This is a genomic window from Vibrio sp. R10-SG3-ISO3 (genome assembly GCF_059834225.1).
The window spans coordinates 115,344-173,014 of sequence record NZ_JCBDHE010000045.1 but is presented as its reverse complement, the minus strand read 5'-3'; the positions used below and the strand labels follow the sequence as shown (position 1 = coordinate 173,014).

50 protein-coding genes and 3 tRNA genes (1 of these 53 only partly in view) are annotated in these 57,671 nt (G+C 49.1%); 33 read left to right on the top strand and 20 right to left on the bottom strand.

What is annotated here, in order from left to right:
- The 3 genes from AC6R1A_RS13540 to AC6R1A_RS13530 all read left to right on the top strand — a co-directional run.
- Nucleotides 1-283, top strand: the 3' end of a protein-coding gene (locus tag AC6R1A_RS13540; RefSeq protein WP_500638755.1) for a family 16 glycosylhydrolase. It extends 512 nt beyond the left edge of the window; the window shows 283 of its 795 coding nt (coding positions 513-795); its start codon lies off the left edge, out of view; its stop codon occupies nt 281-283.
- Nucleotides 284-393: 110 nt separating this feature from the next.
- Nucleotides 394-642: a DUF3297 family protein gene (locus AC6R1A_RS13535; protein ID WP_334552704.1), complete on the top strand. Its 249-nt coding sequence runs from the start codon at nt 394-396 to the stop codon at nt 640-642.
- A gap of 140 nt (nt 643-782) precedes the next feature.
- Nucleotides 783-1,244 carry a low molecular weight protein-tyrosine-phosphatase gene (locus AC6R1A_RS13530; protein WP_500632265.1) on the top strand — a complete coding sequence of 154 codons (462 nt, stop codon included), beginning with the start codon at nt 783-785 and terminating at the stop codon, nt 1,242-1,244.
- On the opposite strand, the gene AC6R1A_RS13525 is transcribed toward AC6R1A_RS13530, so the two are convergent.
- The 3 genes from AC6R1A_RS13525 to sodB all read right to left on the bottom strand — a co-directional run bounded on the left by AC6R1A_RS13525 (nt 1,241) and on the right by sodB (nt 3,339).
- Nucleotides 1,241-1,903: an SDR family oxidoreductase gene (locus tag AC6R1A_RS13525; protein WP_500632264.1), complete on the bottom strand. Its 663-nt coding sequence runs from the start codon at nt 1,901-1,903 to the stop codon at nt 1,241-1,243. The two genes, AC6R1A_RS13530 and AC6R1A_RS13525, sit on opposite strands and share 4 nt — an antisense overlap.
- 219 nt (nt 1,904-2,122) lie before the next feature.
- Nucleotides 2,123-2,632 carry a VC2046/SO_2500 family protein gene (locus AC6R1A_RS13520; protein ID WP_500633669.1) on the bottom strand — a complete coding sequence of 170 codons (510 nt, stop codon included), beginning with the start codon at nt 2,630-2,632 and terminating at the stop codon, nt 2,123-2,125.
- Nucleotides 2,633-2,754: 122 nt separating this feature from the next.
- Nucleotides 2,755-3,339, bottom strand: coding sequence for a superoxide dismutase [Fe] (sodB, locus tag AC6R1A_RS13515; RefSeq protein ID WP_334552697.1), 585 nt, complete (start codon nt 3,337-3,339; stop codon nt 2,755-2,757).
- Between the two features lie 340 nt (nt 3,340-3,679).
- Between sodB and AC6R1A_RS13510 the strand changes: the two genes are divergently transcribed.
- The 11 genes from AC6R1A_RS13510 to AC6R1A_RS13460 all read left to right on the top strand — a co-directional run bounded on the left by AC6R1A_RS13510 (nt 3,680) and on the right by AC6R1A_RS13460 (nt 19,360).
- Entirely contained in the window at nt 3,680-4,015 is a 336-nt protein-coding gene (locus AC6R1A_RS13510) for a Grx4 family monothiol glutaredoxin (protein WP_334552696.1), read from the top strand.
- 95 nt (nt 4,016-4,110) lie between these two features.
- Entirely contained in the window at nt 4,111-6,057 is a 1,947-nt protein-coding gene (locus AC6R1A_RS13505) for a DNA topoisomerase III (RefSeq protein WP_500633670.1), read from the top strand.
- Nucleotides 6,058-6,368: 311 nt separating this feature from the next.
- Complete coding sequence (locus tag AC6R1A_RS13500) at nt 6,369-7,712, top strand: carbohydrate porin (protein WP_500629009.1); 1,344 nt, start codon at nt 6,369-6,371, stop codon at nt 7,710-7,712.
- Nucleotides 7,713-7,874: 162 nt separating this feature from the next.
- Complete coding sequence (locus AC6R1A_RS13495) at nt 7,875-9,875, top strand: methyl-accepting chemotaxis protein (protein ID WP_500632262.1); 2,001 nt, start codon at nt 7,875-7,877, stop codon at nt 9,873-9,875.
- Between the two features lie 288 nt (nt 9,876-10,163).
- Nucleotides 10,164-11,171 (top strand): LacI family DNA-binding transcriptional regulator, encoded by a 1,008-nt coding sequence (locus AC6R1A_RS13490; protein WP_500632261.1) that lies wholly within the window; start codon nt 10,164-10,166, stop codon nt 11,169-11,171.
- Between the two features lie 39 nt (nt 11,172-11,210).
- Nucleotides 11,211-12,455, top strand: a complete 1,245-nt coding sequence (locus AC6R1A_RS13485) for an extracellular solute-binding protein (RefSeq protein ID WP_500633671.1) — start codon at nt 11,211-11,213, stop codon at nt 12,453-12,455.
- An 88-nt stretch (nt 12,456-12,543) separates the two neighbouring features.
- A complete protein-coding gene (locus tag AC6R1A_RS13480; protein ID WP_500633717.1) occupies nt 12,544-13,509 on the top strand; it encodes a carbohydrate ABC transporter permease in 966 nt (321 codons plus the stop codon).
- A gap of 2 nt (nt 13,510-13,511) precedes the next feature.
- Complete coding sequence (locus AC6R1A_RS13475; RefSeq protein WP_334552683.1) at nt 13,512-14,408, top strand: carbohydrate ABC transporter permease; 897 nt, start codon at nt 13,512-13,514, stop codon at nt 14,406-14,408.
- A 13-nt stretch (nt 14,409-14,421) separates the two neighbouring features.
- Complete coding sequence (locus tag AC6R1A_RS13470; protein WP_500632259.1) at nt 14,422-15,771, top strand: GH1 family beta-glucosidase; 1,350 nt, start codon at nt 14,422-14,424, stop codon at nt 15,769-15,771.
- Nucleotides 15,771-16,862 (top strand): ABC transporter ATP-binding protein, encoded by a 1,092-nt coding sequence (locus AC6R1A_RS13465; protein WP_500629012.1) that lies wholly within the window; start codon nt 15,771-15,773, stop codon nt 16,860-16,862. Before AC6R1A_RS13470 ends, AC6R1A_RS13465 begins: the two co-directional genes overlap by 1 nt.
- An 86-nt stretch (nt 16,863-16,948) precedes the next feature.
- Complete coding sequence (locus tag AC6R1A_RS13460; RefSeq protein WP_500633672.1) at nt 16,949-19,360, top strand: glycoside hydrolase family 94 protein; 2,412 nt, start codon at nt 16,949-16,951, stop codon at nt 19,358-19,360.
- A 39-nt stretch (nt 19,361-19,399) separates the two neighbouring features.
- Here the strand turns inward: AC6R1A_RS13460 and AC6R1A_RS13455 are convergent, their stop codons facing one another.
- Entirely contained in the window at nt 19,400-20,350 is a 951-nt protein-coding gene (locus tag AC6R1A_RS13455; protein WP_500633673.1) for an aldose 1-epimerase, read from the bottom strand.
- 66 nt (nt 20,351-20,416) lie between these two features.
- On the opposite strand from AC6R1A_RS13455, the gene AC6R1A_RS13450 reads away from it, so the two are divergent.
- From AC6R1A_RS13450 to AC6R1A_RS13435, 4 genes are all read left to right on the top strand, one after another.
- On the top strand, nt 20,417-23,509 hold the full coding sequence (locus tag AC6R1A_RS13450; protein WP_500633674.1) for a GH116 family glycosyl hydrolase: 3,093 nt from the start codon (nt 20,417-20,419) through the stop codon (nt 23,507-23,509).
- A 167-nt stretch (nt 23,510-23,676) separates the two neighbouring features.
- A complete protein-coding gene (locus AC6R1A_RS13445; protein WP_500629016.1) occupies nt 23,677-24,693 on the top strand; it encodes a LacI family DNA-binding transcriptional regulator in 1,017 nt (338 codons plus the stop codon).
- 62 nt (nt 24,694-24,755) lie between these two features.
- Nucleotides 24,756-25,667 (top strand): histone deacetylase family protein, encoded by a 912-nt coding sequence (locus AC6R1A_RS13440; RefSeq protein ID WP_500633675.1) that lies wholly within the window; start codon nt 24,756-24,758, stop codon nt 25,665-25,667.
- 2 nt (nt 25,668-25,669) lie between these two features.
- Nucleotides 25,670-26,152 carry an NUDIX domain-containing protein gene (locus tag AC6R1A_RS13435; protein ID WP_500633676.1) on the top strand — a complete coding sequence of 161 codons (483 nt, stop codon included), beginning with the start codon at nt 25,670-25,672 and terminating at the stop codon, nt 26,150-26,152.
- Nucleotides 26,153-26,226: 74 nt separating this feature from the next.
- Here AC6R1A_RS13435 and AC6R1A_RS13430 read toward each other — a convergent pair whose 3' ends face one another.
- The 6 genes from AC6R1A_RS13430 to AC6R1A_RS13405 all read right to left on the bottom strand — a co-directional run bounded on the left by AC6R1A_RS13430 (nt 26,227) and on the right by AC6R1A_RS13405 (nt 31,099).
- A complete protein-coding gene (locus tag AC6R1A_RS13430) occupies nt 26,227-27,495 on the bottom strand; it encodes a DUF3526 domain-containing protein (RefSeq protein WP_500633677.1) in 1,269 nt (422 codons plus the stop codon).
- Entirely contained in the window at nt 27,492-28,928 is a 1,437-nt protein-coding gene (locus AC6R1A_RS13425; protein WP_500633678.1) for an ABC transporter permease, read from the bottom strand. Before AC6R1A_RS13425 ends, AC6R1A_RS13430 begins: the two co-directional genes overlap by 4 nt.
- 2 nt (nt 28,929-28,930) lie before the next feature.
- Nucleotides 28,931-29,647: an ABC transporter ATP-binding protein gene (locus AC6R1A_RS13420; protein ID WP_334552662.1), complete on the bottom strand. Its 717-nt coding sequence runs from the start codon at nt 29,645-29,647 to the stop codon at nt 28,931-28,933.
- A gap of 130 nt (nt 29,648-29,777) precedes the next feature.
- Nucleotides 29,778-29,960: a diguanylate cyclase domain-containing protein gene (locus AC6R1A_RS13415; RefSeq protein WP_500633679.1), complete on the bottom strand. Its 183-nt coding sequence runs from the start codon at nt 29,958-29,960 to the stop codon at nt 29,778-29,780.
- A gap of 262 nt (nt 29,961-30,222) precedes the next feature.
- Nucleotides 30,223-30,313, bottom strand: a tRNA-Ser gene (locus AC6R1A_RS13410).
- A 75-nt stretch (nt 30,314-30,388) separates the two neighbouring features.
- Nucleotides 30,389-31,099 carry an oligogalacturonate-specific porin KdgM family protein gene (locus tag AC6R1A_RS13405; RefSeq protein WP_500633680.1) on the bottom strand — a complete coding sequence of 237 codons (711 nt, stop codon included), beginning with the start codon at nt 31,097-31,099 and terminating at the stop codon, nt 30,389-30,391.
- A 627-nt stretch (nt 31,100-31,726) separates the two neighbouring features.
- On the opposite strand from AC6R1A_RS13405, the gene AC6R1A_RS13400 reads away from it, so the two are divergent.
- From AC6R1A_RS13400 to AC6R1A_RS13380, 5 genes are all read left to right on the top strand, one after another.
- The gene (locus AC6R1A_RS13400) at nt 31,727-32,611 is read left to right on the top strand and encodes a carbohydrate ABC transporter permease (RefSeq protein ID WP_334552657.1); all 885 of its coding nucleotides are present in this window, start codon (nt 31,727-31,729) and stop codon (nt 32,609-32,611) included.
- A gap of 2 nt (nt 32,612-32,613) precedes the next feature.
- Nucleotides 32,614-33,513 carry a carbohydrate ABC transporter permease gene (locus AC6R1A_RS13395; RefSeq protein ID WP_334552655.1) on the top strand — a complete coding sequence of 300 codons (900 nt, stop codon included), beginning with the start codon at nt 32,614-32,616 and terminating at the stop codon, nt 33,511-33,513.
- Between the two features lie 15 nt (nt 33,514-33,528).
- Nucleotides 33,529-34,665: an ABC transporter ATP-binding protein gene (locus AC6R1A_RS13390; RefSeq protein WP_500632241.1), complete on the top strand. Its 1,137-nt coding sequence runs from the start codon at nt 33,529-33,531 to the stop codon at nt 34,663-34,665.
- 17 nt (nt 34,666-34,682) lie between these two features.
- Nucleotides 34,683-35,966, top strand: a complete 1,284-nt coding sequence (locus AC6R1A_RS13385; RefSeq protein WP_500633681.1) for an ABC transporter substrate-binding protein — start codon at nt 34,683-34,685, stop codon at nt 35,964-35,966.
- Between the two features lie 95 nt (nt 35,967-36,061).
- A complete protein-coding gene (locus tag AC6R1A_RS13380) occupies nt 36,062-37,729 on the top strand; it encodes a pectate lyase (protein WP_500633682.1) in 1,668 nt (555 codons plus the stop codon).
- A 22-nt stretch (nt 37,730-37,751) separates the two neighbouring features.
- Here AC6R1A_RS13380 and AC6R1A_RS13375 read toward each other — a convergent pair whose 3' ends face one another.
- The 4 genes from AC6R1A_RS13375 to AC6R1A_RS13360 form a co-directional block, all read right to left on the bottom strand.
- Nucleotides 37,752-38,753, bottom strand: a complete 1,002-nt coding sequence (locus AC6R1A_RS13375) for a pectinesterase family protein (RefSeq protein WP_500633683.1) — start codon at nt 38,751-38,753, stop codon at nt 37,752-37,754.
- A gap of 118 nt (nt 38,754-38,871) precedes the next feature.
- Nucleotides 38,872-38,948: transfer RNA gene (locus AC6R1A_RS13370), tRNA-Pro, on the bottom strand.
- 51 nt (nt 38,949-38,999) lie between these two features.
- Complete coding sequence (locus tag AC6R1A_RS13365) at nt 39,000-40,811, bottom strand: DUF3413 domain-containing protein (protein WP_500632237.1); 1,812 nt, start codon at nt 40,809-40,811, stop codon at nt 39,000-39,002.
- A gap of 27 nt (nt 40,812-40,838) precedes the next feature.
- Nucleotides 40,839-41,063 carry a YejL family protein gene (locus AC6R1A_RS13360; RefSeq protein ID WP_334552646.1) on the bottom strand — a complete coding sequence of 75 codons (225 nt, stop codon included), beginning with the start codon at nt 41,061-41,063 and terminating at the stop codon, nt 40,839-40,841.
- Between the two features lie 83 nt (nt 41,064-41,146).
- On the opposite strand from AC6R1A_RS13360, the gene yejK reads away from it, so the two are divergent.
- The 3 genes from yejK to asd all read left to right on the top strand — a co-directional run bounded on the left by yejK (nt 41,147) and on the right by asd (nt 44,974).
- A complete protein-coding gene (gene yejK, locus AC6R1A_RS13355) occupies nt 41,147-42,145 on the top strand; it encodes a nucleoid-associated protein YejK (protein ID WP_487901073.1) in 999 nt (332 codons plus the stop codon).
- A gap of 179 nt (nt 42,146-42,324) precedes the next feature.
- Nucleotides 42,325-43,539 (top strand): Hpt domain-containing protein, encoded by a 1,215-nt coding sequence (locus AC6R1A_RS13350; protein WP_500633684.1) that lies wholly within the window; start codon nt 42,325-42,327, stop codon nt 43,537-43,539.
- 322 nt (nt 43,540-43,861) lie between these two features.
- Nucleotides 43,862-44,974: an aspartate-semialdehyde dehydrogenase gene (asd, locus tag AC6R1A_RS13345; RefSeq protein ID WP_334552638.1), complete on the top strand. Its 1,113-nt coding sequence runs from the start codon at nt 43,862-43,864 to the stop codon at nt 44,972-44,974.
- A 95-nt stretch (nt 44,975-45,069) separates the two neighbouring features.
- Here the strand turns inward: asd and AC6R1A_RS13340 are convergent, their stop codons facing one another.
- Both AC6R1A_RS13340 and AC6R1A_RS13335 read right to left on the bottom strand, forming a co-directional pair.
- Nucleotides 45,070-45,921: an ion transporter gene (locus AC6R1A_RS13340; RefSeq protein ID WP_500633685.1), complete on the bottom strand. Its 852-nt coding sequence runs from the start codon at nt 45,919-45,921 to the stop codon at nt 45,070-45,072.
- Nucleotides 45,922-46,027: 106 nt separating this feature from the next.
- A complete protein-coding gene (locus tag AC6R1A_RS13335; RefSeq protein ID WP_500633686.1) occupies nt 46,028-46,666 on the bottom strand; it encodes a YchE family NAAT transporter in 639 nt (212 codons plus the stop codon).
- A gap of 625 nt (nt 46,667-47,291) precedes the next feature.
- Between AC6R1A_RS13335 and adhE the strand changes: the two genes are divergently transcribed.
- Nucleotides 47,292-49,994: a bifunctional acetaldehyde-CoA/alcohol dehydrogenase gene (gene adhE, locus AC6R1A_RS13330; protein ID WP_500626054.1), complete on the top strand. Its 2,703-nt coding sequence runs from the start codon at nt 47,292-47,294 to the stop codon at nt 49,992-49,994.
- A gap of 199 nt (nt 49,995-50,193) precedes the next feature.
- Here adhE and minE read toward each other — a convergent pair whose 3' ends face one another.
- The 3 genes from minE to minC are packed head-to-tail and all read right to left on the bottom strand — an operon-like array spanning nt 50,194 to nt 52,100.
- Nucleotides 50,194-50,457: a cell division topological specificity factor MinE gene (gene minE / locus AC6R1A_RS13325; protein ID WP_334552630.1), complete on the bottom strand. Its 264-nt coding sequence runs from the start codon at nt 50,455-50,457 to the stop codon at nt 50,194-50,196.
- Nucleotides 50,458-50,463: 6 nt separating this feature from the next.
- Nucleotides 50,464-51,276, bottom strand: coding sequence for a septum site-determining protein MinD (gene minD / locus AC6R1A_RS13320; RefSeq protein ID WP_500632234.1), 813 nt, complete (start codon nt 51,274-51,276; stop codon nt 50,464-50,466).
- Nucleotides 51,277-51,296: 20 nt separating this feature from the next.
- Entirely contained in the window at nt 51,297-52,100 is an 804-nt protein-coding gene (gene minC, locus AC6R1A_RS13315) for a septum site-determining protein MinC (protein WP_500633687.1), read from the bottom strand.
- A 110-nt stretch (nt 52,101-52,210) separates the two neighbouring features.
- Here minC and AC6R1A_RS13310 point away from each other — a divergent pair, with 110 nt between their 5' ends.
- From AC6R1A_RS13310 to AC6R1A_RS13300, 3 genes are all read left to right on the top strand, one after another.
- Nucleotides 52,211-52,501 carry a YcgL domain-containing protein gene (locus AC6R1A_RS13310; protein ID WP_487901077.1) on the top strand — a complete coding sequence of 97 codons (291 nt, stop codon included), beginning with the start codon at nt 52,211-52,213 and terminating at the stop codon, nt 52,499-52,501.
- 37 nt (nt 52,502-52,538) lie between these two features.
- The gene (locus tag AC6R1A_RS13305; RefSeq protein WP_500633688.1) at nt 52,539-53,525 is read left to right on the top strand and encodes a lytic murein transglycosylase; all 987 of its coding nucleotides are present in this window, start codon (nt 52,539-52,541) and stop codon (nt 53,523-53,525) included.
- A gap of 133 nt (nt 53,526-53,658) precedes the next feature.
- Nucleotides 53,659-54,771, top strand: a complete 1,113-nt coding sequence (locus tag AC6R1A_RS13300) for a GGDEF domain-containing protein (protein WP_500633689.1) — start codon at nt 53,659-53,661, stop codon at nt 54,769-54,771.
- 18 nt (nt 54,772-54,789) lie between these two features.
- On the opposite strand, the gene folD is transcribed toward AC6R1A_RS13300, so the two are convergent.
- Nucleotides 54,790-55,647 carry a bifunctional methylenetetrahydrofolate dehydrogenase/methenyltetrahydrofolate cyclohydrolase FolD gene (gene folD / locus AC6R1A_RS13295; protein WP_487901080.1) on the bottom strand — a complete coding sequence of 286 codons (858 nt, stop codon included), beginning with the start codon at nt 55,645-55,647 and terminating at the stop codon, nt 54,790-54,792.
- Nucleotides 55,648-55,848: 201 nt separating this feature from the next.
- Between folD and AC6R1A_RS13290 the strand changes: the two genes are divergently transcribed.
- From AC6R1A_RS13290 to AC6R1A_RS13280, 3 genes are all read left to right on the top strand, one after another.
- Nucleotides 55,849-55,925: transfer RNA gene (locus AC6R1A_RS13290), tRNA-Arg, on the top strand.
- 239 nt (nt 55,926-56,164) lie between these two features.
- Nucleotides 56,165-56,866 carry a hypothetical protein gene (locus AC6R1A_RS13285; protein ID WP_500633690.1) on the top strand — a complete coding sequence of 234 codons (702 nt, stop codon included), beginning with the start codon at nt 56,165-56,167 and terminating at the stop codon, nt 56,864-56,866.
- Nucleotides 56,867-56,902: 36 nt separating this feature from the next.
- Nucleotides 56,903-57,637 carry a competence protein CoiA family protein gene (locus AC6R1A_RS13280; RefSeq protein ID WP_500633691.1) on the top strand — a complete coding sequence of 245 codons (735 nt, stop codon included), beginning with the start codon at nt 56,903-56,905 and terminating at the stop codon, nt 57,635-57,637.
- The last annotated feature ends 34 nt before the right edge of the window (nt 57,638-57,671 follow it).

Genomic DNA, 57,671 nt, shown 5'->3' with positions numbered 1-57,671 from the left:
GCAAAGTTACCGCATGAACCTTTGGGTCTCTGAAGCGGCGGATTGGGTGGGTAAGTTTCAGCCTGAGCAACTGCCACTCACCCAGCAAGTGGACTGGATGGAGTACTACCGCTATCAAGATGGACAATTTGAGAAGGTGTGGCGTGATGATTTTGATCGTTTCGATCACACGCGCTGGGGAGCAGGGGATTGGTCCTTTGAATCGAATCTGGTTACCTTTCATCCCGATAACGCGTTTGTCGACAATGGTCTGTTGCACCTTCGCTTATCCAGTGGCGAGTAGTTGAGTTGCCGACAAGCGGTATTCTTACCCTTTGTCTTGATGTGAGAGTTGAACCCGCCTAGCGTCTCAACTAGAATCCACGTTTTGATTACTACTATTAGGTCACAAGTATGAGCGATACCAACGCCAAACCTGAGTTACCGGATCACCTATCAGGCAACCCACGCAGCCCACATCACATCGCTGAGTGTTTTGAACACCAAATCGGCATTCGCCTAAATGGCAAAGAGCGCACCGATGTGGAAGAGTACTGCATCAGCGAAGGCTGGGTAAAAATCCCATCACCGAAAGCAAAAGATCGCTGGGGTCAACCGATGCTGATTAAACTCAAAGGCGAGGTTGAGGCTTACTACAAGTAAACCGCCCCTATGAGAATTCGAAAGAGTGAAGCCCGTGCTTCACTCTTTTTTTATCTGCGCGTATGGTTTTGGAATAGACAGCGCGTTTCCTCAATGAGAGAAAACGCCGGCACATTGGTCAACTGAAAAGGAAATCCATCATGAACAGTACTCAGTGTTCCTCCATCCTTGTCGTCTGCATGGGCAATATCTGTCGCTCTCCGACGGGCGAAGCGGTGCTCAGAGCGAAAGCAAAAGAGCTAGGCGTTGAAGTGGAGATAGACTCGGCAGGAACCATCGGTTACCACCAAGGTCATGCGCCGGACCCACGTGCCCAGGCGGCAGGGAAGAAGCGGGGATATTCGTTTAAAGGGATTCGAGCACGGCAAGTAGAGCCCAATGATTTTGCTCGCTTTGATCTCATTTTGGCGGCAGATAGGGACAACTTAGCCGATCTTCAAGCGCAGTGCCCACGTGAGCATCAACATAAGCTCAAACTGTTTCTCAGTGACATTGATGCAGACGTGGATGAAATACCTGACCCATATTATGGCGGAGATGAAGGGTTCGAGAATGTGCTCGATCTGATTGAGCAAGCGAGCGAGGCCATTTTGCAACGCTAAGCGGCCATTACGCGTCCACTGAAGTAATCATTGGCGACGATATACTCGGTATTGCGGATCAGCTCGTCGTGAATCTCCGACCAATGAACATCGTCAACATCATAGCTGGGTACGACACCGCCAACGCGAATGTTGAAAGGCGTTAGCTCTTTAGCCCAGCTTTGGGTAAATCCGGCCACCATGGAGGTGGCGTTGTCGAAGCCAGATAAATCTCGATAATCCGCATGGGCGATAACGTTGACGATTACCCCGTTTTTCTTTTCCGTCCTCATTCGCTCTGCGGTAGCTTGGCCGAAGCTAAATAGCGTCGCTGCCATGTGGGAAAGCTGCTGAGTAAAAATCTCGCGGCCACTCTGTTCAAGAATGGTCGGCATCGCATGGCTAGTGATGGCGTTGATCAACACATCGGGTGAATGCCCTAACGTATCATCCATGTAGTGAAACAGATCGTGAATGGCATCGACACTGTAATCAACAATCGCACAGGAGTAGATCTTAGTGGAGATCTGCTGACAGCTTTGCACTGTTTGTTGCAAGCGAGCGGAGTTTTTGTCGCACAGAACCAAGGTGGCACCTAGCGATGCGAAATGAGACGCGAGCGTACCACCAAGCTGAGAGCCTGCAGAAGTAATTAATATTACTGCATTTTTTATATCCATCGCTCGCCTTCCTTCTCGTCACACTTGACTACTTTGTTCATATAGCATGGTAGATTAACTGTTACTTATATGTGAATAACTTCAAATAAGTTGTGCGCATCTTTGAGCAGAGCGTGTTTCTTTGCGGTGTTTCACACTCTCTAGTTGAACGGGTGAATATGTATACAAAATGAGACAACGAGAATGTGATCCTGCGTCAATAGCAAAGATGTTAACCCATTAAATTTGTAGGGAAATTTGGAGCTGACGTTGAGCGTGGATCAGCTGATTGTAGAGATCGGCCGGCATTAGCTCACGCGGTGTTTGTTCTGCCAGTTGACGCCTCTGGTGACCAGAAAGGTTGTGATAGACCTCTTCAGGAAGATCGTGTGTCTCTTCGGGTAAATAGGTCAAGGTTTCCGGTGTTAGGTAGTGGGACAACTTAGCACTGGCGAGACCACTGGAGTGAAACAGTGCCGCTTGTTGCGCGGAAACTGCGTATGAGCTTTGATCCGAACGCAGAGTTTGCGGAGACGGCAATTCAAATCGACGACGCAGGGCAGTTTCACTGCTGTCAATCGTATCGATTTTTTCCACTGGCGTTGTGTCGCGGACATCATCAGAGAACAAAGAGAGAATCAGCGCAAAATCGGCACGGCGACCTTCGTGCACCGCATGATTAATGCCAGTGCCAAACTGAAGCTCGTTGATGACGCTCGCTTTGTCTAAGGTATGAATCGGGGTATGCATATGTCCTCGCTTGATGTCTATGTAGCGGCGAGGGGGCAAAAAGCTTGAGAGCAGGTATGAAAAAAGCCAGCTGACTGCTGGCTTTTTAGGCGACTAAATTCCAATCCTTTCGGGGGAAGGGATTATTTTGCTAGGTTTTCTGCAACGAAGTCCCAGTTAACCAGTGCCCAGAAACCGTTCATGTAATCTGGACGAACGTTACGGTAGTCGATGTAGTACGCGTGTTCCCATAGGTCAACCGTCAGTAGTGGCGTGGTGCCTTCTTCTGTTAGTGGCGTCGCTGCGTTTGACGTGTTCACGATATCTAGTGAGCCGTCAGCTTTTTTCACAAGCCATGTCCAAGAAGAACCGAAGTTGTTGATTGCCGCATCAGTAAACTTCGCTTTGAATGCGTCGAACGAACCAAAGGCTGCGTTGATGGCATCGGCTACTGCGCCTGTTGGCTCACCACCCGCGTTTGGAGCAAGACAGTGCCAGTAGAAGGTGTGGTTCCAGATCTGTGCAGCGTTGTTAAAGATGCCGCCAGAAGATGTCTTGATGATCTCTTCAAGTGTTTTGCCTTCGAACTCAGTACCTGGGATTAGGCCGTTGAGCTTAACCACGTAAGTGTTGTGGTGCTTGCCGTGGTGGAAATCTAGGGTTTCTGCTGAGATGTGTGGTTCTAGTGCGTCTTTCGCGTAAGGAAGAGCGGGTAGTTCAAATGCCATTGCTCGATTCTCCATTGATTTGAAAGGGTTAGCCCTTTCGATTGCTTCCAGTGTTATTTATTATTCACAGCTTGCACGCGGCTTGCTGTGGTCAATGTGCTGACTTGCGTTCTAGTTTAGCAAGTTTTTACTTTATTAAAAGAGTTATTCGGATCCGATCACTGCAAAATTCTCGTCAAGAGCCCGTCGGCTTTTGCAAGACACCGCATTGTGCAAACAGTGTCGCATTCAAGCCCAAATTTGTGCAAGGATTAAATCCCTTCTTATTGTAGGCTTTTTATTCTGCGCTAATGGTTTAGAATGTCCAGAATATTTGCAGTAACTCCATTAAGAGGAAGCAATGGAAACTATCGATAAAATCAAACAGCAAATCGCAGAAAACACGATCCTTCTTTACATGAAAGGTTCCCCGAAACTACCAAGCTGCGGTTTCTCATCTCAAGCAGCGCAAGCTTTGATGGCTTGTGGCGAAAAGTTCGCTTACGTAGACATTCTACAAAATCCAGACATCCGTGCAGAACTGCCAGCGTATGCGCAGTGGCCAACGTTCCCACAATTGTGGGTAGAAGGTGAGCTGATCGGTGGATGTGACATCATTATTGAGATGTTCCAAAAAGGCGAATTGCAGCCACTGATTAAAGAAGCCGCGGCGCGAGCAGGCAGCGACGAAGAATAATACTGGTTATATTTACAGTTTTTCTTGATTTGTAAGGGCGACATTGGTTAATGTTGCCCTTATTTTTTGCCATTTGACTCGCGTCTAAACTCCCTATGTCCCGTCTGTTTATTGCTGAAAAACCCAGTCTTGGCCGAGCGATCGCGGCAGCGCTGCCTGGCCCAAAGAAAAATGAGTCAGGCTATATTCGTTGCGGCAATGGCGATGTAGTGACCTGGTGTATTGGTCACCTGTTAGAGCAGGTCGAGCCAGACAGTTATGACGAGCGCTACAAAAAGTGGAATCTCGCTGACTTGCCTATTGTCCCGTCACAGTGGCAACTCAGACCGAGAAAGTCCGCCAGCAAGCAGCTCACAGTGGTCCGTAAGTTACTGAAAGAGGCGCAGCAGATCGTCCACGCTGGGGATCCAGACAGAGAAGGGCAATTGCTGGTGGATGAAGTGATTGAATACTGTCGCGTCCCCCAAGGTAAGAGGACGTCGATGCAACGTCTGCTGATCAGTGACTTGAACTTACCGGCCGTTAAACGTGCGCTTAGCCAAATGCGCAGCAACCGTGACTTTATCCCCCTTTCTGTTTCCGCGTTGGCGCGTTCGCGCGCCGACTGGTTGTATGGGATGAATATGTCGCGAGCCTATACCTTGTTGGGGCAAAAAGCGGGCTATCAGGGCGTTTTATCCGTTGGGCGCGTTCAGACTCCGGTACTCGGCTTAGTGGTGCGTCGAGATGAAGAGATTGAGCAGTTTGTACCTAAAGATTATTTTACGTTGCATGCGTTGATTCCCTATCAGCAGGGTGATCAGGCGTTTGATATTCGCGCGAGATGGAAGCCGAGTGAAGCCTGTCAGCCTTGGCTCGATGAAGAAGGCCGAGTATTGAGCCGCAAGCTGGTTGAGAACGTTGCAAGCCGTATCGCCAATCAGCCGGCCACGGTGGTGGAGTCCGAACAAAAGCAGACTAAGCAGTCGGCGCCGCTTCCTTATTCGCTCTCTGCACTGCAAATTGACGCCGCCAAGCGTTTTGGTATGAGCGCACAACAAGTGCTTGATACCTGCCAATCGTTGTACGAAAAACATAAGCTCATCACCTACCCACGCTCAGATTGCCGCTACCTGCCGCTTGAGCACTACTCGCAGGCGCGTTCGGTCTGTGATGCGATTGCCAATAACGCCAAGGATCTGTCCACGGCGGTGGAGGAGGCGAATCTCTCCTTGAAGTCCAAAGCATGGAATGACAGCAAGGTGGATGCACACCACGCGATTATTCCGACGCCTAAAAAAGCGTCAGTCAATGCGCTCTCTGCAAGTGAAATGAAAATCTATCAGCAGATTGCTCGCCAATATCTGATGCAGTTTTACCCTGCAGCTGTGTATGCCGAAGCCAAGTTGGTGTTTGAGATCGCCGGCGGTGCGTTTGTCGCTAAAGGTCGACAATTGGTCTTAGCGGGGTGGAAGGCACTGATGGGCAAAGTGGATGATGAGGATCAAGGCGTTGAGACGGTGCCACCGCTGGCGAAAGGAGAAGTGCTGACCTGCCGAGAGGGAGAGATCAAAGAGAGAAAAACAGAGCCGCCGAAACACTTTACCGAAGCCACGTTACTGCAAGCGATGACAGGCATCGCCCGATTCGTTGAAGACAAAGCATTAAAAGCCATCTTAAAAGAGACCGACGGGTTAGGCACCGAAGCTACTCGAGCCGGTATTTTGGATACGCTATTTAAGCGTCAACTCCTCACCCGCCAAGGCAAAGCCATATTGAGCTCCGCCGCCGGGCGCGGGCTAATTCACGCCTTGCCAAGCGAATCCACCTACCCTGACATGACCGCCCACTGGGAGCACCAGTTGCAAGGTATGGCCGAGCGAAATCAAGCCTACCAACCTTTCATGCAAGCACTCCAACAGAGCATCGACGGATTGATGCAGCAGGTCAAATCCGGTGACGTACCGCCATCGCTGCGTCATTTACCTAAGGTTGAGCGTCCGGCCTACAAAAAGAGACGTTCTTTTAAAGGCAAATCACCAAGAGCGAAGAAAAGCCGTTGAGCGAGCATGAAAGCCTTCATAATGCTGAAAGTTTTCATGTGAGTTGTTTTTTGTTCGCCTGTTTATCGACTCGTTTTCGTGACAAATTTCGCCAAATCTCATGAAATGAAACCGATTTCATCCTCGCCTAACCTGAAAAACAACGTCATAACTCTATGAAAGTCTTGTTTTAATTTTTAAATCTCTTGAATAGAACAGTTTCATGACGCTTATTTCAATAATCGGATGTGAAGTCGGCAAATATTTTCAAAGGTTTCATTGCTTATTATTTCCCTGAATTAAAACAAACCTAAATTAAATAGGGATATAACATGAAACATTTTAGAGTTTTACCAATAACTTTAGCGGTGGCTTCCACTCTCGCTTCTGCCTCTGTCCTTGCTGCGGAAACCGATATTTCGGCATTAGAGCAACGTATTCAAGAATTAGAGTCAAAGCTGGTTGAAATTGACTACGTCAATGACCAACAACAAGCTGTGTTGACTCCAGATACGCAAGTGCCTCAAGGCATTATCTTCTCAGGTTACGCACGTTATGGCGCGCACCACTCGTCAGGTGACAACCGTTATGTCGAAGTGGGCAGCACTGGTCGCTCTCTTGGCCGTTTGGGTAACGAAGCGAATGGTGGTGAAGTTCAATTAGCCAAAATCTTCCAAGCAGACAATGGTGCCAAATGGGATTTGGTTTTCATGGTGGATGATTGGAACAACGACCAATGGGGTTCATCAGGCGGCGTGAATTTGAAGAAAATGTATGCCGGCGTCACTAACATTTTTGAAAGCCAACCAGAGCTCTACATGTGGGCGGGTCGTGACTTCCATCAGCGTCCACAACAAGGTTTGAATGATTACTTCTGGATGTCTCATGATGGCCAAGGCGCGGGCTTCAACAACCTAAACTTGGGTGGCGTGAAGTTGGATATGGGCTTTGTTGGTGCAGTGGACAGCTCCGACGGGGCATTAGGCAACGATGCGGGCCGCTATGCTATTACGTCAAAGTTACATGGAATCAATTTGGGTTTCGGCAATCTAGACCTTTACGCGAACTATGGTTTTGCTTCTAGTGAAGCCAACAGCTCAGCGAGTGAGGAAATCGTGATTGACGAAGATGGCGACATTGTTGTGAAGAAAAATCCTGCAGTAAACGTTGAAGATGAAACCGCTTGGCAAGTCGGTGCCGTACTTGGCCTAGGTAGCTCTAATAAGTTAGTGATGAAATACGCCGATGGCGCTGACAACTCGGTATTCGAGCTAGCAGGTGATAAGCAGGTCTTCTACGCAAGTGTCGAAGGGGGCTACAAAGCGTCTGAGCAATTTATTATCGATTACTTAGTGTCGTACAAAGATATTTCAGGTGCTGATACCGATGAGAAAAGCGAATACGCCGGTATCGTTCGTCCACAGTATCAATGGGATGACGTTCATTCAACATGGCTAGAAGCTGGTTATGCGATGGAAGATTGGGACGATGGCAGTGAGAAAACCGGTTGGAAAGTGACATTATCTCAAAACGTGTCACTGGGAGGCTTGCCTTGGAGCCGTCCGATGCTGCGCTTCTATACAACCGTTGGCGATGTAGAAACGACTGGCTCAGCGGGTGATAAAACAACCGCAGACACCGTGGCTGTCGGCGCCATGTTCGAGGCGTGGTGGTAAGCCTAGGGTAATTTACTGTCCAACTTATTGGCCCCACAAGGCAGATTGGTGGGGCCGGGTCGACCAGCCAATTTAACTCCAGTTTGGGCACAGTTTTGTGCCCATTTTTTATCCTTGTCAAACACCGAAGTGTTCTAGATTCGGTCAAGAACGGGTGAACCTATGCCATTTCAAACCCTTGTGTCACGCCTCTATTTGGGCTTTATCTGCTTGATTGCGATTATGGTCGGATCGGCGTGGCTCTCTGTACACAGTAACCAAGATGTCACAGATAAGATGGAGTCGATTACTCGTGATACGACGCCATTGATGTTGCGCTCTGCGCAGTTGACCATAGATTTTCTTAATATCAATCGTAGCCTTACGCCCTTTTTATCGGCTCAATATTTGGATGAGTTGCCCCCTTTTGAAGAGCGGATAGCCGTCAATCGCGATGTCTATCTGAGTCAGTTGGAGTGGTTTGAATCGGCAGCGCAGCATCAACCTCAGCTCATGCCATTCCTCACACCCGTCAAAGAACAAGGGCAATTGGCGCTCAGTGGTTTGGAAGCGGTGATGGGTGCCTATACCGATGTGCTTGATGCGCAAGATCGCAGTGACTATCTTCAATCTCAATTCCAACAACTGATGACGCAGTTGAGTAACTCGCTTCAACGTGCGCGTACACGAGCACAATCAGAGTCAGCTCAGCGAGCGTTGGATGGATTGACCAGTCAAGTGTCGTTGCTGGGCAATGAAGCGAATGAGGTCTACAAGCAGAAAGACATGACAGAGCTGCGCTCAGTGGCGCGACGTTTTACGACGCGTCAACGTTATTTGGAGGAGAGCGAACAAGCCTTAACCGCAGTAGCGCCAAAGGTCTATCAAACGCTAGAAGGTACCTTACAGCGCCTAAAGCTACATGCGTTTGCTCAAGAGGGTGCGGTGCATTGGCACCTGCAAACCGTAGAGCAGGCAGAACAATTGCGACAACTACGTCAGGAGTTGGAACAAGCCATTGATCGCCAGCTCGAGCATATCGATGGCTTGTCACGCTTTGCCAATCAGGTCGCCAATGACCTGTATGAAGAGGCAAAATCGGCCACCGAGGCAACTCAAACCTTGTTTATCGGCATCTCGTTTGGCTCTATTGTTGTCGCGCTTGTGTTGGGTTTGAGTTTTGCCAGTATGGTGCGCCGACCGACACGGCTCTTACTGGGGGCACTCGATGCCATCGCGCAGAAAGATCTTACGTCTGATGTCGATTATTCAGCGCGCAACGAGTTTGGTCAGGTGGCGCAAAAGGTCAATGTCGTGGTGCGTCATCTGTCGGAGATGATTGAGCGTATTCGTCAATCCAGTGCGCAGGTCAATGAGGCATCACTCTCCAACCAAACCATTAGCGCAGAGCTCAATCAAGCGATCAGTCAACAGACGGAGCAAACGCTGCTGGTAGCGACGGCGATGGAGCAAATCGAGTGCTCGGTGACAGACATCGCGAGCTCAGCAGAGCAGACGCTCTCCCTAGTCACTGGCGCCGTTGAGCACTCCCAGCACGCGCAGACAGAGATGAATAGCAATGTGGCGATGTTGGAATCGCTCTCTGAAGAGCTTAACCAAGTCACTGAAACCATCGGAGTACTGGAGGCTGAAAGTGCCAGCATTGAGTCGATATTGGAGGCTATATCCGGTATTTCAGAGCAGACCAATTTACTTGCGCTGAATGCGGCGATTGAAGCTGCGCGCGCCGGTGAGCATGGCCGAGGGTTCTCTGTGGTGGCCGATGAAGTGCGGGTTTTAGCAGCGCAGACCACCAGCAGCGCCAAAGAGATTCAAAGTAAAATTGAGCGATTGCAACAGCGCTCGGATCTCGCTAGCCAACAAATTGCCAGTTGTTTGAATGGGATGGGGCAGAGCATGCAGCAAACCGAGCGAGTCAACGCGCGACTGCATGAAGTGCATAGCCGATTGGATCAGGTCTCTCAGCGTAGCCATCAAATCGCGTGTGCGACAACGGAGCACCAGTCGGTGGCCAGTGATGTCACTAAGAACGTCAGTCACATTCACTCCTTAGCAGAGCAAAATTTAGATCGCTCACACCAACTCGCGACTCAAGGAAAAGAGTTGGAACAACTGGCGCAAGTGCAATTTGAATTAACGGCCAGCTTTATATTGCGCCATTAATTTCACTATTAAGCATTATATTAGAGAGGTATTTGCCTCTCTTTTTTTATTTTATGCCCCATAAAAACACATGCTATTAGGCTATTTTCTGGCCTGATAAATAAAAGATGTGTGGTTATTTCATGAAACTGTTTCATGGCGACGATTGAAACTGTAGCGGCTCTCTATTTTTCCAAAACCGCCATTTTTTTCCAAAAATTAGTGTGATGACACTCACTCATTCCTCCCTTCAACTACGGAATACTCAGCCTGTAAGCGGTTTCAAGTCAAAGCAGTATTGAGGTTTCAGTGGCAACAATTAAACACGTTTCCGAGCATGCGGGGGTTTCTCAGGCGACGGTATCTCGAGTCATTAACGGTACCAGTCGCGTGAGTCACGACAAGAAGCTCAAGGTGGAAAAAGCGATCAAAGAACTGGGCTATCGTCCCAATTCGATTGCTCAAGCCTTAGCGTCGAGTCGTACCGGTAGCGTTGGGATTGTTGTACCGGAGCTAGGTGGGCCTTTCTTCTCGGGCATTCTCCATTGTCTAGAGGAAAACCTGCGCCGCTTTGGTTATCACGCAGTGGTGACAGCTGGCTCAAACACGGAGCAGGGGCAACGTGAGTCAGTGGAGTTTTTGCTAGGACGTAGGGTCGATGCATTAATTCTTCATGTTCAACACCTGTGTGATGACTATCTGATCGCTCTGGAAGAACAAGGGATTCCTGTTGTGTTAGTGAACCGTTTTATTCCAGAGATGTATCAGAGCTGCATCGATATTGACAACGAGTTGGGGGGCAAACTGGCGACTCAATATCTTTTGCAGCAGGGGCACACCGAGATTGCTTGTATCACAGGGCCTTTGGATAAGTCAGACGCACGGGGGCGTTTGCAGGGTTACCGAAGTGCACTGGAGGAAGCAGGCTTGGAGTACAACGAAGCGCTGGTCTCGGAGGCAGGGTTTACCGAAGAGACCGGTGTTATCGCCACCAAAAAACTGCTCAAGCGTCGGTGCCGATTCAGCGCGATTTTTGCGTCGAACGATCACATGGCGTTTGGTGCGTTTGAGGTGCTGCGCAGCGCAGGTTTCTCTATCCCGGAGGAGGTGTCGCTGGTGGGATTTGACGATAACATTTTCGCTCGTTACCTCACCCCATCGTTAACCACAATCAACTTCCCCATTGAGCAAATGAGCATTGAGGCCGTACAGCTCACCTTGCAAAAACTGAACAAAAACAAGCGTGATGTGAATTTCAAACTCAACCCCGCGTTGGTAGTGCGAGATTCAGTCAAGGACCTAAACAGTACCCTATAGCACTCGTTTAAACACCAATAACAAGATTAAGGATAAGACATGAAATTTAAGACCTTAGCGCTTTCGAGCGCGGTTGCACTCGGGCTTGCTGCCACAGCGACAGCAGCAGACAGTCAAATTCGTTTTGATGGATTTCCAGATTTTGACAGCAGCTTAAAAGTGCTTCTGCCTGAATTTGAAAAAGAGTCTGGCATCAAGGTCGACTACCTGATGAACAACCATGGTGACCACCACACCAAGTTGACCACCAACTTGGCAACAGGGTCGGGCGCAGGTGATGTGATCGTAGTCGATGTCGAAAAAATCGGTCCGTTTGTTGCCTCTGGCGGTTTGGTGAACTTATCTGAGCAATATGGGGCAGACAAATACGCCGATCGCTTTGCGCCTTATGCATGGACACAAGGCAAGGGCGGTGATGGTGATGTCTACGGTATCCCTGTCGACCTAGGCCCAGGTGTGATGTACTACCGTACGGACATTTTTGAGAACGCCGGTATTGATGTCAACGAAGCCATCAAAGATTGGGATTCTTACATCGCGGCGGGTGAAAAACTTAAAGCACAAAATGTCCAGTTGATTGCCTCTGCAGCGGACGTTGCGCAAGCGATTATCTTTACAACTGTGCCGGAAGGCGAAGGTCTGTACTTTGATGCCAAAGGCGAGCCTGTGGTGACGTCTGAGCGCTTTGTTCATGCGTTCGAAGTGGCGAAGCAGATCCGTGATAAAGGCTTAGATGGCCGTATCTTGGCATGGTCAAACGAGTGGTACGAAGGTTTCCGTAATGGCACATTCGCCACGCAGTTGTCAGGTGCTTGGCTATTGGGTCACCTAAATAACTGGATCGCACCAGACACCGCCGGTAAGTGGGGCGTATCGAACCTACCAGATGGCATCTACGGCAGCTGGGGCGGTTCATTCCTTTCTATTCCGACACAATCGACTAAGCAAGACGAAGCGTGGAAGTTGATTGAATACATGACGACTAACCGTGATGTGCAGCTCAAGCACTTTGAAACTATTGCTGCGTTCCCAGCGAACGTGACGACCTACGATGACGATCTGTTCCAAGAAGAAGTGGTCTTCCTCGGTGGACAGAAAGCGCGTTTGTTGTTTGCTGAAGTGGCGAAGAACATCAAGCCAGTGGCGCCAGCAAAAGGTGACCACGTCGCGCGCTCTATCATCTTAGAAAACGCGTTGATGGAAGTGCTGGATGAAGGCAAAGACATCAAAACCGCACTGCAAGAAGCAGAGCGTTTGATCAAGCGTCGTACGCGCAACCTGTAAGTCAACGTTTGTTTTAAGTTTGGGAGACGCAACTCTGCGTCTCCCTAGGTAAGAGGTCGTTACTATGAATCAAGCAGCGAGCAGCGCCATGGAAACTTCAACCGGTCAGAGTCTTTTTTCTCGCCTAAATTTGAAAGCGCTTACACCGTACGGATTCCTATTGCCGTTTTTGATTATTTTTTCTGTATTTGGGATTTTCCCGTTACTTTTTTCTGTTTATCTCTCGTTCCATGGGTGGAACCCAGTCGAAGGACTCGGCGCGATGCAATATGTGGGGTATGAGAACTACTACATTGCATTGACCGACCCGTGGCTTTGGCGCTCATTGAAAAATACGTTGTGGTTAGCCATCACATCCGGTGTGGCTCAGCACCTTGTCGCCATTCCTGTGGCGTACATTTTGGTGTCAATGGGTGACCGTCTTCGTCATTGGTTAACGTCAGCGTATTTTCTGCCGTTTATTACCTCAACCGTTGCGGCATCGCTGATCTTCTTCAACATGTACTCGCCAAACTCCGGCATCATCAACCAAACCTTGATGGCGTTGGCTGACAGTTCTCTGTTTGGATGGGCGTTCAGTTGGGTGAATGAGTACCAGCCGATTCGTTGGTTAGATGATGCGACTATGGTGAAACCATCGATTGCCATCATGGTGTTTTGGAAATACACCGGTTTCAACATCGTGCTCTACACCACAGGCTTGATGACCATACCCAAAGACATCCTAGAAGCTGCCCGTATGGATGGCGCCAACGCACTGCGCCGTTTTTGGAACATTTCACTGCCGATGATTCGTCCGTTTGTCTTCTTCGCGGTCACCATGACCATCATCGGTAACCTACAGCTATTTGAAGAACCGTTCGTTCTGACACGTGGTACTGGCGGTACGGGTCAATCGGGCCTCACTATCTCCATGTACCTCTACAAAGTGGGTTGGGAATGGCTAGAGATGGGCACCGCTTCAGCGATTTCTTGGTTGCTGTTTGCCTTGATCGCTGCGTGTACCACGATTCAATTCTTCTTCTTCGGTAAAAAAGGCTTAGGGGAGCAATAACCATGACGACTCACTCTGCGACTTCGCCAGTGTCGATTTGGGCAGCCATCAAGCCCAGCGACCGAGCAATTGAAATTTTCACTAAGGTGCTGATGGTCGTATTGGGCATCATTCTGATTGTCTCTGCGATTGTGACGGTGTTTCCGTTTGTTTGGTCGGCGCTGTTATCCACACGCGACCGCACCGAGATCTTTGGTTCGGGCATCAGCTTTGCCATTGGTGACAGCTTGGCGATCAACTACGCCAAACTGCAAGAGATCATGCCTTTTTGGCAAGCGATGTTTAACTCGATTTATGTCGCCTTCCTAGGCACCACGATTTCGCTGCTGTTTTGTAGCATGGGGGGCTATGCCTTCGCTGTGTTCAAGTTCCGCGGCAAAAATATCCTGTTCGGCATGTTGGTTGGGTCCATGATGATCCCGCCCGTGCTGAGCTTGATTCCCTACTTTATGATCGTCAAGTTCCTTGGCTTGCTTGATAACCACATGGCGGTTTGGCTGCCATTTACTACGACGCCGTTTGGTATTTTCTTGATGCGTCAGCACGTTGTGGCCTCGATCCCGAAAGAGTTGCTTGAAGCGGCTAAACTGGATGGAGCGGGGGAGTTTAGAACTTACTGGAGCGTGGTTTTGCCATTGATGAAACCAGCGTTGGCAACATTGGCTATCGTTCAGTTCGTCTTCTTCTGGAATATGTTCATGCAGCCCTTAGTTGTACTGACGACGCCAGAAAACTACGTGATTACTCAAGCCCTGCGCAGTGTGCAAGGGATTCCTAATACGCCATGGGGCGCGGTGATGCTGGGGACCACCATTTCCATTTTGCCTTTGGTGGTGACGTATCTCTTCGCGTCAAAACAGATGATCAGCGGCTTAACGTCGGGTGCAGTAAAAGGTTAGATAAGGTAAGAAAATGAATAAATATCAACTTCCAAGTGACTCAAAATTACGCAGTAAGGAATTTGTCTTTGGTGTGGCGACCTCGTCTTACCAAATCGAAGGTGGCATCCATGAAGGCGGTCGTACGCCCTCTATTTGGGATACCTTTTGCGCCGTGCCTGGCAAAGTCGACAATGGCGACACCGGCGCTGTAGCCTGCGATCACTACCATTTATGGAAACAAGACATTGAGATGATTCATAGTCTCGGTGTGGATGCTTACCGCTTATCCATGGCGTGGCCGCGCATTTTGCCACAAGACGGCGTGGTCAATGAGCAAGGATTGGCGTTCTACGAGCAGATCATCGATGAGTGTCATGCTCGTGGTTTAAAGGTCTATGTCACGCTCTATCATTGGGATCTGCCTCAATACCTTGAAGACAAGGGCGGTTGGTTAAATCGTGAAACCGCTTACAAGTTTGCTGAGTATGCTCAAGTTGTCAGTGAGTATTTTGGCAACAAAATTGATGTTTACACTACGCTTAACGAACCGTTTGTTGCCGCTTTTCTCGGCTACCGCTGGGGAATTCATGCGCCGGGTATCGAAGGGGACAAAGAGGGCTTTTTAGCGTCTCATCACTTGATGCTTGGCCACGGCTTGGCGATGCCAATCCTGCGCGCCAATGCACCAGCCTCTTTGCATGGCATTGTATTTAACGCGACGCCGTCTTACCCACTAACGCCAGAAGACCAAGGCGCGGCGGATTACTGTGAAGCGGAGAGTTATCACTGGTTCATGGATCCGGTACTTAAAGGGGAGTACCCAGCGGTGGTGATGGAAAAACACGCCGCCAATATGCCGATGATCCTAGAAGGTGATTTGGCAGTGATTTCAGCGCCGGTGGATTATGTTGGCCTGAACTACTACAGCCGCAGCGTTGCCCGTTACAACGAGCAAGGTGAGATTGAGACCATCAAACCGCAAGAGTCGGAGTACACCCACATTGGCTGGGAAATTTATCCACAAGGTCTGACGGATCTCTTGGTGCGCTTTAAAGAGCGCTACGCCAATCTACCGCCTGTCTATATCACAGAAAACGGCGCTGCCGGTGATGATGACGTCTGCGAGGGCCGCGTTGACGACACGCAACGTGTGGCGTACTTCCAATCGCATTTAGAAGCGGTCGACAACGCTATCAAAGCGGGCGTTCGCGTCGATGGTTATTTTGCGTGGAGCCTGATGGATAACTTCGAATGGTCATTTGGCTACCACCAACGTTTCGGCATCGTCCATGTCGATTACCAAACTCAACAAAGAACTTTGAAACAGAGCGCCATTGCCTATCGCAATATGTTGCTAGAGCGCGCTGAGGAGAACAACTAATGGCTAAAGTAGAATTTCGTAACATTAAAAAATCGTTTGGTGATGTGGACGTGGTAAAGCACTTCGATTTTACCGTCAATGATGGTGAGTTTGTGGTGTTCCTTGGCCCTTCTGGCTGCGGTAAATCGACCACGCTGCGCATGCTCGCGGGGTTGGAGAGCATCTCCTCAGGCGATATTTTTGTCGGCGACAAGCTGATGAACAAAATCGATGCCAAAGATCGTGATTTGGCGATGGTGTTTCAAAGCTACGCGCTCTACCCGCACATGACGGTGTACGAGAACATCGCGTTTGCCCTCAAACTAAAAGGGATGAAAAAGCCAGACATCGACGTTGAAGTGCGCAAAGCCGCCAAAATGCTCGAGCTCGAACCTTTGCTTGAGCGTAAACCGAAAGAGTTATCGGGCGGTCAGCGCCAGCGAGTGGCCATGGGGCGCGCTATGGTTCGTACACCTAAGGTGTTCTTGTTTGATGAACCTTTATCGAACCTTGATGCGAAGCTGCGCGGTGTGATGCGTGAAGAAATCAAGCAACTGCATCGTGAGCTGAAAACCACCACGATTTACGTGACCCACGATCAGATTGAGGCGATGACGCTCGCCGATCGCATCGTCATTCTCAAAGATGGCTATGTGGCGCAGGTCGGTACGCCAACCGAAGTCTTTAAACGCCCTGCCAACAAATTTGTTGCGCAGTTCATCGGCAACCCGTCGATGAACATGTTGGATGCGAAGTTGATTGAAAAGCAAGGGGCGTTCTTTGTTGCCCTTGGCGATGTCGAGATCCCATTGCCAGAGCGTTTTAAAGCGCACGCGTCGAAAAATCTCGCACTGCACTTTGGTGTGCGCCCAACCGATATCCATTTGCGTGCTGAGCAAGTGGACCATGACCGCGTGCTGCCGATTCCTGTCACTATCAAAGACAAAGAGCTGCTCGGCGCCAGCATTTTGCTGAAAACCGAGGTCAGTGGTCAGCCGTTGATGGTTGAAACCCAAGCGGCAGAAGTCGATGTGAAGGATTTGACTTTATACCTCGATCTCGACGCGATTCATCTGTTTGACGCGCTGAGCGAAAACTCGCTCGCAAGTTAAGGCTGCTACTCACGGCGAATCTAATTCGCTTTATTACACGATTTAATGATTTGCTCCCTCGGATTGGGGGAGCCAGGGATAGTGACATGAATTTCGGATATTTTGACGACAACAACAAAGAATACGTCGCCACCACACCATGTACGCCAATCAAGTGGTGTAACTACGTGGGCACACTCGATTTTGGCGGCTTGGTCGACAGCAATGGCGGCGTGGTATTGTGTAAAGGTGACCCAGCCCTCAACCGCATCACCAAATACATCGCTCAGTTGCCCAACTCAGAGTTTAAAGGGTCGACCTTATACCTAAAGGTGAAAAACCACCAAGGCGATGTTCAGGTGTTTTCACCCTTCTATACGCCGACGCTCAAACCTCTCGATAAGTTTGAGAACCATACCGGGCTGTCATACACCACCATCATCGCCGAAGGGTATGGGGTGCGCTGTGAGGCGACCTTCTTTGTACCCAAAGATGCGCCCGTCTTGCTCGAAGACATCCGAATCACCAACATCAGTGATGAGGTGTTGCACGTAGATGTTGTGCCAGTGTTCGAATTTACCCATTTTGATGCCCTTAAGCAGCTCGTCAACGCGGACTGGGTGCCGCAAACGATGACGCTCAACGCGCATCAACAGGCGAGCGGTCATACCGTCTTAGAGCAATACGCTTTTATGAAGCGCGATTATGCCGTTAACTTGATGACCGCCGACCGAGTGGCGACCTCATTCGATGGCGACCGCCAAGTGTTTCTCGGTAATCACGGTTATGGCAGTTGGGCCGCGCCAGAGAAGTTGTTTGCAGAGGAACTGGGCAACAGCGAGTGTTTACGTGGCGACAACATCGGCGCGCTCAATTTGCGTTTGGGTTGGATTGAGCCTCAAGCAAGCGAGCGCACCGTCGTGCAACTGACGCAAATGTCGAGTTTGGCTGAGGCCGCGCCCATGCTGGAGAAATACCGCGATCACGCCCAAGTGGACAAAGCCTTTACTGAGCTAGCCGAACATTGGCAATCTTACTTGGCGACCGTACAGGTAGAAACGCCCGATCCGGCGATGAACTCGATGCTTAACATCCACAACCCGCGTCAGTGTCATACCACTAAGAACTGGTCACGTTACTTGTCTCTGTATCAGCTTGGCTACGGTGCGCGTGGTATTGGTTTTCGAGACTCATCACAAGATACCTTGGGCGTGATTACCCATATGCCGGAAGAGGCGCGTGAGTTTATTGAGCGCCTTTTATCGGTTCAAAACCAAGATGGCTCCGCGATGCACCAGTTCTTTCCCTCTACGATGGAAGCCAATGCTGGTGACTCGCGAGAAGAAGAAGACCGACCGGATTACTATGGCGATGATCACTTGTGGATCATTTATGCCGTCACCCAATACGTCAAAGAGACTGGCAACGGTGCGTTTCTCGACAAATCGATTCCTTTTTATCAAAAAGATAAACAGGGTCAACCGCTTGAATCTGCCTCAGTGTGGGAGCATTTATGCCGAGCGATAGAGTTCACGCGCAGCAACACCGGTCAACACGGATTGCCGCTATTGGGTTTTGCAGATTGGAATGACACGGTTAACTTGCCCACTGGCGCTGAGTCGATGATGGTCGCCAACATGTACGGTAAAGCGCTGTTGGATATGCTTGATTTGTGTCGCTTGCGGGGTGATGAGCAACGTGCGCAGCAATACCAAGCCCAGTACGAGCAGATGAAATCCACCGTCAATGAGTGTGGATGGGATGGCGAATGGTTTATCCGTTATTTTGATGAGCAAGGCCAGCCGATTGGCTCACACATCAACGCGCAAGGGCAAATCTACACCAATGGTCAAAGCTGGCCAGTGATCTCTGGGTTTGCTGATAGCGAGCGTGCCACCACGGCGCTGAATTCTGTCCACTCGAAACTCAATACCGCCAACGGGATTAAGCTGTCAACACCAGGCTATAACGGCTTTGATCCTAACTTAGGTGGCGTCTCGACGTATCCACCTGGGGCGAAAGAAAATGGCGGCATCTTCCTGCACGCCAACCCTTGGGTGATGATTGCTGAGGCGAAGATGGGCAATGGTGATCGAGCGTATCAGTACTATCGTCAAATCAATCCTGCCTCGAAAAATGATGCGATTGAGACATTCGAATCGGAGCCCTACTGTTACCCACAAAACATTCTGGGTGATGAGCATCCGCAGTTTGGATTGGGACGTAATGCTTGGCTATCGGGCACTTCGTCTTGGACTTACGTCGCGGGCACACAGTGGATTTTGGGCGTAAGACCAGACATCGATGGATTGATCATTGACCCCTGCATTCCTAAAGCGTGGCCAGAATTTCGTGTGACTCGACAATTTCGCGGCGCCACGTACCACATCCATGTCGATAACCCTAACCGGGTGAGTAAGGGGGTGGCTGAGTTACGTGTCAACGGTGAACGTGTCGAGGGCAATAAAGTGCCCGTATTGGCGGCGGGTGACCACCGCATTGAGGTGACGCTAGGCTAACCAATGCTCGGGGAGGTTAGCCTCCCCGACGATGGTGCATCAGCGCCGTGGCTGATAGTGCGCGTGGCATTGCCACTCAAACTGCGCGGTTTGCTCGGGGTTAAGTTCCAATAAACCCATGTGATTGTTAAACGCATCAGCAGGGCATGACATAGGTTCAATAGCAATACTCGGCTCCGACGCTGGTGTGTAGAGCTGAATAAAAGGGTAATTTGCCCCTTGCTGGTAGTCGAGATGGGCTTGTTGATCCGCTCGGGTTAGGGTGAGTGATTGATCACTGCTGTGATGAAATCGATAGCAATGATTGAGTGTGACATCGGCGAGCGTCGTTGGGTTACTGAGGGCGGTGTTGCTCGTGTATTCGCCGGTGGGTAAATCATCGCGGTGTACGACCTCTTGATGAGGGCTTAGGCTCAGTTGGCACTGCGCCAGTGAATCACCGAGCGAAAAATAAGGATGCCAAGCATCGCCATAAGGGAAAGGGGATTTGCCGGTATTGGTGATCTCGGTATCACAGCGAAGGCGGCCATTATCATCAATGTGATAGCAGACGTCGAGCCGGAAAGCGAACGGAAAACCGCCGGCAAGATGGTCGGTCTCATAGCGAAAACGCGCCGTGGCGAAGTGCTCTTGTGCATCGGTTTCAACGACTTGAAACGGTTGATTGTAAAGTAGGCCATGTACGGCATGTTCAGACCAAGGAAAGTTAGACGGTAATCTGTAGTCATGCCCTCGGTAGTGATATTGACCGTTTTTTAGGCGGTTAGGGAAGGGAAACAGTTTGGCACTACGAGAGAAAAAAGGGTGAGATTGAATCACATTTTGACTGTCTTGGTAGCCGACAATAAATGAGAAAGGACTATGATTGACCCGATATTGGTTAATAATGGCACCAAAGTCTTGAATAATTTCGACGCAGATGCCGAGTTTTGAATTTAAGAGTGTTGTGGAGTGAAAATCTCCAAATTTCCCTTTAACGATTTTAAACATATTAATATCTCCTTTGAAGATGATATTAATTGATGAATGTAAATATTCAATGTTGGTTTTCACATTATGATAAATAAAATTCCATACACTTCATATTTTGGTCCATCGGATGTTCTGTGCAGTAAAGGCAACGCCGTTGAATTTATCCAGCCTTGGTATACGCCTATCTCAACCACCCCTGAAAATACAGGGATGGCGGTGGGTGGTATTGGCAACACTTTCACCTTAACGCCGCAAGGTAAAACGCCGAATTTTAGTTTCATTCCTGGTATATTTATTGATTGCCAAGAGGATGATGTCTACTTCAACGATTTCTATATTTCTGTGATGGATGAACATCACGTTGAGAATCTGGATATATCGGATTTTTCTGAAGCGAGACTGTATTTAAATTACTATCCAGCGATATTTTTACGTGATATATCACAATGTAATAATAAAGATGAGCTACTATCCTTAATTAGGGAAACCATTTTTTCTGGTCAGTTCTACTTGATCAACAAAGAGTACTTCCTACGCTGGAATATTGAATTTAGCGCCGCAACGCACCAGGCAATTCAGGCTGACGAGACAAGCGTTGAGACTCAGTTACTGGTCGCGATCGACTTTTTTAATGGTCTGTTAGTCAATGGGTCGACCCACGCGTGGTCATTGACACCGCAGCGTGGTGCAGTGGTGCCTTCTGTTGAGGCCAGTCGAGTGCATTATCGGGCGCTGTATCCGTTGGCGGATTATGACTATCATGGACTCGGTGATATTGAGTTAACTCGCCAAGTGGTCTCTCCTGTGGTGAAAGATGCCCCAGAACTTTGCAGTCTACCTTTGCACTGGAACCAATTTCAGCTCACCAACCGCAGTAATAAAGCTCAGTGGGTCACAGTGGTTCAGCCGCTGAATAACTTGATGGGAGCGACCTACCAAAAGGCGCGAGATGGCGTACAAGATTCGTGTTGTCACTTGGTGCAAAACCCGATTGGGCATCAGCATCAACCGATTGTGCTTGACCAAGGTGAGACGCAGTTCAGTGGTGTGCGCTTGGCGTCCAACTCACCGTATGCCAGTGATATTGAAGGCGAGGTGATCTACGGCGTTCAAGCGTCAGCGAGCACAGTTCAAGCGGGTAAGATAACCGTGTCGCTTAAGTCACAGGTTTACGCCAGCAAGGCGCAGCAACAAGTGTGGCGTGCACTGCATACAGGGCGAACCAATGATCATTTTGACCGCGGTATCTACAGTGGCCGTGAGCCACTCAGTGCTCTAGTTTGTGTTCAGGTGAAGCTTGAGCCGGGTGAAACGCAATCGCTGCGTTTCGCGCAAGTGATGGATCACAGCAAAATCCTTCTCGACGGTTGGCAAAGTCACAAAGCGTACGCTCGCTACTTCCCTGAGCCATCGCGCGCTGAAACGATATTAACCCAGACCTTGCCTAAGCTTTCAGAGATAGAGCAGCGTATTGTCACCCAGCAACAAGGCTTTTATGACCAGGCGGTGGCCAAGTTTAGTGGCCAAGAGAGTGCCCAGCGTTACGCGACGATGGCGATGAACAGCCTCTCGTTTTTAGCGGAATCAACCGTCTGGGACGTCGAAGATACCTTGCTGGTCAAAGAGTGTGTCGATTATCCCTTCTTTAACTCACTGGATGTTTATTTTTACGGTTCATTCTCACTGCTGTATTTGTTGCCGCAACTCGATGGGGCGGTAATGAAGCATTTTGCGCGGGCGATTATGGCCAGTGACGCTACTCTGCGGCGCTATTGGGAGTATGAAGACAAACCTTACGCTGAGTTGGTTGACGAAAAATACCAAGGCACGCGTGCCGAGCGCGGCGCGGTGATCCACGATCTTGGCAGCCCTTACGATATTCAGCCAGATGCCTACAGTTGGCACAACGTCAAAGAGTGGAAGGATCTCGCACCTAAATACATCTTGATGGTTTACCGCCACTGGCAGAAAACCGGCGATCAGGCGGTGGTGGAACAGTGCTGGCCGGCGGTGAAAGAGAGCATCGAGTACCTCAGTCAACTGATTGGCCCCGGTGAGGATCTACCTTTGACGCGTGGCACGGACGATACGTTTGATAACCTGTCGTCTCATGGCATCTCTATCTACTGTGGTAGCTTATGGGCCGCAGGGTTGCGCGCGGCAGCTGAGTTAGCTCAATGTGTTGGTGAGATGACGCTGAGCGAGGGTTACAATGAACGTAGCGAGCGCGCTTTGGCAACCCTTGAACGTGCCTTATGGGATGAGAAGCAAGGCTATTACCACTTTTTCGTTACACCGGTCCAAGCCAAGCATCTGACAGGAGAAGGTTTGGCTGAGCTACAAGGGTTGGGGTTAGCGGTGAGTGGTGACGCAGTGCACGATGCCGCGGTGTTGAACGCGTATCTTGATGAGATCGACGAGGCGAGTGACGATGGCCAAAGGGCGCAGCGTAAAGTGAAGAAGCAGCGGTTATTGAGCCGCGTACCCACCGCCTTTACCCCTCAGTTTGCTGAGCTGGTGGAGGATTCAGATAACAGTTTTGGTGATGCGTTACTGGCTGACAGCTACCTGCAATTGGTGGGGCTACCTCGCTTGTTTGCGCCGCAGCGGACTGAGCGAACTTTGGATTTTATCTACCAAACTAACTTTGTTGCCAACAGTCCTAAGCTGGGGGTGGCGAATATGACCTTAGCGGACGGGCGTCCTCACGAGGCATTCCAAGCGCAAGATGTCTGGATTGGTGTGCAATTCAGTGTTGCCACCGCGCTGCGTTTGGCGGGTAAGCAAACGCAAGCGGAAACCTTGATGGATACCGTCTATCAGGCGCTATACCAAATGGCGAAGATTCCTTTCGCCGCGCCAGAGGGTTTCAATTGCTCGGTCGTGGTGACGCCAGAGTCGATGGCGCAGCGATTTGACATCGATAAGACTCGCGCTCAGCAGTGGGTATCGTATTTGCAACACTTAGGTCATCTACTTAGCGATGGGCGTGTGAATCCAAATCTGACGGATGATGCCGATGCGTTTATTCGCTCTCTCGCGTCTGACGAGTTTGCTGCTAAGGATAATTGGCCGGATCACGCTGAGCTGCATAAGTGGTTACTCAGCACGGGGTTAAAGTACACCGCAGGGCGATACTTCAGACCGGGAATGATTTTCGCTTATCTGTACCAATAATGAGGGACGCGCATACGTGGGCGCAGGCAGAGCGATGTCATATCTGGTTGCCATTGAGTTTTGCCTGAACCTCACAAAGCCGCAATCGTTGGGATTGAGTACACGACTCAGTCCCATTATAGTTCAGCCACTTACGGTGAGTGACTCATGATGAGCCGAGCAACCTTATGACAAACAAGAAGAAAAAATCCCCCACGGTGTACGATGTCGCGACGTTGGCTGGCGTCTCGCCTAGTACGGTGTCGCGTTTTTTAAATCGCACCACCTATGTTTCTGATGACAAGAGCCACAAGATCGAGCAGGCGATCACCACGTTGGGCTACAAGCCCAATTTTCATATGCAGCAAAGCACGACTCGTCGCTCGATGACGATTGGTGTGCTGATTCAGCATCCAGACAGTCCTTACACCAGTCGTATTCTCAATGACATGGAGAACGTATTGCTGGCGCAAGGCTACTCCTTGGTTTTAGCGACTGGACATTGGCAAAATAAGCTTGAGGTTCATGCGCTTGAGTACCTGATGAAAAGCAACGTCGATGGCATCATCATTGTGACGGGCAATTTGAGCGAGCAGTCGATTCTCACCACGGCGAAATCCATTCCGGTTGTCGCGGTAGGTTATGACATTCAAGGGGAGAACGTTCGCTCCTTGAATCTAGATAATGTACTGGGCGGATATATTGCAACGTTGCACCTGTTGCAACTTGGCCATGTGAATATTGCCCACATTAAAGGGCTCTCCAGTCAACCAGATTCGGGGGCACGCTTTGCCGGTTACAAGAAAGCGTTAACTGAAGCGCAAATCAAACCCAATCCAAAATTGATCAAACAGGGCGATTTCAGCTCTGAAACAGGGTATGAGAAAACGGTTGAGCTAATTGAATCTAAAGTGCATTTCTCTGCGTTGTTTGCCGCTAATGATCAAACGGCCTATGGCGCAATGAAAGCCCTAACTGACCACGGTTTTAGAGTGCCAGAGGATGTCTCCATCGTCGGTTTTGATGATTTGCCCACCTCTCAATACTTTACGCCCGCTTTAACAACATTGCGTCAGCCGATTGAAGAGATTGGCGCCGTCTCTGCGCGTTCGATGTTGAACTTGTTGTCAGGCGAACGACATGAGGCTCGTTTACCACCGATAGACTTGATGATTCGACAATCCACCAAGTCCATCTATCGATAGTCGTTTTCCCTGCGCCCGTGAGCTGCTAGCATGGGCGTTATGGTTACGTGTTTGTTGTCCTCATGATCCCCCTGATATACCACCCGATCTACTCCGATTTACCCTTGCCTGACGGGCATCGCTACCCGATCAACAAATATCGCTATCTGTATGAGGCGATACGCAAGCAAACGCCTTGGCAACACCGTATCGATTGGGTGACGCCCAGTGCCATCACGATGGAGGAAGCCGCGCGTACCCATTGCGGCCAATATCTTGATCTCTTGTGTCGCGGCGCACTGCCTGCTGCCAAAATGCGACGTATTGGCTTTCCTTGGAGTGAGCAACTGATCACTCGCACCCTCACTTCGGCAGGGGGTACCTGTGCAACGGTGGATGCGGCGCTAGAGCGAGGCGTGGCGATTCATTTGAGCGGTGGCTACCATCACGCGCACTATGATTTTGGTAGCGGGTTTTGTCTGATCAACGATTTGGTGATCGCGGCCAAACGAGCCTTGACCAATGAGCATGTGGATACTGTGCTTATTGTTGATAGCGATGTGCATCACGGCGATGGCACGGCGACCTTGTGTCGAGATGAGGCGGAGATCATTACCCTATCGTTTCATTGCGATAAGAACTTTCCGGCGCGCAAACCGGATTCTAATCTCGATGTAGCGCTTTCAAAGGGCACAGACGATGCGACATTTTTAAGTCACTTTACTAGCGTGGTTGAGATGGCTGTGAATCTGCATCAGCCTGATTTTATTCTCTATGATGCCGGTGTGGATATTCACCAAGAGGATGAACTGGGGTATTTTAATGTCTCAACACAGGCGATATATCAACGAGATAGAGCTATGTTTGAAGTAGCGACGAGGCGAGGTGTGCCGATTGCCTGCGTCGTCGGTGGTGGTTATCGCACTCGTCATGAGGATTTAGTGCCGATACACATGCAGCTGATTCAAGCTGCAATGGATGTTTACAAGGATTAGTCATGGAACACAGGATACGTGCCGCGGGCATACTGGTCGATCAAGGCGCCGTGTTGTTGCTCAGAGTCAACGATTTTTCCGGTGAATACTGGATACCGCCGGGTGGCGGCATGGAATCGGTTGACCGCAGCACTAAGGCGTGTGTTGAACGTGAATTCGCTGAAGAGACAGGGCTGAGCGTGAAAGTGGGTGAGCTAGTGTGCGTGCGAGAGTTTCTGGAAACGGAAAACCATCGCTACCATGCCGAGTTCTTTTATCACATCACGCATTATCAAGGCACACCGAACTTAGAGAACCTTAAAGGGCTGAATGACGAGCAGTTTATTCAAAGCGTCGAGTGGGTGCCGATTGAACAGTTGGCAGAGAAACGTCTCTATCCAGTGGAGCTTAAACACAAGTTGTTGGCGCTGATCGAAAGTGGGCACTACGCCATGCATCTCGGCTCTTACATTCAAGGATCGTTTGAAGACATTAATCAGCTTTAACTGAGCAGATTTATGAAAAAGGCGCAGGCAAGTGATTGCTCTGCGCCTTTTTTCGCTCATTGATTGAGTGAGCCTTAGCCCTCGTCAGAGAAAACCGGCATGGCCTTCAGTTCATCATGGCTAAATGGTGCGTCGCCAAACAGCAGCGGGTAGTAGAAGTGTCTCAGCGATTGGTGGAAATCTCGCACACGTTGCTCGTAGCGCATGCTCGCTTTGACATCGGTATTTGCCAGCGATGTCATCCAACGTTGAGTGAGCGTTGAAGGCGAAAGCCACGCTGCATAGCCAGCGGCGGCATCACGTTCGCGTAGCGTTTGGCGATACACTTGTGACAGTGGCGCGGCTTTTTGATCGCCCACTTGCTGAAACGCGTAGTACCATTTCCATTCAAACAGTGATTGCATATCGGTTGCTTGCGCCCATTCTGGGTGGGTAGTTAAGAATGACGCCCAAGTATCAGAAAAGGGTTTGTCCCACGCACCGTTTACCTCTTCGCGTTGCAGCAGTACGATGTCGCCGCCACTTGGACCTGTGATGGTGTGGTTAATCACGCTATCACTGACCACGGGCACCACCACCGTCGAGGCTAACCAAATACCAAGCAAAGCTGAGGCAATGCGCGCCGAGCGCTGACCTTTCTGGGTGAGTGTTTTTCCGATGAGTAAGGTTAACCATGCCCAAAACGCGAGGTGGACAAGCACGATGGCCATCACCGCGAGGACTTGGGTGATGGGCACTGCCATCGTCCATGCACCAAGACCAAAGGGGAGCAACAGTGCCAGCGCGAGGCCCGTGCAGAGAATCAATGCACGCGCCGCCCATAGCGAGCCTTGACGTTTAGCGCTCACTAACAGCAGATCGTAGCGACCCGCTTCGCGCTCTCCCGCCCGTAAATCATGGAGCAACAGAATCACAAACAGAGGCAGTAGTATGCTGACAATAAACGCAAAATCGAAAAAGCCTGCCAAGGAGAGTTCCGGGTTTTGTGCGTCGGTTTCGTAGATCTGCCCTTCGAGCGCTAGCATGCGGATGCGGTGCTTCCAAGAAGTCACATCACGCTGGCCCATGGCAGCAAAGGCAAGCGGCTGAGGCTCAGAGTAGGTGAGGTGGAAGCTGTAGTAAGCGGCGCTGCCGTAGTCGTGCTGCTCGGCGAGAATGTGTTCGCGCTCTGTGGCATCCTTTGCCTGCAAGCGAACCAAGGTCTCTTGCTGCTCACGAATTTCATTTACGCCACTAACGATGGCAAAGCTCGTCAGGGCAAACACAACCAGCAAAAAGCCGACAACGTAACCTTGTTTAGCGAGAAAACGGGTTTCACGGATGAGATCCGTTAAAGACATCATGACATCAATCTCCTAGTCGCGAAACGGATAAGGCCCGCCAGAATCAGTAACCAAAGTCCCATTTGCAACGCATATCGCAGACTTTGGGCGAGGCGGGCGTTGGGCGCTTGTGGCGTAAAAGTAAAAGAGGAGAGCACTTGCCAGTGGTGAGCGTCGACGCGCGCGGCTTTGGCTGTCGCGTCGTTTTTATAGCGGTTCACGTCAGTTTGGTAGTCAAGATCGTGCAGGTGGACGTGGTTTAAGGCTTGAACGAACTCAAAACGCAGATCTTCGGCTTGGCGTAAAAAGCGATGGTGCGTTTCCAAGTTGGTACCGGCCAGCATCATCGAGAGATTAGCCATGGAGACCGTTGGCGATAACCACCCAAATTGGCGCGCAATGTTCGCTTGGTTTTGCTCTTTGTCCATGTTGTCTTCGGCGTAGCGATTGAGCACCTTAGTCAGTTTCTCTTCTGAATACGCGGCGACGGCGCCGCGAAAGTTGACTGGCAACTCGGCGATGTCGTCCACTTGGTATTGCTCAAGGAGATCGCGTTTGAGTTTTTCAAAGGCAGGGTCAGCGGCGTTGTGTCCGTCGCCAAGCTGACGCAGCTCCTCAATCACGCCAAAATCTGTCTCCAATTTGCCCATCGCCGGCGCCAGTGTGGCGGCACTTGAACTGGCAATGCGTGGCATCAACACAGCAAATACTACCCATAGGATAATCAATATGGCGAAGCTGGCGTGACTGCGTTGACTCATGCTCGAGACCCACAGCACCAGCGCGCTCCAAATGACGATGTAGCCAAGGTAACCGGCGATAAAGGCGCTGCTGGTCAAGATACTTTCACCCTCGCCAATGGCGAGCAGACTCGCAACAATCAAGGGTAATAACATGACGACTCCGGCCAAGACCAGTGCCAGGAACTTACCACTCAGCAGTTGACGGGCGTTCACCCCTTGCGTGATGAGTACGGTCAAGGTACCGGCCTCTTTTTCCCGCGTGACGCAGCTGCAACCGACCAAAACAATCAGCAGTGGCAACAGCACCTGGACCAAAAAGGCAGGAGACAGAGAACTAAAGCGTGTCATGCCGCTAGACTGGTTTTGCTCAGCGAACATCGCGGTGTTTTGGCGGTGGCCCTCAAGAAAAATCGCATGGCCCGTGTACGCATCAACGCCAGGATCCAGTGCACTCAATGGCGTGGGATTACGAAACACGTAGTGACCGTAATGGACCATTCGATGTGGATGACGGTCAGGTTGGGCCATAAATTGGGATTCAGAGTACTGCTGAAGTTGGCGACGCTCAGCATCGGCGTGTTGTGTCTCAATATGATTGACCACCACAGATGCCAGAGTGAGTAATACGCCGATCACCAGCACCGTAGCGGCAACTTTGCTGCGACGCCAAAAACGCCACTCATCGAACAGAATAAGGGAGAGAGTTTTCATGCTTAGCCCCTTTGTGCGAACGCGGCGTGGACTTGCTCGGTGTCGATGCTGCCTTGTTCTGATCGCTCAAATAGACCGACAATGCGTCCTTTGTCTAATAGGCCGATTCGGTCGGCCACTTGGCATGCGCCGTAGACATCGTGGGTGACCATAAACACCGTCGTGCCTTGTTTAGCAAGCGCACTGATCAACTGGTTGAACTCGTCAATGGCTCTTGGATCTAGGCCTGATGTTGGCTCATCAAGAAACAGCACGGGCGCTTCACGCAGCAGCGCGAGGGCGATCGCGGTTTTTTGTCGCATTCCTTTGGAATAGCTGGAGAGACGTTGATGCCAGGCATTGGGCTGGAGCGCCACTTGTGCAAGAGCTTGTTCCACCTCAGGACGTGAGCGAGTGACGCCCGAGAGAGACAAAAAGTAGTCGATGTTTTCAAGGCCGCTTAAATGCCCATACAGCATGACGGATTCAGGCAAGTAAGCGACTTTACTACGAATCTCATCAATATGAGTGGTGGTTGAGAGACCGAGTACCTCGGCATGGCCTGATGATGGCGTGACGGTGCCTAAAAAGGTTTTGAGCGTTGTTGATTTGCCGGCGCCATTGCCACCGAGCAAAGCAAAGACTTCTCCTTGTTGGACGCTAAAGTGAACATCATTGAGAACCGGGTTGTGTGCGAACTCGACGCACAGAGCGTTGGCGACGACCACGGGTTGTGTCATGGGAGTTTTCCAAGTTGGTTAATGAGAACTGGTCGCAAATGTTATGTTGTAACGTATTTGCGATCAAGTGGATTAAGTCCACATTTTCATCGCTGTTTATCGACTCTAGGGGGATCGTGGCGCGAAGCCATCAGTCAGAGGCGAGTAAGACGCGGTTGCGTCCTTGGTCTTTGGCTTGATAGAGCGCATGGTCAGCGCGAGAGAGAAGGGTATTGATATCATCGCCATCATGGTATCTGGCGACACCGATACTGATGGTCAATGCGGGAATGTCGGTGAAGGAGAAGGTAGCGACGACATCACGTAGTCGCACAACTTTTCCTATCTTGCTTGTAAATCGCGCTAGCGAGCTGAGCATTTCGTTTGGTATCTAATCGACGATATTTAGTGAAAAGAGAGAGACGAATTTCTCTTGGATAACCCAAAGAAGCTTGCAGGGGAGTTGGAGTGGAAATACGCGTATAAAACACGTTATTGCTTAGCTTTATCAAATACATATGTATCACCTGTGTGTATTAGGTGACATTTGATTGCTTGAAAACGAGAAAGCCCTTGATAAATCAAGGGCTTGAATGTGGCGGAGAGATAGGGATTTGAACCCTAGATACGCTATTAACGTATGCCGGTTTTCAAGACCGGTGCTTTCAACCACTCAGCCATCTCTCCGTGTGGGGCGCATAGTATAGGGGTTGGTTGGGCTTGTAAACCCCTATAAAAACTGTTTGCTTTATTTGTGAGCGGTTAGAACGAGTATTTCACACCAACACGGAAACGAGGCTCGTAAGAGTCTTTACCGTCTCTTGCGTCATCGGTGTTTTGTGCGACCATACCGAGCTCACCAAATGGGCGCCAGCCGTGTTCAAAACCTGAGTACTCACCTGAGAAGTTGACTAGGTTGAGATAGTTGTTGTCGCCTTTGTAGCCTTTGCTGTCCGATTGTTCGAATTTACCTTCGATATCGATACCAAAGCCAAAGTCGCCCATTTTGTAGCCAGACGTGAGGTTCAACTGGTTGTAGTGGCTTGAATCACTGCTTTTTGATTCGTTTTTGTAACCGTAACGGTAGCGAAGTGCCACGTTCCAATCACTGGTAATCTTTTGTGTACCGCGTAGATCGAATTTATGTGTTGCGGCAGAAGAGCTTGCGTCAATGGCGTAGGCAGGCTGTAACGTAAAGCTATCGGTGACTTTGTAGTTGTAGCTGACTTTGGTCTCATGGCCCACGTCTTTCAGTTTAGACAGGTCGAAGCTGTCATCGCCGTAACCCCATTTTACTTCTGCGCTCAAGCCAATACCGTTGTCGAATCCATGCGAAATGGCGAGTCGGTCACGATGTCTCGCGTCCATATCGCCTTCAGAAGCAATGTACTCATGACGTAGGTTCAGTGTCGTTGCATTCACTGCTGTTGCGGTTAGGCCAAGTAGGATGGCGGTGGTTAGGATCTTCTTCATCTAGAAACGCCTTTGTAGCTGTAGTTTTGATGGCGGCTAATGTAGTGATCTTTCTTAATAAAATGAACATTAAAATACTCAAATCGTGATCTATGAAATGATGTTTTATTTTGATGGGAATAACGTTTAAATTTTGTAAATTATTCGATGTTTTGCTTTTGTTATTTATTTTTATGCTCTAAAAATAAAATCATTCATCATCCCGATGTATCCTTTTCCTTGTGTTATTTTATTTATTTGATTTGAATCAATTTTATCCTTACCAAATCAGTTTCTGATGATTTTTTTGGATTAATAATCCATCTTTTCTATTTTTTGTGGCTTTTGTCTCTACTTTTTCGCTGTGGTTAGCGTCTTTTTGGACAGTTATTCTGATGTGTGAGATTGGCGCTTAGGTACCGTTTTTTGTAAAAATTTACAGTTCGCTTGTTTTAAAAAAATGAAAGTAGAACTGCGTTTCACATTTTTTGTGTTCATATCATTAAAAATGTTATTTAAGATCACAATTACATTTTTTCGACGTGAAATCCCTCACAGAGTTGCGTTAAATGAATAGTGAAGCCAGCAGGCGTATTGCTAAGGGAAGTGTCTAACCGGCTGGCATATAACTCTAAAGAGGACGAGAAAATGTATGAAAATCGTAAGCTTGGATTGGCGTACCTGTCTCCCTATATCATCGGGTTGATAGTGTTTACCGCCTTTCCATTTGTGTCATCATTTTTGATGAGCTTCACCGATTACGATCTCATGAATTCGCCTGAATTCGTTGGGATTGAGAACTATCGGTACATGCTCACTGAAGATGATGTGTTCTGGAAGTCAATGAGCGTTACATTCTTGTACGTTTTCTTGACCATCCCAGTCAAACTGGCGTTCGCGTTGTTCATAGCTTTTATCCTGAATTTTAAACTCAAAGGAATTGGCTTTTTCAGAACCGCGTACTACATCCCTTCCATTCTAGGTTCAAGTATCGCTATTGCCGTACTGTGGCGCGCGTTGTTCGCTATAGACGGTGTGCTCAATGGTGCGCTTGGCTTCTTTGGTGTGGAGCCTATCAGCTGGTTAGGTGAACCGGCATTTGCACTCTTCTCCATCACTTTGCTACGTGCTTGGCAGTTTGGTTCTGCGATGGTTATTTTCCTCGCGGCGCTACAAAACGTGCCTCAGTCTCAATACGAGGCGGCGTTGATTGATGGTGCGAGCAAATGGCAAATGTTCTTGAAAGTGACGGTGCCACTGATCACGCCGGTTATCTTCTTTAACTTCATTATGCAAACCACTCAGGCGTTCCAAGAGTTTACCGCTCCGTACGTGATTACCGGTGGCGGACCAATGAAGTCCACTTATTTAATCTCTCTCTACATCTACGAAACCGCGTTCAAGTTCTTTGACATGGGTTACGGCAGTGCTTTGGCTTGGTCATTGTTTGTTGTTGTGGCCATCTTTACGGGCATTACGTTCCGTTCATCGAAGTACTGGGTCTTCTACTCTGGCGATAAGGGAGGGAAATAATCATGTCAGTTATTACGGTTGAAAATCAGGCGGTTGACAATGGTGCAGAGAATGCGCGTACGATTCGCCGCGAAAAAATCAATGCCTTTATTCGCTATGTTGTGTTGATTGGTGTGGGCTTTTTGATGCTCTACCCACTGCTGTGGATGTTCACGGCAGCCATGAAGCCCAACCATGAAATTTTCTCGTCGATGAGCCTTATCCCCTCTGAATGGAGTCTGGAAGGGTTTATCAATGGCTGGAAAACAGGGACTGAATTTACCTTCGGTCACTACATCTTAAACACGTTCTATTATGTGCTACCAAAAGTATTCTTTACGGTTGTCTCTTCGACTATCGTGGCCTACGGCTTCGCTCGATTTGACATCCCGTGGAAGAAGTTCTGGTTTGCGACATTGATTGCGACCGTGTTACTCCCTCAATCGGTTCTGCTTATTCCTCAATATGTAATGTTCCGTGAGATGGGGCTGCTCGATAGCTACTTACCGCTGTACTTGCCTTTGGCATTTGCAACGCAAGGCTTCTTCGTTTTCATGTTGGTTCAGTTCCTACGCGGCGTACCAACAGATATGGAAGAGGCAGCGATGATCGATGGCTGTAATTCACTTCAGGTACTTTGGCATGTTGTCGTACCGGTGATTCGTCCTGCGATTATCTCGGTAGCGCTGTTCCAGTTCATGTGGTCGGTTAACGATTTCTTGGGTCCACTGATTTATGTCTCAAGTGTCGAAAAATACCCGATTGCACTGGCTCTGAAGATGTCAATTGACGTCACTGAAGGGGCGAAGTGGAACGAAATTCTAGCAATGGCTTCTATCGCCATCATCCCATCCATCGTGGTGTTCTTCATGTCTCAAAAGTACTTTGTTGAAGGCGTCACCAGTAGCGGTATTAAAGGTTAATTTGGAGTAAGAACAATGGCTGAAGTGAAATTTAAAAAGCTAGAGAAAGTATATTCAAACGGTTTCAAGGCGGTACACGGTGTCGACTTGACCATCAAAGACGGTGAGTTCCTCGTCATCGTTGGCCCATCAGGTTGCGCGAAATCAACCACGCTACGTATGTTGGCGGGCTTGGAAAACATCACCGGTGGTGAAGTGACCATTGGCGGCAAAGTGGTCAACAACTTGGCGCCCAAAGATCGGGGCATTGCGATGGTGTTCCAAAACTACGCCCTTTACCCACACATGACAGTAAAAGAGAACTTGGGTTTTGGTCTTAAGTTGCAAAAGCTGCCCAAAGACGAAATCGAAGCGCGCGTTAATGAAGCAGCCAAAATCTTGGAGATTGAAGAGTTGCTCGACCGCTTACCGCGTCAGTTGTCAGGGGGCCAAGCACAGCGTGTGGCAGTAGGCCGCGCTATCGTGAAAAAGCCGGACGTATTCTTGTTTGACGAGCCACTGTCAAACCTAGATGCCAAGCTTCGCGCGTCAATGCGTGTGCGCATCTCGGATCTGCACCGTCACCTTAAGAAAGAGGGCAGCTCTGCGACGGCGGTTTACGTGACGCACGACCAAACCGAAGCAATGACCATGGGCGATCGCATCTGTGTGATGAAGCTCGGTGAGATCATGCAAGTCGATACACCGGATGAGCTCTACAACAACCCCGTCAATATGTTTGTGGCTGGCTTTATCGGTGCACCGGAGATGAACCTACGTGATGTTCAATTGCACGATGAAGAAGATGGCTTGTACGTGGCGATCGGCGACCAGCGTTTGAAACTACCACAAGCGAAAGCGGAGCAAATTCGCTCACACAAATGTGAGAAAGCAGTGCTCGGTATTCGCCCAGACAGTATTACCTTGCAGATGGCTGAAGATGATGCTCTACCGACGATCACAGGCGATGTGGTGCGTATGGAGAACATGGGCCATGAGGTGTTTGTGTACTTTAGAGTGAATAATCAAGAATTTACCGCTCGTGTGCCGATTGACGATGTGAAAGACAAGCTGGGCATGGAAACGCGCAGTAATGTTAAATTCGTTGTTGATATGCAAAAAGCGCACATCTTTAACAAAGAAACTGAACAGAACATTTCTTTATTACGATAATAATTGGAGAAACATCCATGAACAAAAAGGTACTGACTACTCTTATCGCGTCGGCGATTGCCGCCACCTCTGCACCGTCTTTTGCTGACGTTGAACTGCGTATGTCTTGGTGGGGCGGTAACTCACGCCACCAAGCGACGTTGGAAGCGATTGAGAAGTTCCAACAAAAATACCCAGACATCAAGGTCAAAGCAGAATACACAGGTTGGGATGGTCACTTGTCTCGCTTGACCACACAGATCGCAGGTAACACTGAACCTGATGTGATGCAAACCAACTGGAACTGGCTGCCTATCTTCTCTCGTGATGGCGGTGGTTTCTACGACATGAGCCAAAAGGCGGATGCGCTGCACATTGCGAACTTCCCGAAAACGGCGATGGACATGACCACAGTCAACGGAAAAATCAACGGCTTACCAGTCAGTATGACGTCCCGCGTGTTCTACTACAACAAGCAGAAGTGGGAGCAAGCTGGGGTGGATTACCCAACTAACTGGGACGAGTTGATGGCCGCGGGTAAAGCGTTTGAGAAAAACCTCGGCGCGGATCACTACCCACTGGTTATTGAAGCGCGCGACGTATTTGCGATGAACCGCTCTTACATGCTGCAAACCACGGGTAAAGACATCATCAGTGCTGAGACCAACATGCTCAACTACGAGCAAAAAGAGATGGAAGCCTTCTTCCAGCTTTATGTGGATCAGGTCAGCAATCACGTTTTCCCATCAACCAAAGAGTTCGCTTCGTACGGTAAAGGCAACTTGTATGAAATGCGCCCTTGGATTGACGGTCGCTTCGGTGGTCTATACATGTGGGATACGGCTATCGCGAAATACACCGCGAACCTTGATCCTTCAATGACACTGGAGCTAGCGCCTTACCCAATGGCGCCGGGTGCAACTGACTCAGGTCTGTTGGCGCGTCCTTCGATGATGTTCTCGATTGGTCGTAACACTAAGCACCCAGAAGAAGCGGCGAAATTAGTCGACTTCTTGCTAAACGATCCTGTGGGTGTTGAGGCGCTAGGTCTCGCTCGTGGTATTCCATTGAGCACCGCTGGCCTTACAACGTTGGATGCCAAAGGCGAAATCGACCAAGAAAGCTTGTCTTACCTAGGTTACTTGCAAGCTCAATCGTTGCCAAAAGAAGTGCTGCCAACCACATACACAGACAACGCTCAGTTGATGGAGCTGTTTAGTGAAGTGATGCAAAAACTGGATTACGGCCAAACTGATGCGTCTGGTGCTGCCAAAGACTTCCTACGTCGCGGCGACCGCATCTTGAAACGCATGGCGAAGTAATCGCTTGAGTAGGGCGCGAAGTCAGATGGCTTCGCGCCTTTTTTCTTTTGGTCAACTTTTCCGGTTAATAAGGACCTGTCTATTAAGGATTCTCTATGACGGACACTACTAATCGTCGCACCTTTCGCCCCTATATTGATCTGTTTTATGCCCGTAGCGTAGAGCTAGGGAAGCACCCCCAGACGGGCCTCATTGCCGACGGCCTGGATGTCACCACCTTACAGCCTGTGATGTGGACCTACCCCGACGGGCGCCAAGTCCCGATGAGCAACTTTGCCAGCCAACAAAATCTGATGCGCGGATACATCGGCTACAGTATGCTCACCGGTGATAATCACTACTTTACGCACGCCAGCGAACTGAGCGAAAGCATCTTGACCCGTTACCACGACAAACCCAGTGGATTACTGCATTGGGGGGGACATCGATTTGTCGATTGGGCCAGTGGTGCCATTGAAGGCCCGGCAAGCAAAGAGTGTGTCCACGAACTTAAAAACCACTTCCCATTTTACGATTTGATGTATCAGGCCGAGCCGGCGGTGACTGAGCGCTATTTGAGTGGTTTTTGGGCGTCACACGTGATGGATTGGGACAAATGCGATCTCACTCGCCATGGCGAATATGGCCGAGAGCAACCGGAATCGATATTTTCCCGCCATACGCCTAAAGACGCGGTTGATGCGAGCGCATGGCCTACGTTGCCGGAAACGGTCGGGCTGACGTTTGTGAATGCCTCGACCGATCTGATTTACGCCGCGTGTCACGTCTATCGCTACACGCACGACCAAGCGGCGCTGACTTGGGCTAAGCACCTCTATCGACAATTTGTGCTCGCCCGTCATCCGAAGACCCGTATGCCTGTCTATCAATTCTCTTCACCCTTACAGCGAGAGCCTGTGCCTGAGGATGATCGTTTGACCTACTCTTGGTTTGGCGATCGCGCGCGGCGTCAATTCGGACCTGAGTTTGGCCCTATTGCGCTTGAAGCCAATGCGCTGTTTCGTGATTGCTGGGCGCTGGTGGTGGATAATCCGCTGGCTCTGTTAGCTTGCCCTGAAGTGTGTGAAGACAAAGAGTGGCTTGGCTGGATCATTGATGGCATTGAGGGCTACTTTACTCACGCTTGGGATGAGGCAACCAATCAAATGAAACCGTGCTGGGCTGATGGGACCGACTTAACGGGCTATCAGTTTGTGCGAGATGGCTATTATGGCGACAAAGGCACCACATTAGCGCGTCGTGATGCCGATCCTGCCTACTTATTGACGCTGACGCGCGCCTATCGAGCCAGCCAAAACGAGCGTGTTGAGCGCCTATTAAAACGCATGCTGACGCGCTTTGAACTCGCCCGTTTTGAGTCCTCAGCAGGGCCCTTGATTGAGGTAGCTAGCGAGACGTCACTCTGTTCGAGCTACTTGCTATTGGCGCTGATAGAGATGCATCACATCGACGGCGATCATCGTTGGTTGACGTTAGCAGACAGCGCGGCAACGCAACTGATTGAGCAGCATTGGCACAGCGAAAGTGGCTTGTTTGTTGCCAATAAAGCGGTCAAGTACGCCCGTTTTGACGACCCGATTCCCTATGCGCTGCTTTGTCTTGAAGCGGCGCATCAGGGGATTTACGATGAACTGCCTACTTTGGTTTCAAGCGGTGGCTACTTGCATGGCGATCGTCAAATGGGTGATCAGGTGCACGTCGTCTATGACCGAGATGTCATCTATGGTGAGCGTCACAATGAGATGGCGATGACGGCGAAATAACCGTCAATCTTGCAGCCCTTCGTTAGCTGAAGGGCTGCTGCGGTTTCCAGCCAAGTTCGCTGTGCTCGTCAATCTCACGCTGTTGCTGCGGCAGTGCGTGAGCGCCTTCACCTCGATTACCTACCAATTCAAATCGACTTTGCTCTGGGGTAAACCACACTCGCTTGCCGTCTCGACCGCGGCCACTCATGGATGTCCAATCGCTGACATGTTCGCCAAGTTCACACTCTACGTAGGCACAATGCCCAATAGCATTCGGGTCGGCGTAATGGCCATCAGAGAAGTGCGTGGTGGGGTGCCAAGGGCGGCCGAGTGCATAGCTGCCTTTGGGGACGTCAGCTTCGGCATCGATAACGCAGCGGTAGAAGACCAAACCCAGGGGTACACAATGAGGTGTGCTCGGCGCAGCGATGTAACCCCATAGCGCGTCCTTGGGTCTGTCACTTCTGGCGCGGCAAGTGATTCGGCACTGTTCAAATAAAGCGCTGCCGCGACCAAAGATAAAATCAATACTGCCCAGAATATGACATGTAGAGAAGTAGCTGCGTCCTGCGCTCACGTACAGGGTGTCGTGATAACTATCGAGTATCAGATCGTGGCCAATGAAATAGTCAGCGTGATGGCCAACCAATAGGGCGACGGATTGGGTGTGCGTGAGTTTACTGGGATCACTATCGTTTTTCGCTTGGTTGGCAATAAAGTCGAACGAGTTGCGAATCGTGAGATGAGCCAATGTGCAGTGCTGGTTATCGACGATGACGACGCGGCTACCGTAGGTGCCGCCTATAGAGCCATCGTCCAACACCATTTGATTGGCGATCTTACTATCGATCACGGTTTCACGTGCGCATTCACCGACTAGCGACACCTTGGCGCGTGCAATTGTCAGCCGCTCTGGATAGTGACCTTTGCGAATAAAAATCCGGTACGGAGCATCATTCGCGGGGGCAGCCTCGATCGCCGCTTGAATAGAGGTAAAATCAGCGCCACCTGCGCTATCGACGATGGCATGGTATTGAGTCATAGCAAATCCATAAAATGAACCATTGGTTTATTTTATGGATTTTGATACTGAGGTTCTGTGATGCGTCGCCGTATAAACGAGAAAGGGCTCATCCGAAGATGAGCCCTTTAGGGATAAATGGTCGGACTGACTGGATTTGAACCAGCGACCCCTGACACCCCATGACAGTGCGCTACCAAGCTGCGCTACAGTCCGATTCGCTTAATTTACCATATTCAACGTAAGCGTCAATTATAACATTATGATTTAGTTGCTCTTTGTATAAAATCTCTGCAATTCGGTTAAACCTTGCATTAACACCGGCAGTGTAGGGTTGTCGTCTTGCAATCGCTGGTAGTTTGCATCGTACAATTTGTAGTTGCCGAACTTGTCGATCACCGTGGTGTTTTTGTTGGTAATCAGGGCTAACTCACGCGAATCACCGGCTAAAATCCATTTGCGAGAACGCTCATCAAACAAATTGCGACCACTGCTAAAGTCACTTGGGTTTGACGATACCCCTAACATGTCTTGCAGCAGCGTCACCGAGAAGTCGAGGTGGCTGGTGCGGTGAGTAAAGGTGGCCGCGACCTTACCTGGCCAATGGATCACCATCGGCACCTGAAGTTGGTATCGGCTGTAATTACTGTTCGCGCCCCAACTGTTGGTCTGGGTTTCATTGAACTCTGCGCCGTGGTTTGAGGTGATCACCACAATGGTGTCTTCCTCGAGACCTAGGGTATCGAGCGCGTCAATCAGCAGCGCGACTTGTTTGTCGGCGTGCTGAACGGATTTGTGGTAACCGGCGATGAGCTTTTCCGTCGAGGTTTGTTTGTCGTTGTTGTCACTGCTGTAAGCACTGAAGTTTTCGACAGGGGTGAGCTCAACGTAGCTAAACCAAGGTGACTTTTTCTGCTCTTGTACCCAAGTTGCCCATGCGTTAATGGTTTGCTCTTCGGCAGAGTGATCAGAATCGAAGGCAACGCCGTGGAAGTTCATACCGCGGAAAACGGTTTCGCCGTACAGCGCATCATCGAAGTTATCACTACTGAATAGGCCAAATTGGTACTCTTTGTCGACTAACGTATCAATCACAATCGGCTTGGAACCCTGCGCTTTAATGCTGCTGGCGTAGCTACTCGGTAGACCATAAAACAGACCAAACACACCAAAGGTGTCATTACTTGAGCTGTAGTGATTGGTAAAGTTCAGGTTTTGCGCGGCGAATTGCGCCGTCGCTGGCATCAACTGCTCATTCAAAGCATCGCCTCTGAGGTTGTTGACGCTCACGACCAATACGTTCAACTGGTTGGCGCGGCGATTGAACTCCAGTGGCTCAAGCGGGTAGCTGACCAGTTGGTTGCTGGTTTGGTTGTTCTCTAGGCGTTTGAGATATTGCTCTCGGTCCAGCAAGCCGTGTTTCTCCATAAAGGATTTAGCGGTCATCGGGTAGGAGAGCGGGAAGTTCGCGCGTTGAGAGGTGATCGGATTGTAGAAATACGCATCCGCCCACACATAAATTAAGTGGCTAGTGATGAAGCTGATAAAGAACAGCGCCGAAATTGGGCGGCCGACGTGCTTATGAGAGAGTTTACGCTGCTTGCGCCACACCCATTCAGATAACGCCAATTGGAGCAAAAAGATGAGCGGTAACACCACAAACAAATGTTGCAAATCGGCACTGAGGGCAGAGGAGCTGTCATCGTTGAACAGCACTTCCCACACCACGGGCGTTAAATGCAAATTGATGGTCTGGTACGCTTGAGTGTCAATCAGCAATACGGTGAGTCCCACCGTTGCAAAACAGACCGCCACCAGGCGGAACAGTTTGCGTGACGGAAGGACAAACGTCAGCGGAAAGAGAACAAGGAGATACAGGGCAAATACGAGGAAGCCAAAGTGCCCGACCCAAGAAACGGCCAGATAAAATTGACCGAGCAAAGTCTCAGGCCATGGTGATTGAGTGATATAACGGGTACCAATCAACATCGCAGCGATGATGTTGAAAAACGCAAACCAGTGACCCCAGCCGACGAGACGCGATACGCGCTCACCATATGTATTTCCGTTATCTACCATGTATCTTTATCTATTATCCGTTTATTTTTAATGGCTTTTTTCTTCGATAGAAGAAATCAACGCCTGAGCAAATTTTTCAGCAATTGCTTTGCGTTGTGAAGGCGCAACATCCTGATTTAAGACATTGGTTGCGATATTTCCTGCGATCATAAGCGCCAGTTCTGGACCCGCGGCATGTTTGTCTAGGATAGCAGCCACTTCAGTTAAGATCTGTTCTACTTTCTCGTCGCTGTATTTAGATGTAATCGGCATAAAGACTCTAATGATGATAGTAAAGCGGCTTATGATACCCTACAATGCGATGCAACTGAAACCTACCCAGCGATAAAAATCACATGAGTTTGCACCTCTCTCACGTAATCTTACATCAACTTCAGAAAAATGATTCCGACGAGCTCATCGTCAATTACCGCAGTGCTTCTCTTGCCAATGATGCGTCGACAGAAAACCTCGTCGCAGAGCTGCATCGCGTGTTTCATTCTAAAGCGGGAAAAGGCTTTGGCTGCTTCAAATCAGACAGCGAATTTCAGCACTGGTTGCATGAACTGCGTAAAGGGGAGCGCGATTTTTACGACTTCTCACAAGTCAGCGCCAAGCGTTTAAAAGATGAGTTAGCGAAATATCCCTTTGCCGATGAAGGCATCTTGGTGATTGCACAGTATCAATCACTCGCGACTGATTACTTGTTTGTCGCCATCATTCCGTCTAATCAGAGCTTAAAGGTCACCGAAGGGCTGGACATTAGCGCCACCGATTATCTCGATCTTGGCAAAATGGACATTGCAGCGCGTATCGACTTGACGGCTTATGAGACCGATAAAGAGTCCAACCGCTATCTTGCCTACATCAAAGGGCGAGTAGGGCGCAAAGTGGCAGACTTCTTCTTGGACTTCCTGCAGGCAGAGGTCGGGCTCGACAGCAAGCAGCAAAACCAAGTGTTGATGCAGGCTGTGGATGATTTCTGTGCTGATTCCAAGTTAGAAAAAGACGAAGTACTGAGTTTTAAAAAGCAAGTGGCGGATTACTGCAGCGAGCAAATTAAAGCCGGCGATGAAGTCTACGTGAAAGAGTTGTCTGGTGAATTGTCCCCCTCCCATGATGGCACAAGCTTTTTGGATTACACCCAAGAGCAAGGCTACCAACTTGAGGAGAGTTTTCCAGGAGATAGAACCGCAGTTCGTAAGCTAACCAAGTACGTCGGCGCTGGCGGTGGCCTGAGCATTAACTTCGACAGTTTGCTGCTTGGCGAGCGTATTTTCTATGACCCGGAAACCGACACCCTGACCATCAAAGGCACACCGCCGAACTTGCGCGAGCAACTCAATCGCAAATGATGCATCGGTAAAGAGCAGAGCTTAGCTCAATCCCTATCTATGAGCCCGCGTATGTCGCGGGCTTTTTGTTGCGTTGTGCCACAGACAAGAGGAAAGAGCGAGTGCAAAGCCGCTTTCTTCAGCAGAATGTAAAAAATCGGTATATGATTGTATTTACGGACATTGTTTAGGGCATACACATGGATAGTAGCAGGCTCAGGCTAGGTGGGATGGTCGTCTTACTGTGGATTGCAGTAACAGCAATTTTAGTGAGCAACTATCGAGTGCTGGGCGAATCTCGTCAGCGGATCACCGAGTTGCGTAACGCGGTTGAAGAACTGCGTAGCACCTTTCACCTCTCCTCCGCGTATCGGCCAGAAGCGACGGATCAGCAAGAGCTGAATCTGCAACTGATTTATGCGCTGCAATTGCAGATTCAAGCCAATTATGAGCAAAGTTGGTATTCCCCTGATGTTAGCCAACTGCTTTTCTCGCTGGATAAATACATTGCGCAAGCGAAAGCCTACCTTGACAACGACCTCCTTATTCAAGAGCTGATTGAAACCATCAAGCAAGCGAGAGGTAAACAGGCCGATTCGCCACTGGTGACGCAAACCTACTATCGGTTGAGTGCGTTGGTGCTTGAGGAAGTGTTTGGTACGCATGACGATAGCCCGCGTCTATCGCGTGAAATGGACAGTATTTATGTTTGGTCAACGGGACTAGAGGGCACACAGCAACAAGAATTGCAGCGTGTACTCGCGTTGGTGGCTCAGGTGTTGGGGACGTACGCGAAAGGTCTGCACTTGGTTGAAGGGCTGGTCGGGCATGATGTCAATATTCAAATTGCTTCCTTGGGCGAGGCGTACCACCAAAGCTTGGAGCGTCATGTGCAGCTTGGGTTAGTCAGTTCAGCTCTCGCCATCGCGGCGCTGGTTTTACTAGTGATGAGCGCACGAACGGCGGCGCGTTCACGTTTAGCGTCAAATGAGCCGATGGTTGATCATCACAACAGGGTTGAGGTTGACAAAAAAGACAATGAACTCGAGGAAGTAGAGAGTCCTATGGAACCAGAGCCGATTATCGATACCCAAGCTATGTTGAGCTCGCTCAATGGTGATACAGCGTCAGTATGCATGCTGCTGGAAGTATTTGTGGAAGATCATCAAGATGACGTCAGTACCATTGAACGGTTGATTGTTGAATCCCCCGAGACTGCACTGCGCAAAGCGCACAGTTTAAAAGGTGTGGGGGGAAACTTAGGTGCACCGCTACTCAAACAAGCCGCTGCTCACGTTGAAAAAGCGATCAAAGAGACGCAAACCGACCTGTCTGATGAGCTCAACGAGCTACAGCGTGTCCTTGGCCAGGCGATTGACGAGGCGAAACAGTTCTTAAAAGTGAATCAGCTTTAATTGAGAGCGATGAGTCAACAAAAATGGCCATTCCAAGTGGTGGCCTTAGCGATGGAAAAGATCATACGTCAATCAGAAGTCCCGTGTTAAGTTTGGTTCTAACTTGTCGACTACTTCCCCCGTAGATGCTTTGTTTTCTTTCTGTTCAGTTTGAACGATCAGTAGTGTCGTCGTTGAGAAAAAGTGAGAAAACAGTCAGCTAACGCGATTCTAGCGCTTAGCGAGACAAAACTTACAAAAATATGGCATTTTTTGCTTGAGATTTTGAGCTGAACATTGAAAGATGAGTGATTCCTTTTTTAGATTACATGGAGAGTTGAGAATGAGAGTAGGTTTAGTCGGTTGGCGTGGCATGGTGGGTTCTGTCCTGATGCAGCGCATGGTGGAAGAGAAAGATTTTGATCTCATTGAACCGGTTTTTTACAGCACTTCTCAAGTCGGCATCCCAGCTCCAAACTTTGGTAAAGACGCCGGTTTGCTGCAAGATGCGTTCGATCTAGAGAGCCTAAAACAGCTTGATGCCGTCATTACTTGTCAAGGTGGCAGCTACACGGAAGAAGTGTATCCGAAACTGCGCCAAGCAGGTTGGAAAGGCTACTGGATTGATGCAGCCTCAACATTGCGTATGGCTCAAGATTCAATCATCACGTTGGATCCGGTCAACTTGGCGCAAATCCAACAAGGTATCCACGCGGGCACCAACACGTTTGTTGGTGGTAACTGTACGGTAAGCTTGATGTTGATGGGCTTAGGCGGCTTGTTCGAAAAAGGGCTGGTGGAGTGGACCAGTGCGATGACGTATCAAGCGGCGTCTGGTGCGGGTGCGCAAAACATGCGTGAGCTTATCTCACAAATGGGCGTGATCAACGACTCAGTCAGCTCAGAGCTGGCCAACCCTGCAAGCTCCATTCTGGATATCGACCAAAAAGTGGCGGATACCATGCGCAGCGATTCGTTCCCAACGGATAAGTTTGGCGTGCCGCTTGCGGGCTCATTGATTCCTTGGATCGATGTGAAACGCGACAATGGTCAGAGCAAAGAAGAGTGGAAAGCGGGTGTCGAAGCGAACAAGATCCTAGGTTTCCAAGCGTCACCTGTTCCTATTGATGGCACATGTGTTCGTATCGGTGCGATGCGTTGTCACTCACAAGCGTTGACCATCAAGCTCAAACAAAACGTGCCGATGGATGAGATTGAAGAGATCATCGCCACGCACAATGACTGGGTGAAAGTGATCCCGAATGACCGTGATATCACGGCAAAAGAGCTGACTCCAGCGAAAGTGACGGGTACCTTATCGATTCCTGTCGGCCGTCTACGTAAGATGGCAATGGGTGATGACTTCCTCAACGCATTCACCGTCGGTGACCAGCTGCTATGGGGCGCGGCAGAGCCGTTGCGTCGTACGTTGCGTATCATTCTAGCGGAGAAATAAACCCGCAAACCCGAGTGTTGGTTCCCTATCCTAAAGCGCCTCTTTGCAGGCGCTTTTTTTATTGGTGATTGTTTTATCGGTGATTCACAAAGTGCTTAGACTTTTTCTTGAACTGGGGCGGTTACGCGCTTATCGGGATCGGCGAGTTCACTGCCACAATGCTTGCAATAGAGCGCGTCAGACTCATGCCCCGATTTTGAGCAGTTTGGGCATTTGACCAAGGTCTTGTGTGATTTCATCTCTTGGTTGATTTCAGCGGTGATGATGCCAGTGGGCACCGCAATGATCGAGTAACCCAGCAGCATGGTAATGGCCGCGATGGTTTTACCTAGACCGGTTTGCGGCACTAAGTCCCCATAACCCACGGTGGTGATGGTCACGATGGCCCAATAGATGCTCATGGGAATGCTGGTGAAGCCGTTCTCTGGTCCTTCAATGACGTAGATGAGGGCGCCAAAGATGGTGACCAAGATGGCGACATTGGAGAAAAAGATAAAGATTTTGCGCCGAGAAGTGAGCAGAGAGCGCAGCAAGATGTTGGAGTCTTGTAGATAGCGCACCAACTTAAGAATGCGGAAAATACGCATCACTCTGAGCAGTCGGATCACGCCCATAAAGGTCGCCGAAGGAAAGAAAAACGCCAAGTAAGTGGGCAAGATAGCCAATAAATCAATCACCCCATAAAAACTTTTCGCATAGGCAAGGGGCTTTGGCGAGCAGTAGAGCCGTACAAGGTACTCGAGCGTAAACAGCGCAGTAAATGAGTATTCCAGCACTCTTAGAGTACTTTTCCATTCCTGCGGCACGCTAGGCAGTGATTCAAGCAGTAGAACGATTAGCGAGGCAAAAATGGCTACGATAAGCGCCAAATCGAAGCGGCGACCCGCCTTGGTATGTGTGCCAAAGATGATGACATAGAGATGGTGTTTTAAGGGATCGGATTTCATGACCTAGCCTAGTGACAAACGACAAGGTCAGAGTATGAGCAAAGCTGAAAGGCGTCAACCTTGCTCAATGTATGTTTGATCAACGCCTTAGTGGGATTCTAAGGGGTTAGGCGAGGCCAGGAAATAGATTGCGTAACCCGTTGGCAATGAACTCGATGCCCAGAGCACCAAGAATCAAGCCCATGATACGCGTAATCACGTTGATGCCGGTTTGGCCAAGGAATTTCACGATCAAAGGCGCAGAACGAAACAGCAGCCAAGAGCACAAGCAAAACACCGCGATGGTAATGATGATACCTGTGGTATCCATCATGCCCGGGTAGCGTGAACCATAAACGATGGTTGAACTGATCGCACCAGGACCGGCCATTAGCGGCATCGCTAATGGCACAACACCGATTTGTTCGCGGCTGACGTACTCCGATTTTTCCTGCTTGTTCTGCTTATCTTCACCGAGCTTACCGCTCATCATCGAAAAGGCGATGCTCAGCAGCAGTAAACCGCCTGCCACACGAAACGAATCGAGAGAAATGCTGAACATATCGAGCAACATCTGCCCGCCGAGTAGAGAGACGATCAGAATAACCGCGACCGCCGCGTTGGCTGTGGTTGCGGTTTTGTGTTTCTCTTCGATGGTCATATGACCGGTTAACGAGACAAACACCGGCATGATCCCCACCGGGTTAACGGCGGCGACTAAACCGAGAAAAAACTGTAAAAAAATCGCTAATTCAAAGGTTTGCATCTAAGCATGTCCACATTAGGCAAAGGGGTAAAAAAGTCACGCGGAATATAGTCTAAATTCACGCAGATAACGAATGAAAAAAGCTAATCTGTCGCCTATACCATGACTGAGAATTTCTAATTATTCCTGACAAAGGGATCGCGCCTGACATGTTTTGTTAACCAAAAGAGGCGTAAGATGAGCTACAGTTTTACGATGTTGTTAAGTTTGCCACAAAATCATGTCTTCAAGACGCCATTTCATCTGAAAATGACGTAACTTGTAGTGTGAGTAGCACGAATTTTGTGAATCACATGTAAGTTTGTGGTCAAAAAATGAAACTTTTTTACAATTTATGCTTGTTCAATGAGTTCGATAGATTGATTGCTTTTATTTTATTCAGTTCGGATTTGTGATTTAAGTCTTTATAAATTAGTGGCTTATGGTGATTTGTGCGATTCGCGTACCACTAACTAGGTAAATAGTTTTTCAGAACTGATCTGGGTCAATTTTTTTCACAACCTGAAATAATATACTCAGCCCTGAAAGCAATTTACTAAGAAAGCTGTGATTGACTGCCCAAGATAAGCATGCAGTTGGCTTAATAAAAAGTTTTTAATATTTGTTAATTTTAGGAGATTTCCCTATGCCTGTTACTAATATAGCCGAGCTAGATGCAATGATTGCACGCGTTAAGAAAGCGCAAGAAGAGTTCGCAACTTACTCTCAAGAGCAAGTTGACCAAATCTTCCGTGCTGCTTCTCTTGCTGCGAACCAAGCTCGTATCCCGCTAGCACAACAAGCGGTCGAAGAATCTGGTATGGGTATTGTTGAAGATAAAGTAATCAAGAACCACTTCGCTTCTGAGTTTATCTACAATAAATACAAAGACGAAAAGACCTGTGGCATCCTAGAAGAGGATGACAACCTAGGTACTATGACTATCGCTGAGCCTGTGGGCATCATCTGCGGTATCGTACCTACCACAAACCCAACTTCTACAGCGATCTTCAAATCTCTTATCTCTTTGAAGACTCGTAACGGCATCATCTTCTCACCACACCCACGTGCGAAAAACTCAACCAACGATGCAGCGAAACTGGTTCTAGAAGCAGCAGTAGCAGCGGGTGCTCCAAAAGATATCATCGGTTGGATTGACCAACCATCTGTTGAGCTATCAAATGCGCTAATGAAGCACGATGACATCGCACTTATCCTTGCTACTGGTGGTCCAGGCATGGTTAAAGCCGCTTACTCTTCTGGTAAGCCAGCAATCGGTGTTGGTGCAGGTAACGTTCCTGTCGTTATCGATGAAACGGCTGACGTTAAACGTGCAGTGGCTTCTATCCTAATGTCTAAAACATTCGATAACGGCGTAGTGTGTGCTTCTGAGCAGGCAGCAATCGTTGTTGACGAAGTTTACGACGAAGTGAAAGAGCGTTTCGCAACGCACAAAGCGGTTGTACTAAGCAAAGCTGACGCGGATAAAGTACGTAAAGTTCTACTTATCGACGGCGCATTGAACGCGAAGATCGTTGGTCAGCCAGCAGCAGCAATCGCTGAGATGGCGGGCGTGAAAGTTCCTGCTGACACGAAAGTGCTTGTTGGTGAAGGTCTTGGTAAAGTGTCTTACGAGGACGCATTTGCTCACGAGAAACTCTCTCCAACGCTTGGCTTGTTCCGTGCAGACAACTTCGAAGATGCGGTTGCTCAAGCGGTGACTATGGTTGAAATCGGCGGTATCGGTCACACCTCTGGTCTATACACTAACCAAGACACAAACGCAGACCGTATCCGTTACTTTGGCGACAAGCTAAAAACAGCTCGTATCCTAATCAACATCCCGACGACTCACGGTGGTATCGGTGACCTGTACAACTTCAACGTTGCACCTTCTCTAACTCTAGGTTGTGGTTCATGGGGTGGTAACTCTATCTCTGAGAACGTAGGTCCTAAGCACCTAATCAACAAGAAAACTGTAGCGAAGCGAGCTGAAAACATGTTGTGGCACAAACTACCTAAGTCTATCTACTTCCGTCGTGGTAGCCTTCCAATCGCGCTTAGCGACCTAGAAGGTAAGAAACGCGCATTCCTTGTTACTGACCGTTTCCTATTCAACAACGGTTACGCGGATGACGTAGTACAACTACTGAAAGCACAAGGTATGGAAGTACAAACGTTCTTCGACGTTGAAGCTGACCCAACGCTATCAGTGGTTAAGAAAGGTGCTGAAGCGATGCAAAGCTTCCAGCCTGACGTTATCCTAGCACTTGGTGGTGGTTCACCAATGGATGCGGCGAAGATCATGTGGGTAATGTACGAGCACCCAGAAACGCACTTTGAAGAGCTTGCAATGCGCTTTATGGACATCCGTAAACGTATCTACAAGTTCCCTAAAATGGGTAAAAAAGCTGAGCTTGTTTGTATCACCACAACTTCAGGTACAGGTTCAGAAGTGACACCATTCGCGGTAGTAACTGATGACGAAACTGGTGCTAAGTACCCACTTGCTGACTACGAGCTAACACCTCAGATGGCGATCGTTGATGCTAATCTAGTCATGAACATGCCTAAGTCTCTAACCGCATTCGGTGGTTACGATGCTGTGACTCACGCTCTAGAAGCTTACGTATCAGTTCTTGCCAATGAGTACTCTGATGGTCAAGCTCTACAAGCACTTAAGATGCTTAAAGAGTACCTACCTTCAAGCTACGCGAACGGTGCAAACGACCCAATCGCTCGTGAGAAAGTACACAACGCGGCAACTATCGCTGGTGTAGCATTTGCGAACGCATTCCTAGGTGTATGTCACTCTATGGCGCACAAGATTGGTGCTGAGTTCCACCTACCACACGGTCTGGCGAACGCACTACTGATCTCTAACGTGGTACGTTACAACGCGAACGACAACCCAACTAAGCAGACTGCATTCTCTCAATACGACCGTCCACAAGCACGTCGTCGTTACGCTGAGGTTGCTGACCACCTAGGCCTAAGCCAAGAAGGTGACCGTACTGCTCAGAAGATTGAACGTCTACTAGCGTGGATGGATGAGTTGAAACAAGACCTAGACATTCCAGCGTCAATCCAAGCGGCGGGTGTTGCTGAAGCTGACTTCCTAGCGAAGCTAGATGAGCTAGCGGTTGAAGCGTTCGATGACCAATGTACTGGTGCGAACCCACGCTACCCTCTAATCTCTGAGCTGAAAGAAGTTCTAAAAGCTTCTTACTACGGTAAAGCATTCGTTGAAGGTGAAACTTTCGAAGGTACAACTGTTATCAAGAAGAAAGCGGATCAAGAAGCAGCGAAAGCAGCACCAAAAGCGAAGAAAGAAAAAGCGGACGCATAAGTAAGCCGTCACGTTGAGATAGGTTTTCGCTAGCACGAAACCTACGCTTTGAAATCGAGCCCTAGCCCTGTGCTGGGGCTTTTGTTTGTCTGCTCATATTTTGTGCTATCCATGTTGGTGCTATTCATATTGGTGGCGTAAAAAAGCCGATGCAATTGCATCGGCTCATTACTCATCTCCAATAGCCTACCCAATCAGGCTATTTCTCTTCGTCTGGCAGTTTGACGTTGAGCTCGAGAACGGAGATGTCGTCATCTTTGTGCTCAAACGACAGGTCGACCATCGATGGGTCAATGTCGACATACTTCGCAATGACCTTCAGAATATCTTCTTTAAGCTGAGGCAGATAAGACGGCGCAGGGTCGTTTTGACTGCGACGCTCGGCCACAATGATTTGCAGTCTCTCTTTGGCTAAATTCGCAGAGCTCTTTTTCTGCGGGCGGAAAAACTCAAGTAATGACATGCCTAATTAGCCTCCAAATAGTCGTTTAAAAATCCCTTTCTTCTGCTCTGTGAGGAAGCGGAAATCCACTTGCTCACCGAGAAGACGCTCAACCGTATCATTATAGGCCATACCGGCGTCGGACTCGTCGTCGAAGATGACCGGCACCCCTTTGTTAGAGGCATTCAAAACCGCTTGGCTCTCCGGGATCACGCCGAGCAGGGAAATGTGCAAGATCTCTTCGACATCTTCCACGCTGAGCATTTCACCTTGATTTACGCGCGCAGGGTTGTAGCGCGTGAGTAGCAGGTGCTGTTTCACCGGCTCTAAGCCTTCTTCTGCGCGACGGGATTTAGAATCGAGAATACCCAGGATACGGTCGGAGTCACGTACAGAAGAGACTTCTGGGTTGGTGGTGACAATTGCTTCATCAGCAAAGTACAACGCCATCAAAGCGCCTTGCTCGATGCCTGCTGGTGAGTCACAGATAATGAATTCAAAACCCATCTTATCCATGTCATCGAGCACTCGGCGTACGCCTTCTATGGTGAGGGCGTCTTTGTCACGAGTTTGAGAGGCGGGCAAGATGAACAAGTTGTCGGTACGTTTGTCTTTGATCAGCGCTTGATTGAGCGTTGCTTCGCCATTGATGACGTTAACAAAGTCGTACACGACGCGACGTTCGCAACCCATAATCAAGTCAAGGTTACGCAGACCAATATCAAAATCGATCACAGCGGTTTTTTTGCCTTTCATCGCAAGGCCTGAAGCGATAGCAGCGCTAGAGGTGGTTTTCCCTACGCCGCCTTTTCCTGATGTGACAACAATAATGCGTGCCATTCGTTGGTTCCTTTAAACTATTAAATTGTTAACAGCTCGAATTTGAGTGAATCGTCGCTCAAGCTGAACATCACTTTCTGTTGCCAATATTCCTCGGCAAACTGTTCCGTAAGCCAGTAGTGCCCAGCAATAGACATCAATTCTGCATTGAGTTTGTTACAGATGATGACGGCGCCCGTGTTGCCACTGGCCCCTGCAATAGCGCGACCACGCAAAGTGCCATGGATATGAATTGAGCCATCGGCAATCACTTCGGCGCCTTCACTGACATGATTGAGTACCACTAAATCCGCGTCTTTGGCGTAAATCTGTTGCCCAGAGCGCACCGGGGTGCGCACAATTTTGGTGGGCGCTAAGGTCGCGGGCGCTTGTGTGGGGGACTTGCTTGCCGTCATCACGGCGAACTTAGCGTCAGACGCTAAGTTTTGTGTACGTTTGTCTGGGCATCCCGTCACCCCAACAGGTATCATGCCCGCTTGGGCGATGCCTTGCTTTAGCTTTACAAAGTCCAATTCGCCCGCCACCTTTGAAATATTGATCACCACAGGTGCGTGAGCAAAAAACGCAGGTGCCGTTTGCACTTTCTGTTGTAAGAAGTCGATGCATTTGTCGACATCGTTATCGCTAAGGTGCAAAACGGACAAGGTGAAACTACTGCCTTTCAAGTCAGGCGAAGCGGCGCTGGATGATTGGGACGGTTTGGATGGAGCGGTGACGCTCTCTGACCCAATGGTCTGTGGCCTGCTTGTATTGGGCTCGGTCATATTCGACATATAGGTAAGTGGCAACCTCTTAAGGGCGTTGCTTGGGACTAGGGGACTCATGTTATATTCCCTCCCTAAGCTCAGCAAGTTATCTTGCGCTCAATTGGGTGTTTTGCTCTCAAAAATAGCGAAACATTGACGTTTAATGACAATGAGATAAAAACATAGACATGCTTTGTGCAATTTATAAGAGTTCAAAAAAAGAGGGCGCGTACCTCTACTTACCGAAAAAGGACGATTTTTCGCAAGTTCCTGACACACTGATGCAGATGTTCGGTAAACCTACAATGGTGATGATGGTTAAGCTCGACGGGCGCAAGTTAGCACAAGTCGACATCGAAAAAGTGAAGCAATCCATGCAAGATGAGGGCTTCTTTTTGCAACTGCCACCCCCACCGAAAAACCTGCTTGATGAATACAAAGAGCAGAAAAAAGCTCGCCAGCAGTCGAATAATTCATAGTTCTAAAGACTCGCTAAAATTGCTCAAGGAGGGCAATGTGAAAACAATACTGTCAGCTGTTCTAGGATTGACACTTTCAGGCACTGTGTTGGCAACGTCAGTGTCTGCGAGTGAGGTGTCATTTGATGATTACATCCAAACACTCAGAAATGAAGCCAAAGCGATGGGGATTGCTCAGCCCGTCATCGATGAGGCATTTGCCAATGTGACTCATAAACCACGCGCCGTGACGGCCGATAAGAATCAGCCAGAGAAAAAACTGACCTTAGATGAGTACATTCCACGTGCCGTACCAAAATGGAAAATCGATCAAGCCAAAGCTCTTTACCAAAAGCACCACACTGAGTTGACTCGCATTGGCGAGCAATATGGTGTGCAGCCGCGCTTTATTGTTGCGCTGTGGGGCGTTGAGAGTAACTTCGGAAAATTTACCGGCAATTACCCCGTCATTGATGCACTCGCGACCTTGGCGTACGACGGCCGCCGTGAGGCCTTCTTTCGCAGTGAAACCATGGCCGCGTTACAGATTCTAGAGCAGGGCCATATTGCTTTTGATGACTTTAAAGGCTCATGGGCAGGGGCGATGGGCCAGTGCCAGTTTATGCCAAGCTCGTTTTTAGCCTTTGCTGCGGATGGTAACGGTGATGGTAAAAAAGACATCTGGACGACAGAAGCGGATGTGTTTGCTTCGGCGGCCAATTATTTAAGTCAATCCGGTTGGGACGATACCTACACCTGGGGACGTCAAGTGACGCTTCCCGCTGGGTTTGATACGTCAATTCAAGGGCGAGCGCCGGACAAAGCCAAATATTTGCAACAGTGGGCGTCAATGGGGATTAACCGTTTTGATGGCCGACCGCTACCTAAGCTCGACCAAGATATCCAAGCCTGGTTGATCGCACCCGATGATGGGAATGGGCGTGTTTATTTGGTCTACAATAACTATAACGTACTAATGAAATGGAACCGGTCTTACTACTTTGCGCTGGCTGTTTCACACCTTGCGGATGCAATTGTGATGTGATGCGGTAAACAAAAACGACGAATCCTCCTACATTCAGTTGCGCTTAGCTTGACGGTGTCTATATTTGATTGACAATAAATAATGTAGCATTATCTAAATAAGTGATTGGTTTTGTAGCAATGACTGGAGCGCGATGAACGTACACCACTTTGTAGCGGATAAATTATCCGAAGTCGTCTTAATGAAACAGCAGCGCCAGATGATGATGATTCGGGTGCTCGCTGTCTTAGGTGTCTCCTTCCTTGCGGCCTTCTCTGTCTATAGTTTTTATCGCGGCGATATTGAGCTGGGCACAACGCTGGCCTTTTACTCCTTGGTTGGCATCGTCACCATCAAAATGATTAACCTGCAACATCGCTTTGGTCTTGCTGGGCTATCTTTTATGATCTACTCCTTGAGTTTGTATCTTATTTTTACTGGAGGGTATGAAGGTACTGGCATTATGTGGGTCTACCCACTGTCTGCCATCGGCATATTCATCAATAGTTTTCGTGTTGGAGTGGGGCTCTCGGTACTGAATATTGTCCTTACTTCCTTGATCTTCGCCTTTGGCTTGGCGCAGTTTCCGTACCCATACCATGTAGGGTTTCGCTTGGTATTAACCTTGGTCGCGATGTCAGGTATGTGTCACATCGTGATCTATTTTCAAAGTCAAATGGACGACTATATTTTGAAAATGGATCAAGAGGGCATTCAAGAACTGGCTTACATTGACTCGCTCACCCAACTGGCGAACCGAGCGAGCTTTATGTCGGTATTGTCTCACGCGACCCGCCTTGATGAAAACAAGCACACCGCGATCATTTACCTCGACTTAGATAACTTTAAAGCGGTCAATGACCGTTATGGTCACGATGTCGGTGACAACGTGTTGTACGATTTTGCCAAGCAAACCAAAGCCATCGCGCAGCAAGCGTTGGGCGAGAGACTGCAAAAATACGACATTGCCCGCTTGGGCGGTGACGAGTTTGCCATTTTTGTGCGCGATTATGAGTCGGAGCAAGAGGTGGTTGATTTGGCAGAGCAAGTGGTCGCGCTCTTTTATGGTCACCATTTGCAATCACTGAACAATATTCACGTTGAGATTGGCGCCAGTGCGGGTATCTCATTTAACAATGAGAAGATGACCTTAAGTCAGTGTTTGAAAGTGGCGGACAGAGCGATGTATCTCGCCAAAGAAGCCGGGTCGGGTAATGTCAATGTCGCTAAAACAGCCTCAGAGCCGCGAGAAGAAGCGCTGCTCTGAGGAAGGATAGGGCGCTAGTTATTTGGTATGAAATTGCTCACACGCTAGCATAGTATTCTCAATCAAGCTCGCCACCGTCATTGGCCCAACACCACCAGGGACTGGCGTAATAAAGCTGGCGCGCTCTTTGGCTTTATCGTATTCCACATCACCCACCAACTTGCCTGACTCCAAGCGGTTGATACCGACATCGACCACGACCGCTCCCTCTTTGATCCAGTGACCTGGAATAAAGTTAGGTTTACCTACCGCAACGACCACCAGATCCGCTTGACGTACATGACCTTCTAGATCTTGAGTAAAACGGTGACAAGTCGTGGTGGTACAGCCCGCAAGCAGGAGCTCCAATGTCATTGGTCGACCGACAATGTTGGACGCGCCAACCACCACTGCGTGTTTGCCACGAAGATCGATGTTGTAGCGATCAAGCAGGGTGATGATGCCTTTCGGCGTACAAGAGCGCAGTTTTGGAATGCGCTGCGCTAGGCGGCCCACGTTGTAAGGGTGGAAGCCATCGACGTCTTTCTCTGGATGAATGTGTTCAAGCACGGCGGTAGAGTCGATTCCCGCTGGTAGCGGAAGTTGAACCAAGATGCCGTCAATCTCATCGTCAGCGTTCAGTGTGTCAATCAGTGCAAGCAGCTCAGTTTGACTTGCGGTGGCAGGGAGGTCGAACGATTTAGACACAAAGCCCACCTCTTCACACGCGCGGCGTTTGCTGCCGACATACACTTGTGATGCCGGATCTTCACCAACGAGAACCACAGCCAAGCCAGGGGCACGTAACCCAGCGTCTAGGCGCGCTTTCACACGAGCCGCGACTTCGGAACGGACGGTTTGAGAAATCAGTGTTCCATCGATATTTTGAGCAGTCATGACTTTCCTTTAATCACAATGGCGAATAATTTGTCGCGCATTGTCGCAAATAATTGAATGAACATCCATAAGCAAACGTTTGCTTTGAGTTGTTTTTAAACACCTTAACCGCCAATGCCCCTTTTTTAGTCACTTAGATCATAATGATACGAAAAGGTCTTGTGTTAAGACCTCGAACTCGTATAATCCTGTCCCTGTAGCGCGCCCTTAGCTCAGCTGGATAGAGCACGTCCCTTCTAAGGATGTGGTCGTAGGTTCGAATCCTACAGGGCGTGCCATATATCCGAAAAAAGCCCGATAATTCAATGAGTTATCGGGCTTTTCGTTTTTCTGTGGTGCCTCTGTGGTGCCGCTGAAATCTATTTTTATCAACTTTTGTTAAACCCCACCTATTTTCGACTCTTCGCTTTTTTCGAAACATCACTCTCTTTTTGTCTATCCGATCGCTTGCTTCATCTATACAAAATGATACCTTCTACAACTGAGCTATTAAGTAACAAGTTGCATGGAGTTTGCAGTGGCAGGGTTGAGCCAAAAACAGACAGACGAGTTGATGAGTATCGGGCTTGATGTTCATCAAGTGAAAGAGTGTGAAAACATACTAATCCAAATTCCAAGTGACACCGATCTTTCGTCAATTAAGCGCCTATCTAAAGCGTTGCAACAAGCACAGTCAGGCTTTGACGATATCAGAAATACCGATCCCAATTTCTATGACGAAATAGAGCGGCAACTTCAAAGCAAAGTAGCTTGGTCACGCTCCCTATTAAGCACCATAGCTGAGACATTAGAGGGAGTTCACGCTCAGCAACAAGGTGTCTACGTATCAGAGGTGGATTTTGATTCCAATGAACAAGTAACGCGGGTTACGACTCCCAAAAGCAGGGACTTTCGTCGCTATCAAGCCCTGACAGATCTGTGGCGTTCATGGGGCAAAGTAGTGAAAACCACGAAAGAGTCTGAATTTTTCTCCTTTCTTACGATTTGCCTCAAAGGTGGCTTTTCTTTTGACGGTGTCGCTAGTGTTAGAACTCACTACCTCAGGTATTTTTGGGGTAAAACGAAGGAGATCTCGACAGGTGACACAGAACACGAATCAGATCTCTTGGAGGTTGAAATTACTCTGAAAAACGGACAGAAACAGGTAGCGCGTATGAGAGTCCCTAAAATGGATGCGTTGGACAAGGATATTCGTCAACTCAAGAAAAGTCGACGCTAGCCACCGACAATTCACAAACGTGAAGGGAAGAGAGGGATGCTGATACCGTTTGGCTTGAAGGATGATAAATACCTAGACATTAGTGAGGTGCAACGGGGTAGAGCATGTGGTTGTGTTTGTCCAAGTTGCAAACAAAACCTTGTGGCTAAAAAAGGGCCCAATCCGGATAAAATGATCCACCACTTTGCCCACGACAAAAAGTCGAAAGATGAAACGGGTGAGCCGATAGAGTGTCAATATTCATTCTGTGTGGTCGCAAGGCTTGTGATTAAGCAATGCTTAAAGGATCTGGACCAGTTTGAGATACAGTTGCCTGATTGGAAGCTTGAATTAGAAAAGAGAGATGATTACGGAAGGGAGGTCACCGTCTCTGGATATGTGACTCAAGCACATCATTTAACGATTGATGATTTTGAAGTCGAGCCTTCGGGGCACTACTCAGAGCTCGATATCCTTTGTCGCATAAATGGGTATTTGGTCGGTATCCACTTTAGTTATCACGGCAGGCCAATGATTGGGGGAAACGAAAATTTTAGTGCCGTTTCAATTGTGGATATTGATTTAGAGCCCTTGCAAGACCTTTACGATAGTTTTGACCATAAAGAGCATGAATCATTTAAATCACTGGTGATGGACTATGTACTAAACGTTGGGCAAAGATCTTGGGTGACTCATGCTCGCTATACCGCCAGATATTCAGAGTTGACCGAAAAGCTAAACTCACTCGTTGAGGAATCCAATCTAGCACCGCCGAGACGCCACATAGCCTAAAGCCCTATTGTTAATACGATTCAGCATCAACCTT

Excerpts from the sequence above, each read along its gene's own strand:
- AC6R1A_RS13535 (WP_334552704.1), top strand. The coding sequence starts at position 394 with ATGAGCGATACCAACGCCAAACCTGAGTTACCGGATCACCTATCAGGC.
- adhE (WP_500626054.1), top strand. The coding sequence starts at position 47,292 with ATGCCTGTTACTAATATAGCCGAGCTAGATGCAATGATTGCACGCGTT.
- AC6R1A_RS13495 (WP_500632262.1), top strand. The coding sequence starts at position 7,875 with ATGCCATTTCAAACCCTTGTGTCACGCCTCTATTTGGGCTTTATCTGC.
- AC6R1A_RS13455 (WP_500633673.1), bottom strand. The coding sequence starts at position 20,350 with ATGTTTAAAATCGTTAAAGGGAAATTTGGAGATTTTCACTCCACAACA.
- AC6R1A_RS13505 (WP_500633670.1), top strand. The coding sequence starts at position 4,111 with ATGTCCCGTCTGTTTATTGCTGAAAAACCCAGTCTTGGCCGAGCGATC.
- AC6R1A_RS13450 (WP_500633674.1), top strand. The coding sequence starts at position 20,417 with ATGATAAATAAAATTCCATACACTTCATATTTTGGTCCATCGGATGTT.
- AC6R1A_RS13520 (WP_500633669.1), bottom strand. The coding sequence starts at position 2,632 with ATGCATACCCCGATTCATACCTTAGACAAAGCGAGCGTCATCAACGAG.
- AC6R1A_RS13500 (WP_500629009.1), top strand. The coding sequence starts at position 6,369 with ATGAAACATTTTAGAGTTTTACCAATAACTTTAGCGGTGGCTTCCACT.
- AC6R1A_RS13335 (WP_500633686.1), bottom strand. The coding sequence starts at position 46,666 with ATGCAAACCTTTGAATTAGCGATTTTTTTACAGTTTTTTCTCGGTTTA.
- yejK (WP_487901073.1), top strand. The coding sequence starts at position 41,147 with ATGAGTTTGCACCTCTCTCACGTAATCTTACATCAACTTCAGAAAAAT.
- AC6R1A_RS13385 (WP_500633681.1), top strand. The coding sequence starts at position 34,683 with ATGAACAAAAAGGTACTGACTACTCTTATCGCGTCGGCGATTGCCGCC.
- AC6R1A_RS13300 (WP_500633689.1), top strand. The coding sequence starts at position 53,659 with ATGAACGTACACCACTTTGTAGCGGATAAATTATCCGAAGTCGTCTTA.
- AC6R1A_RS13430 (WP_500633677.1), bottom strand. The coding sequence starts at position 27,495 with ATGATGTCTTTAACGGATCTCATCCGTGAAACCCGTTTTCTCGCTAAA.
- AC6R1A_RS13475 (WP_334552683.1), top strand. The coding sequence starts at position 13,512 with ATGACGACTCACTCTGCGACTTCGCCAGTGTCGATTTGGGCAGCCATC.
- AC6R1A_RS13485 (WP_500633671.1), top strand. The coding sequence starts at position 11,211 with ATGAAATTTAAGACCTTAGCGCTTTCGAGCGCGGTTGCACTCGGGCTT.
- minD (WP_500632234.1), bottom strand. The coding sequence starts at position 51,276 with ATGGCACGCATTATTGTTGTCACATCAGGAAAAGGCGGCGTAGGGAAA.
- minE (WP_334552630.1), bottom strand. The coding sequence starts at position 50,457 with ATGTCATTACTTGAGTTTTTCCGCCCGCAGAAAAAGAGCTCTGCGAAT.
- AC6R1A_RS13465 (WP_500629012.1), top strand. The coding sequence starts at position 15,771 with ATGGCTAAAGTAGAATTTCGTAACATTAAAAAATCGTTTGGTGATGTG.
- AC6R1A_RS13525 (WP_500632264.1), bottom strand. The coding sequence starts at position 1,903 with ATGGATATAAAAAATGCAGTAATATTAATTACTTCTGCAGGCTCTCAG.
- AC6R1A_RS13435 (WP_500633676.1), top strand. The coding sequence starts at position 25,670 with ATGGAACACAGGATACGTGCCGCGGGCATACTGGTCGATCAAGGCGCC.
- AC6R1A_RS13280 (WP_500633691.1), top strand. The coding sequence starts at position 56,903 with ATGCTGATACCGTTTGGCTTGAAGGATGATAAATACCTAGACATTAGT.
- folD (WP_487901080.1), bottom strand. The coding sequence starts at position 55,647 with ATGACTGCTCAAAATATCGATGGAACACTGATTTCTCAAACCGTCCGT.
- AC6R1A_RS13445 (WP_500629016.1), top strand. The coding sequence starts at position 23,677 with ATGACAAACAAGAAGAAAAAATCCCCCACGGTGTACGATGTCGCGACG.
- AC6R1A_RS13510 (WP_334552696.1), top strand. The coding sequence starts at position 3,680 with ATGGAAACTATCGATAAAATCAAACAGCAAATCGCAGAAAACACGATC.
- AC6R1A_RS13405 (WP_500633680.1), bottom strand. The coding sequence starts at position 31,099 with ATGAAGAAGATCCTAACCACCGCCATCCTACTTGGCCTAACCGCAACA.
- asd (WP_334552638.1), top strand. The coding sequence starts at position 43,862 with ATGAGAGTAGGTTTAGTCGGTTGGCGTGGCATGGTGGGTTCTGTCCTG.
- minC (WP_500633687.1), bottom strand. The coding sequence starts at position 52,100 with ATGAGTCCCCTAGTCCCAAGCAACGCCCTTAAGAGGTTGCCACTTACC.
- AC6R1A_RS13395 (WP_334552655.1), top strand. The coding sequence starts at position 32,614 with ATGTCAGTTATTACGGTTGAAAATCAGGCGGTTGACAATGGTGCAGAG.
- AC6R1A_RS13380 (WP_500633682.1), top strand. The coding sequence starts at position 36,062 with ATGACGGACACTACTAATCGTCGCACCTTTCGCCCCTATATTGATCTG.
- AC6R1A_RS13470 (WP_500632259.1), top strand. The coding sequence starts at position 14,422 with ATGAATAAATATCAACTTCCAAGTGACTCAAAATTACGCAGTAAGGAA.
- AC6R1A_RS13425 (WP_500633678.1), bottom strand. The coding sequence starts at position 28,928 with ATGAAAACTCTCTCCCTTATTCTGTTCGATGAGTGGCGTTTTTGGCGT.
- AC6R1A_RS13310 (WP_487901077.1), top strand. The coding sequence starts at position 52,211 with ATGCTTTGTGCAATTTATAAGAGTTCAAAAAAAGAGGGCGCGTACCTC.
- AC6R1A_RS13530 (WP_500632265.1), top strand. The coding sequence starts at position 783 with ATGAACAGTACTCAGTGTTCCTCCATCCTTGTCGTCTGCATGGGCAAT.
- AC6R1A_RS13350 (WP_500633684.1), top strand. The coding sequence starts at position 42,325 with ATGGATAGTAGCAGGCTCAGGCTAGGTGGGATGGTCGTCTTACTGTGG.
- AC6R1A_RS13365 (WP_500632237.1), bottom strand. The coding sequence starts at position 40,811 with ATGGTAGATAACGGAAATACATATGGTGAGCGCGTATCGCGTCTCGTC.
- sodB (WP_334552697.1), bottom strand. The coding sequence starts at position 3,339 with ATGGCATTTGAACTACCCGCTCTTCCTTACGCGAAAGACGCACTAGAA.
- AC6R1A_RS13400 (WP_334552657.1), top strand. The coding sequence starts at position 31,727 with ATGTATGAAAATCGTAAGCTTGGATTGGCGTACCTGTCTCCCTATATC.
- AC6R1A_RS13340 (WP_500633685.1), bottom strand. The coding sequence starts at position 45,921 with ATGAAATCCGATCCCTTAAAACACCATCTCTATGTCATCATCTTTGGC.
- AC6R1A_RS13460 (WP_500633672.1), top strand. The coding sequence starts at position 16,949 with ATGAATTTCGGATATTTTGACGACAACAACAAAGAATACGTCGCCACC.
- AC6R1A_RS13440 (WP_500633675.1), top strand. The coding sequence starts at position 24,756 with ATGATCCCCCTGATATACCACCCGATCTACTCCGATTTACCCTTGCCT.
- AC6R1A_RS13375 (WP_500633683.1), bottom strand. The coding sequence starts at position 38,753 with ATGACTCAATACCATGCCATCGTCGATAGCGCAGGTGGCGCTGATTTT.
- AC6R1A_RS13360 (WP_334552646.1), bottom strand. The coding sequence starts at position 41,063 with ATGCCGATTACATCTAAATACAGCGACGAGAAAGTAGAACAGATCTTA.
- AC6R1A_RS13390 (WP_500632241.1), top strand. The coding sequence starts at position 33,529 with ATGGCTGAAGTGAAATTTAAAAAGCTAGAGAAAGTATATTCAAACGGT.
- AC6R1A_RS13480 (WP_500633717.1), top strand. The coding sequence starts at position 12,544 with ATGGAAACTTCAACCGGTCAGAGTCTTTTTTCTCGCCTAAATTTGAAA.
- AC6R1A_RS13420 (WP_334552662.1), bottom strand. The coding sequence starts at position 29,647 with ATGACACAACCCGTGGTCGTCGCCAACGCTCTGTGCGTCGAGTTCGCA.